The sequence below is a fragment of the Enterobacter cloacae complex sp. IR5459 genome (assembly GCF_049238005.1).
Classification (GTDB): Bacteria; Pseudomonadota; Gammaproteobacteria; order Enterobacterales; family Enterobacteriaceae; genus Enterobacter; species Enterobacter hormaechei_C.
Genome location: NZ_JBMKIG010000010.1, coordinates 1 through 56,077, shown reverse-complemented (window position 1 = coordinate 56,077; position 56,077 = coordinate 1). Strand labels below are relative to the sequence as shown.

Below are 56,077 nucleotides of genomic sequence, written 5' to 3'. Positions count from 1 at the left end.
GCAGGAATCGCTTTTTGGATGGGGAAAATGTTCTTAAAAGGTTAATCTCTGGTGAATTTATCCAGAAGAATGTGAATGTAATCGCATACATGTAAGAAAATTACGTAAGGGTTACACTGGGAAAACGATTCAGGTCTCTTGGGTCAGCTATTTTCAGAGTTTGAGGTGGGGGCCAGAGTTTTGCTTTGATGAGACAATAGATTTTTCATGAACAAGGGATGAGAAATGGAAAACCGTGAGACGTTATCCGCTTTAACGCGCGTAGCCGTCGTGCTGGCGGGGGCTCTACAGGGCGTAATTTGCTATGTAATTACGTGGTATATCGAGTACGCAAAATTGCCATCGGATACGCTGTGGCTGATGTGTGTAGTACCTGCCACCGTGGTAATGACAACCACGTTGTCTCTTGCCATGACGTCATCCAGAAAGCCATTTTTGTGGCTGTCACTCGGGATGATCGGCGCGGCAGTCGCGGGTATGGGCGGCTGGCTTAAGTGGAGCGTTGCAGGACTCGAAAGCTGGAATCTCAGAGATGAGATGCTCGTTTTCGGCTTTCATCTGCTGCTGATGACGCTGTTCGTGTTGCCATGGCTTCAGCGGCGTCTGGATCCCGTCCCGACTACCTCGTTCTACAGCGACTTTTATCAACGAAACTGGCATAACGCGCTGACACTGCTCATTATTTTTGTTTCGAATGGTCTCTTCTGGCTGGTGCTTTTCCTCTGGGCCGAGCTTTTCGAACTTATCGGCATCGGCTTTTTTGATCGTCTTTTCTTTCATTCTGACGGGTTTATTTCAGTGGCGATTGGCGTGGTTTCAGCCAGTGCGGCCGTGCTCACGCGTATGCAGGTAAGGTTAATCCATGCCTTGCAAAATCTGCTGACCCTCATCGCCACCGGTCTGCTTCCCCTGATGGCGGCGCTGGCGCTGCTCTTTATTGGCGCGTTGCCTTTTGTCGGCTTTGAATCCATTTCAGCCAGAATATCCGCCGCGGGCTTGCTGACCACCTTAGCGCTGCTGCTGTTATTCCTGGTGACGATAGTGTGGCATCCACAGCGTCAAACACTGCCTTACTATGCCCCGCTGCGAGGGATGATTCGCCTCGCTGTGGCTATCGTACCCGCGTATCCGGTTCTGGCGGGGTGGGCGCTGTGGCTACGCATTTCGCAATACGGCTGGTCACCCGAGCGTCTGTACGGGGTATTGATAACCATCGTGGCGCTGGTCTGGGCGATCGGTTTTTGCGCCAGCGCTCTGATTCAGCGCCGTGAACCGCAGAAGATCCATGCGTACGTCATCCCGGCGACCGGGCTGCTTTCCCTCATTTTCCTGGCGTTGGTCCATACCCCCGTGCTGGATCCGTGGCGAATAAGTGTTGCAAGCCATATGGCCCGCTATCAGGACGGCAGAATAACTGCGGATCAAGTCAGCCTGTATATGCTCAGTAACGCTGGACGAAAGGGGCGGGAGGCGATGCTCACGCTGCAAAACGATCCGCAGTTTATCTCTAACCCAAAACGCCAGCGTGAAATAAATGGTCTTCTCTCCAGGAATGCTGGCGGAGCAGGTAAGATGACCGCCGCGATGCTGGAAAAACAGGTCCAGCTCGCACCGGGAATGGCTCATCCTGATAAGACATTGTGGCAAGCCATGCTCAGCAATCAGTATCGCTTCGAGAGCTGCGATAGCGCCCAGAGTAACTGTTTACTTATGCCGCTGGATCTTAACAGCGACGGCAAGCCGGAAGCCGTGCTATTTCAATTTACCGATCGCACGATCGTGGCTTACACACAAACTAACACGGGCTGGAGGATCGCCGGGGACGCGTGGAAAATGCCGGAGGCATTGACCAGAGGAGAACTTGACCGCGCATTAAGGCAGAGGAAAGTGAAATCTGTCGTGAAGCCCTGGGCGGATATTGAGATTTTTGGGGAGCGTGTCGATATGAGCTACGACAGTTACAATAATGCGCAGTGGCGTTAGTGCTTTTTCTTGCCGGGTGGCGCTACGCTTACCCGGCCTACAATTAGCAATCATATCAAAAAATTGCACAATTCATTGTAGGCCCGTGCGAGCATAGCGCCGCCGGGCATCAGGCTCAGAGCTTAGTGAACCTGCGGATCCGCCGGAGAGGCGTTATTGCGGATCTCCGCGATATCCATCGAATTAAACACGTAGTGCGTACCGCAGTAATCACAGTGCATATCGATTTCACCGTCTTCCGCCATGATGCTGTCGATCTCTTCATCCGGCAGCGTTTTCAGGGCGCCGGCACAACGCTCGCGGGAGCAGGTGCACTTAAATTCCACCGCCTGCGGATCGTAAACCGTCACTTCTTCTTCGTGGTACAGACGCCACAGCACGTCGGTCGCCGACAGGGTGAACAGCTCTTCCGCTTTGATGGTTTCCGTCAGCGTTGCCAGATGCTCGAAATCATTGGTCTGTGCATCCTGCGCAGGCAGAACCTGAAGCAGCATACCACCGGCAGCAGGCTGACCATCTACTTCACCGGTGCGGATGAACAGACGGGTTGGCAGCTGTTCGGAACGCATGAAGTAATCTTCCAGGCAGGCGGCAAGCGTGTCGCCTTCCAGACCGACAACGCCCTGATAGCGCTCACCCTCTTCAGGCGAAATCGTGATAACCAGGTAGCCATTTCCGACCAGCGTTTTCAGATCCGCATTTTCAGGGATATCGCCCTGAACGCGCGCCACGCCGCGCATTTGCTGCTGGTTATTACCGTTGATCACCGCCAGCGACATCGGGCCATCACCCTGCAACTGAACGGTAATATCGCCAGCGAACTTCAGCGTGGCGGTCAGCAGGCTGGTGGCAACCAGCAGTTCGCCCAACAGGGTTTTCACCGGCAGCGGGTAGTTGTGGTTTTCCAGAATCTGTTTCCAGGTTTCGGATACGGTGACCAGCTCGCCGCGCACGGCGAATTGTTCAAACAGATAGCGGTGTAATTGGTCGTGTTGGGCCATTTTCATCTCTCGTGCAGGTGAGGGTTACTCGCTCTCACCGTGTTTAAATTTCATCAGATCGCGGCGCTCTTTTTTATCCGGTCGCCGGTCCGGGTGAGGCATAGTTAGCGCGTTCATTTTGCGCGCCAGCGCGGTTTTCTCGCGCTTCTCTATGCTTTCGGCCGTCTCTTCATACAGCAAAACGGCTTCGGTTGCGGGCCGCCGTTGTTCGGTAATGGCTTTCACCACCACCGTTTTCTCATCGTTGCCCTGGCGAAGCGTTAACGTGGCATTCAGTTCAACCAGCTTGCTCGGTTTGCTGCGCTGACCGTTGTAATGCACCTTTCCGCCGTCAACCATTTCACGGGCAAGGGCGCGCGTTTTGTAAAAACGGGCGGCCCACAGCCATTTATCCAGTCTTACCCCATCAGAGGGTTTTTCTTTCATGGCGTCTCCTTCACGGTGAGTGAGGGGATCATCCGGCGATAGTCGTTCAGCCCCGGATGTCGCAGATAGCTTTTTTCAGCCAGGCCGGAATCCGGATTGGTCACGCCCAGACAATAGCGAATGCCAAAAGCGGCCGCAGAATCCAGAATCGGCTCGCTGTCGTCAATAAACAGCGTGCGTTCCGGCTGTAAACCGGTCTCTTCCACCACGGCATGCCACAACCGCTGATCCTCTTTCGGATAACCAAATGTGTGGGTGGAAAGCAATAAATCAAGGTGTGAAGCAAGACCGGTATGTTCCAGCTTCACGGCCAGGTTATGGGGATGCGCATTCGTCAGCAAAATGCGGCGCTTACCGCAGGCTTTCAGCGCATCCAGGAACGGGACCGTATCGTCGCGCAGTACGGCGCGTGCGCCCTGGGCGGTGGTCATGGCACAAATATCCAAACCGAGTCGCTCGCTCCAGTAGTCAAGACAGTACCAGTTTAGCGTATGCTGCACCGCGCTATATTGCGAACGAATGAATTCCTGCGCTTCTGCCGGGGAGATCCCCTGCTGTTCACCGTAAGTTTCCGGGACCAGCTTTTGCCAGAAATAGTTATCAAAGGCGAGATCAAGCAGCGTGCCGTCCATATCAAGCAGGACGGTATCGACCGCCTGCCAGTCGATATCAAGATGCATAAGGGGGAACTCCAGCCAGAAGAAACGTGCGCGACAGGGTAGCACAACTTGTCGCGCAGGGACGTTATCCGATCAGGCTCTCAGAAGAGGAGATCAGTTTCGGGTTAAGGCAATTTTCGTAGTAGGCCTGGATTTCTGCCAGCCGCGTGCGGGAACGCTGATAGCGGCGTACGGCCTGATAACCGTTCCAGACGATGCACGCCAGCATCGCAATCAGCAGCAGGGATGTCCCTATATAGCGCCACAGGCCAGCGCTATCCGGCATACGGTGCAGGCCAATATGACGCGTGCCGTTGGCGTCGGTAAAGAGGGTGGTGACGATCCCTTCCGCGCTGAATGGCGTCTGCATCAGCATCTGCGCCAGACGCTGGAATTCGCTCCACTGCTCCTGGGCAGGATAGTCATAGAGCGAAACCTGCGGATAAGGTTGATCCACCAGGTCGCTGCCTTCATCGCTGGCAATCACAAAACCGCCCGGCGCCGGGCTGTTAAGCGCCTGGGCGGCACGGGTGGTTTCACGCATCACGAAGGGGGCGGTAGAGGTCGCCACCAGATTATCCAGCGACTCGGCGCTGACCGGACGCAGAAGCACGTTCACACCGTCCAGGCGTCCCGCTTCGGCGCGTTTCACCAGCGCGTCCCAGTCTTTGCTGTTGCCGAGGTTGACGAGCGCGTTCTTCAGCCGGATACAGTCATCCTGGGCGGAACAGAGATCCTCTGTTTTCAGGACGATTTCGCCAAAGTCATCCAGCAGCACCATGCCCGACTTCTGAATAGCCGAACGCAGGGCAGGGCTGACGCGAGAATCATCATCCGGTTTTGGATGGAGCTGGCGATTAATCGTCTGGGTGAGCGCAGTGGCCTTATTGACCACATCCGATTCCGGCAGCGGCAGCGGAGAGGCGTCATTCCAGATGATCTGAGAGCAGTCGAACGGCGCGAACGGCGAGTTCTGGCGCGTGTTCCAGGCGCCCGGCGTGTGGATATTACACATCCCGGTGCCTTTGAGGCGCAACGTATCCCCCACGCGTACACCCGCTTCTTCGAGCTGCTGTACGCTGGTGGCTTCCACAGTTTGCGCCCCTTTGATCCACGACAGGGTAAATTTAATCGGCATATCCAGCGGCACGAAGAGCAGCAGCATGATGAAGATTAACGCGGCGCCACCGGCAATCACCGCGCTGCGGAGCCAGTGCTGAAGCGGGAAGTTTTTCACTTCGTCGTGCAGGGATAAGTAGCGCCCCTGGCGTACAACGTGGCGGTCGAGATAGATATCAATATCCGTTTTATGGCCAAGGTCCTGCGCAATCCACGGCTGCCAGTGGCGCGGGTAGATAAGATCGATGATCCCGAGCGAGATATTGTTGATATGTTCCTGATCGTTCTCACCGAACAGTCCCCAGCGTTTTGGGGTTCCGCGCAGGCAGTGAATTTCGCGTAATGACGTTTTTACCGGCGGAGCAAATATGCCCCACAGCCCGGCGGCCAGAAGCAGTACTGCGCCACCCGCGAGCCACGGAACAAACACGTCCGGCGTCAGCAGGCAGATGAAAAAGAGCAGGAACGAGGCGACAATCAACACCGCTTCGCGAATGCCATCCGGGCGGCTCAGGACGTACTCTTCATGCGTTTCCTGGCGGATGTTCAGCAGTTCAATCTGCTCAGTCTCTTCACCGCGAATAGAGGCCTGCGTTCCGCTTGCGCGTTCCAGCGCAAAGCGTGGCGCTTCCTGAACATATTCGCTCAGCGTATGACCATTGAGGGAGATAACCAGCGGCAGCGTATCGGTATGGATGAGCTCGACGCTGTTTTCGTCGTTGATATATTGCTCCCAGAAGGGAGGCAGGTGCACTTCAACAGAGTCGAGATAGTAACGCCACTTGTTGGGATCGTCGGTTGTAATGCCGTAGCGGGTAATGGAGCGCGTCACGCACAGAACGGTGTCGCTTTGGGCGTTAAGGTTGAGCGATACGGGGGCGGCGCTGGCGCCGGTAGGGCCAGGCGAAAGCCGGGATCGGTTCAGCGTGTCGAGATACTGCTCAACGGTGCTGCGTTCCTCTGGCGAAAGCTTGCGCGTGTTTGCCCCGGCGAACGCGTTCAAAAAGGGCAGCCGATAACGGCGATGTACGCGGCGCCTGAATACCCACACCGCAATCGACGCGCAGGCCAGCACAGCAGCGAGAAAAATCAAAATGGTGCTCATGCTTTCCCCATCTTACTTATCTTCTTACAGGTGTTGTCAGTCGCACCTTTTGTACAATGAATGAGATTCTGTGGTCGGCTATCGGCAAGTATGGAGTCTAACTTGAGCATGTTGACGCGCATCCCAGTGACCGGTAATGATAACAAAGCCTGTTCCGGCGCGATATCAGCAAATTCCTGGAAACATTTCAACCTCTTGACATTTGTTTTGAAATGAGAATTGCATTCAATTACGTTGCATAAATGTAAATAAAGAGCAATTGACATTGCCGAAACCGTGCGGCGTATCGCACAATAAAGCCAGTTCACCCAGCAAAGACCCGTCAAGATGACCAAACCCTTACAAAAACCCACCATTCTGAATGTTGAAACCGTCGCGAAATCGCGTCTGTTTAATGTCGAAAGCGTGGATCTGGAGTTCAGCAACGGTGTGCGTCGTGTTTATGAGCGTATGCGCCCCTCCTCGCGTGAAGCGGTGATGATTGTGCCCATCGTCGACGAGCACCTGATCCTCATTCGTGAATACGCCGTGGGCACAGAATCGTACGAGCTGGGCTTCTCCAAAGGACTGATCGATCCGGGCGAAACGGTGTTTGAAGCGGCAAACCGGGAGCTGAAAGAAGAGGTCGGTTTTGGCGCGAAAGAGCTGACGTTCCTGAAAAAATTGAGCATGGCGCCGTCCTATTTCTCCAGCAAAATGAACATCGTTGTCGCGGAAGATCTCTATCCTGAATCGCTGGAAGGAGACGAGCCGGAACCGCTACCGCAGGTTCGCTGGCCGCTGGCTCATCTGATGGATTTGCTGGAAGATCCTGACTTTAACGAGGCGCGCAACGTGAGCGCACTGTTCCTGGTGCGGGAGTGGCTGAAGGGGCAGGGGCGTTTATAGCGCCACCATTAAAAACGGCAACCGAAGGTTGCCGTTTTGCATTGATGTTGTAGGCCGGGTCAGGCGTAGTCGCCACCCGGCTTTTTAGTTGGCGTCAGAACAGTTCGTGCGTCTCGCCGTTATCAATGATCTCTGTACCCACCTCATGCACCGCCTGCGTGGTTGGCTGCGTACCCTCGATGAAATACTCGGCACGGCTGTTGCCGCCATTCGCAAGCTGTCCGGTGCTGCGGTCAATATTGATCGTGACAATGCCCGGCGGAGGCGTTAGCGGCTGCTCCGGCACGCCCTCGAGAGCGGCCTTCATGTAAGCATCCCACGCCGGTTGCGCACTCTTAGCCCCACCCTCATAACCGGAAATCTGATCTTTAATCGCGCCAGAAGCGGTTGTGCGCCCCAGAGTGCGGCGGTGATCGTCAAAACCAATCCAGACCGAGGTGACAACGCCCGGGCCATAACCTGAGAACCAGGCATCTTTTGAACTGTTGGTTGTCCCGGTTTTGCCGCCGATGTCGTGGCGCTGCAAATCGCGGCCCGCTCGCCAGCCGGTGCCTTGCCAGCCCGGTTCGCCAAAGATGTTGGTGTTCAGTGCGCTCTTAATCAGGAACGACAGCGGCGTGCTGATCACGTGCGGGGCGTACTCCTGCGCGCCACTCTGGGCGACCAGCGCCTGATTGGCCTGTTCCAGCTGAGGCTGCGGCACCGCCAGATTCTGACGTTCCTGAGAGATCGCCACATCTTCCATATCCTTGTTTTCCAGGACATTGGATTTTGGCGTGTCGCCGTAAATCACCGGAATATCGCATTCAGGGCAGGCAATTTTCGGTTTCGCTTCAAACAGTACGCCGCCCTGATCGTTCTCGATTTTGCTGATGAAATACGGATCGACCAGGAATCCCCCGTTCGCCATCACCGAGTAGCCACGAGCGACCTGGAGCGGCGTAAAGGACGCGGAGCCGAGCGCCAGAGATTCGGTATGAACAATGTTTTGCGCCGGGAAGCCGAAGCGTTGCAGATACTCTGCCGCATAATCAACGCCCATCGCACGCATCGCGCGAACCATGACCACGTTCTTCGACTGGCCAAGGCCCTGACGCAGACGGATAGGGCCAGCGTATTGCGCCGGAGAGTTCTTCGGCTGCCAGTCAGAGCCCGCACCGGCATCCCAGCGGGAAATTGGCACGTCGTTGAGAATGCTGGCGAGCGTCAGCCCCTTATCCATCGCCGCGGTATACAGGAACGGTTTGATGTTCGAACCAACCTGACGCAGTGCCTGGGTCGCGCGGTTAAATTTGCTCTGGTTGAAATCGAACCCGCCAACCAGCGCCATCACGGCACCGTTCTGCGGATTGATGGAGACCAGCGCAGAGTTGACGTCCGGCACCTGCGCCAGCCACCAGACATCACCGACCTGACGGACCCAGATTTGTTGTCCGGTTTGTACCACATCGGTCACTTTACGTGGCGTCGGGCCCTGAAGAGTGTCAGAGCGGTACGGACGCGCCCAGCGGATACCCTCCATGCGCAGCGAAACGGATGTACCATCGGCCATCATCGCCACCGCTTCCTGCGGATCGGCCTGGGTGACCACAGCCGGACGCAGCGGGCCATAGGTCGGCAGCGCTTTCAGGGAATCAGTAATTTTTTTGCTGTCCCATGCGCCTTCGCCCACTCTCCACAGCACGTTGGACGGGCCGCGATAGCCGTGACGCATATCGTAATCCATCACGTTATTACGCACCGCCTGCTGGGCAGCCTGCTGTACCTTGCGGGTCACGGTGGTATAGACGCGATAACCATCTTCATACGCTTTATCACCGTAGCGACTCACCATCTCCTGGCGAACCATTTCAGTGAGATACGGTGCAGAGAAGGCGATTTCCGGCGCATGGTAATTGGCGTCAATAACGTCGCTGCGCGCCTTATCGTACTCAGACTGACTGATGTAGCCTTCGCTCAACATACGCGACAGCACCACGTTACGGCGCGCGGTGGCGCGGTCCTGCGAGTAGAGCGGGTTAAACGTGGATGGCGCTTTTGGCAGGCCGGCAATGGTCGCCATTTCGCTCAGCGTGAGCTGATCGATCGGCTTACCAAAATAAACCTGAGCCGCAGCCCCTACGCCATAGGCGCGGTAGCCCAGATAGATCTTGTTGAGGTAAAGCTCAAGGATCTCGTCTTTGCTCAGCAGTTGCTCAATGCGGATCGCGAGGAACACCTCTTTGATCTTACGCATCAGCGTCTTTTCCGGGCTGAGGAAGAAGTTACGCGCCAGCTGCTGGGTAATGGTACTTGCCCCCTGAGAGGCATGACCGGAGAACAGCGCCACGCTTGCCGCACGGAAAATACCGACCGGATCGACACCGTGGTGCTCGTAAAAACGGCTGTCCTCGGTGGCGATAAAAGCTTTCACCATCACGGGTGGGATTTGATTTAAGGTCAAAGGGATACGACGTTTCTCGCCGTATTGCGCCATCAGTTCACCATCGGCGCTATAGACCTGCATAGGGATCTGAAGCCGCACATCACGAAGCGTGGCGACATCAGGGAGTTGCGGCTCGACATATTTGTACAAACCAATAATCGAGCCTGCTCCCAGCAGAATGCAACAGACTGCAAGGATCAATAAATACTTTACGAACTTCACCGGAGATTTCCCATTTGGTTTAGCCTGGGCAGTTTCTAAACAATCGCGCGGTAGTATAAAGGCAAGCCTGATTCATTGATATAGCCGTCACTCCGACGGGCGATAAGGAGATCGTGAAGCATGGCTTTTAAAACGTGGCAAACAGGTGTTCATATTCAACAGGATAAGGTGGTTGCGGTAGCGCTGACCAGAGAGCGGGCCGGATGGCGTTTACGGCGCTGGTGGGCGGTGCCGCTGTCGGACGGCGTTATCGGGGAAGGCAAAATACTTAAGCCAGAAGAGCTGGTTAACGCATTACGTGGCTGGCGGAAAACATTGCCGCACTCGCATCGGGTATTCCTCTCATTTCCGGCAACGCGCGTTCTGCAACGCGCGTTGCCCCGTCCATCCGTTACCTTGCGTGACAGCGAACAGCTCACCTGGGTAGGCGCCGCATTAGCGCGTGAGCTGGAGATGCCCGCCGATACGCTCTGCTTTGACTACGCGCAGGATACGTTCAGCAACACTTTTCAGGTTACCGCAGCGCAAAACAGAGAGGTCGATACCCTGTTGACGCTGGCGAACGCGCTGCGTTTGCGTCTGGCAGCAATCGCCCCGGATGCCGGCGCGCTGGCTAATCTTCTCTCTGCTGTTGCCCCCGCCCGGTGCGTCGCCTGGAGAGATCAACACCAGTGGCTATGGGCGATGCGTCACCAGTGGGGGCGGCGCTACACCACAGAAGCGGCGACGGTGAATGAACTGGCGGCGCTGCTTGCGCTTTCTTCTTCTGATATCGCCGTGTTTGATGCTGCCCGCGATCCCTGGGAAGCGGTGACGCTGTGCCAGCCGCCGCTGCCGGAATGCGGTGCTGATTACACCGTCGCCCTGGCGCTGGCCATGAGCGAGGCGCCGTAATGAGCATGCCCAATCTTTTACCCTGGCGTCGGCAGCAACGTAATCAGCGCCTGCGCTTCTGGGGGATGCTGTTTGCCGCCTCATTGCTGGTGATGCTGGCGGGTGGTATCAGCCTGCGGGCGACGCAGTCTCTCGCGTTACAGGCGTTGCAGAGCGAACTGGCGGGGACACGGGCGGTGCAGAAAGTATTGAGAGCCCGTCAGCCGCAGTCAGCGGGGCTGAAAACCCCTTCGCCGCCGTCTGATCCGGCCTGGCAACCCGCGCTGGAATCGCTTGCCAGCGCAATGCCCCGGCAGGCGTGGCTGACGGCGCTGCGTTATCAGCCACCCTCGCTGACCCTGACCGGCTATACCACTTCACTGCCAGCGCTCGCAGCCATGACCGATGCGCTGAAAAGGGTGACGGGATTTAACCCCGGACCGGCAGGCGAACTGCAACAGGATAGCCTGGGGCGATGGATGTTCTCTTTTAAACTGCATAGCCGGAGGTAGCCGGTGGGTATCTGGTATCAACGCTGGGCTGATGCACGTCCTTCCCGGCGCGTCCTTTGCTGGTTGATCGCGTCGGGGCTTGTTGCGTGGGCAATTTGGGAACTACTGCTCAGGCCCGCTGCTCTGCGTTACGCCGATGTTCAGGCGCAGGCCATCAGTGCGAAGCGAATCAACGCCTCGCTGTGGCCAGAGGCCGGACGGCAAGCAGTGTTTACGCAAGTGACGCCCTCGCGGCCCTTTTCTCCCCTGGCATTTCAGCGTGAGGACGCAAGGCTGGTGTACTGGAAGCCGCAGCAGAGTGGGGGAGAGCTGGCGCTGGATGCCTCATGGGGCGCGGTTCCGGCGCTCTTTTCCCGGCTGGCGCTTGAGAACGTGCGGGTGAGTGCGTTTTCCATCATCCCACAGGGCAAACAGTTACGCCTCAGCCTGCAACTGGAGATCGGTCATGCGCAGTAAAGCCCGTTTAGTCATCCTGCTTTCTCCGCTTTTCCTGACCGGGATGCGGGATCCCTTCTCTGTGCCGGAAGAGCGTTGCGCAGCCGGGCAGCTCAGCCAGTGGCGGTATCAGGGGATAGTCAGCGGCAGCAGGGATATCGGCCTTATGCAGGACGGGCAGAAACGCTGGCACCGGGTAAAAACGCAGATGCGGTTACCGACAGGCTGGCGGGTGAGCGCGATAGATAGACAACAACTGACCGTTGATGTCGGCGATATGTGCGAGCCGAAGCGATGGACATGGCAACGAGAAGGAACGAAAAAAAGTGAAGATAAGGATAGGGCTGTTACTGGCGGTACTCAGCCAGCCCCTGTGGGCCGCGACGCCAAAACCGGTCACCCTGCTGGTGGATGATGTCCCGGTGGTGCAAATATTACAGGCGCTGGTAGCGCAGGAGGATCGCAATCTGGTGGTGTCGCCGGATGTCAGCGGTTCGCTTTCGCTGAATTTAACGCGGGTGCCCTGGAGGCAGGCGCTTCAGACGGTAGTGAACAGCGCCGGGCTGGTATTGCGGGAAGAGGGCGGCATTTTTTATGTGCATACGGCGGCCTGGCAACGGGAGCAACAGACGCGTAAAGAGCAGGAGCGGGCCCAGCGTCTGCTCGACGCCCCGCTGCACTCTCACAGCATTCCGTTTGCTTATGCGGATGCGGGCGAATTGCAAAAAGCGGCGGAAAAGCTCTTAAGCCCGAAAGGCAGTCTCTCCGTCGACAAGCGCACCAACCGTTTCCTGGTCAGGGATAACCAGACGGTGGTGGATATGCTCCAGCGCTGGGCTGTGCAGATGGATCTGCCCGTCGAGCAGGTGGAACTGGCGGCGCAGATTGTGACCATCAGTGAAAAAAGCCTGCGTGAACTGGGGGTGAAATGGAACCTCGCTGACGCAACGGAGGCCAGTAAAGTGGGTCAGGTCACGACGCTGGGTGCGGACCTGTCGGTGGCCAGTGCGACCACCCACGCAGGGTTTAACATCGGGCGCATCAACGGCAGGATGCTGGATCTTGAGTTGTCGGCGCTTGAGCAAAAGCAGCAGGTGGATATCATCGCCAGCCCGCGGCTGCTGGCATCGCACATGCAGCCGGCCAGCATCAAGCAGGGCAGCGAAATTCCGTATCAGGTTTCCAGCGGCGAGAGCGGGGCGACATCCGTTGAATTTAAAGAAGCGGTATTAGGCATGGAGGTCACGCCGGTGGTTCTGCCGGGTGGTCGTGTGCGCCTGAAATTGCATATCAGTGAAAATATGCCCGGCCAGGTGCTGCAACAGGCAGACGGCGAAACGCTGGCGATCGATAAGCAGGAGATCGAAACGCAGGTTGAGGTAAAAAGTGGGGAAACGCTCGCGCTGGGCGGGATCTTTTCGCAAAAGAATAAAACCGGACGCGACAGCGTGCCCGTGCTGGGCAACATTCCGTGGCTGGGTCAGCTGTTCCGCCATGACGGAAAAGATAACGAACGGCGCGAGTTAGTGGTGTTTATCACGCCACGTCTGGTCAGTATTCAGTAATGGGTAACGATCCCCGCAATGATTTTGCATTCAGTTTGTTGCAGATGTTTGACGTGGGGCATGAATTAGCATACAAGGAGTACCGATTTGAGTTGGACTTACGTCTTATTTCCTTATGCGCCGGGAACGGTGATTTAATCAGTTGCCAAACAAGCCGGAGTATTGAGATAATTTTTCGTCTGACTCTCGCTCTATTGCAAATGAGGTTTCAGTTCATGTCCTGCTACGCCGGGTGTCTGCGCAGCGGGGATTACCATTAACGAATAGTCTTAGTAGTACCGAAAAAATGGCAGAGAAACGCAATATCTTTCTGGTTGGGCCTATGGGTGCCGGCAAAAGCACTATTGGGCGTCAGTTAGCTCAACAACTCAATATGGAATTTTACGATTCTGATCAAGAGATTGAGAAACGAACCGGAGCGGATGTGGGCTGGGTCTTCGACGTAGAAGGCGAAGAAGGTTTCCGTGACCGAGAAGAAAAAGTGATCAACGAACTCACGGAAAAACAGGGCATTGTGCTGGCAACTGGCGGCGGCTCTGTAAAATCTCGCGAAACCCGCAACCGTCTCTCCGCCCGTGGCGTAGTGGTCTATCTTGAGACGACCATCGAAAAACAGCTGGCACGCACGCAGCGTGATAAAAAGCGCCCGTTGTTGCAGGTTGAAACACCGCCACGTGAAGTTCTGGAAGCTTTGGCCGATGAACGCAATCCTCTGTACGAAGAGATTGCTGATGTGACCATTCGTACTGACGATCAAAGCGCTAAAGTGGTTGCAAACCAGATTATTCATATGCTGGAAAGCAACTGATTCTGGCTATATATACACTCGCCTGCGGGTAAAAGCATTTAAGGTGGATGTCGCGTCATGGAGAGGATTACAGTTACTCTCGGGGAACGTAGTTACCCTATCACCATCGCGGCTGGTTTGTTTAACGACCCAGCTTCCTTCTTACCACTGAAAGCGGGTGATCAGGCGATGCTGGTCACCAACGAGACGCTGGCTCCGCTTTATCTCGACCGTGTACGTCACCTGCTTGAGCAGGCGGGCGTGAAGGTCGACAGTGTGATTCTGCCCGATGGCGAGCAGTACAAAAGCCTGACGGTACTGGATACCGTCTTTACCGCACTTCTGCAAAAACCGCACGGTCGTGATACAACACTGCTTGCCCTGGGCGGCGGCGTTGTGGGCGATCTGACCGGTTTTGCAGCTGCCAGCTACCAGCGCGGCGTGCGCTTTATTCAAATTCCAACCACGTTGCTCTCACAGGTCGATTCTTCTGTGGGCGGTAAAACGGCGGTTAACCATCCGCTCGGCAAAAACATGATTGGCGCGTTCTACCAGCCTGCATCGGTGGTGGTGGATCTCGACTGTCTGAAAACCTTGCCAGCGCGCGAACTGGCGTCCGGCCTTGCAGAAGTGATCAAATACGGCATTATTCTTGACGGGGAGTTCTTCACCTGGCTGGAAGAGAATATGGATGCGCTGCTGCGCCTCGACGGGCAGGCAATGGCCTACTGTATTCGCCGTTGTTGTGAGCTGAAAGCAGAAGTCGTTGCCGCAGATGAGCGTGAAACCGGCTTACGTGCTTTACTGAATCTGGGGCATACGTTTGGTCATGCGATCGAAGCCGAAATGGGCTACGGTAACTGGCTTCACGGTGAAGCTGTCGCTGCCGGAATGGTTATGGCGGCGCGTGCCTCTGAACGTCTGGGGCAGTTCAGGCCGGAAGAGACAGCACGTATCATCGCGTTGCTTAAACGTGCTGGCTTGCCGGTAAGTGGTCCGCAGGAAATGTCTGCGCAGGCGTACCTTCCCCACATGATGCGCGATAAAAAAGTATTAGCAGGTGAGATGCGTCTGGTACTCCCGCTTGCAATAGGGAAAAGTGAAGTGCGCGGCGGAGTGCCGCACGAAGTCGTACTTGGCGCTATTGCTGATTGTCAGCAAGCGTAACAACTAGAAAGGTCAGACCGCTGTAACAGGTGGTCGTTTTAGCTTCAGGTTAATGCAGAGTCGTTGGCAGAAGCCTTTGAGTGGGGTGTTAAATGGATGAATTCAAACCAGAAGACGAGCTGAAACCCGATCCCGGCGATCGTCGTACTGGTCGTTCTCGTCAATCTTCAGAACGTGATAACGAGCCGCAGATCAACTTTGACGATGTCGATCTGGATGCAGACGATCGTCGCCCTTCGCGTAGCCGCAACGCGCGCAATGAGCGTGAAGACGAGGAGTTTGAATCCGAAGAAGAGTTAATGGATGAACAGCCTGTTGAACGTCGACCGCGCAAGCGTAAAAAAGCGGTAGCGGCAAAACCGGCCTCCCGTCAGTACATCCTGATGGGCCTTGGCGTTCTGGTGCTGGTATTGCTGATTGTCGGCATTGGTTCCGCGCTAAAAGCCCCTTCTACCCATTCTACCGAGCAGACCGCGTCTGCCGAGAAGAGCATCGACCTGTCTGGTAACGATGCGAGCAACCAGGCGAATGGCGCTCAGCCTGCGCCGGGCACCACTTCCGCAGAGCAGACCGCAGGCAACACCAGCGCCGGTCAGGATATCTCTCTGCCGCCTGTCTCTTCTACCCCGACTCAGGGCCAGGCGCCAGCTACGCCTGAAGGCCAGCAGCGTGTTGAGGTTCAGGGCGATCTGAACAACGCGCTGATGCAGCCGCAGAATCAGGAACAGGTTAACGCTGCCGTGGTGAACTCCACGCTGCCAACTGAACCAGCCACCGTTGCGCCAGTTCATGGCAGCAATGCCCAGCAGCAGACGGCGGCAACGGAAACCAAACCGCGCCAGACGCAGACTGCACCACGCCAGGAGCGTAAGCAGGCTGTGATTGAGCCGAAGCGTGAGACGAAACCACAGGCCGTGGCAAAAGCGCCAGAAACGAAAGCGCCAGCGCAGACAAAACCTGCGGTGAGCCAGCCGGTTAAAGCGCCAACGCCAGCAGCAACCGCTGCTCCGAAAGCGACGGCGACCACAGCGGCGCCTGCTGCAACAACACCTGCGGCTCCCGCAGCCAAAACGGGCGCTTCGCCAGGTAAAACGACGGGCAACGTGGGTTCTTTGCAGTCGGCCTCTTCCAGCAACTACACCCTTCAGCTGAGCAGTTCGTCTAACTATGACAACCTCAACGCCTGGGCGAAGAAATCGAATCTGAAAAACTACGTGGTTTATCAGACGACCCGTAACGGTCAACCGTGGTATGTGCTGGTGAGTGGTATTTATGCTTCCAAAGATGAAGCAAAACGTGCCGTTTCCACGCTGCCAGCCGACGTGCAGGCGAAAAACCCGTGGGCGAAGCCGATTCATCAGGTGCAGGCCGATCTGAAGTAATGTTTAAAGCGCAGGATGCTGTCGGAGCTTTCTCCACAGCCGGAGAAGGTGTAATCAGTTAGTCAGCATGAAAAAAAATCGCGCTTTTCTGAAATGGGCAGGGGGGAAATACCCCCTGCTCGACGATATTAAAAAGCACCTGCCGAAAGGCGAGTGTCTTATCGAGCCCTTCGTGGGTGCTGGATCGGTGTTCCTGAATACCGATTTTTCTCGTTATATCCTGGCGGATATCAACAGCGACCTTATTAGCCTCTATAACATCGTCAAACTGCGTACCGATGAGTATGTGGAAGAGGCACGGAAGCTGTTTACGCCAGAGAACAACAACCCGGACGTCTACTATCAGTTCCGCGCTGAGTTTAATCAAAGCCAGGATCCGTTCCGTCGCGCGCTGTTGTTTCTTTATCTCAACCGCCATGGCTACAACGGTCTGTGCCGGTATAATCTGCGTGGCGAGTTTAACGTGCCGTTTGGCCGCTATAAGCGTCCCTATTTCCCGCAGGACGAGCTGTATCACTTTGCTGAAAAAGCGCAGAATGCCGAGTTCTACTGTCTCTCATATGAAAAGTGCATGGAACTGGCGGGCGTAAACTCGGTGGTCTACTGCGACCCGCCTTACGCGCCGCTGTCTGCCACGGCAAATTTCACCGCCTACCACACCAATAGCTTCAGCCCGGCCGAGCAGGCTCGTCTGGCTGAGATGGCGGAAAAGCTGGTCAGCAAAAGAATTCCGGTGTTAATTTCGAATCACGACACGCCTGATACGCGCGAATGGTACAAAGCCGCGAAGCATTTTCAGGTAAAAGTGCGGCGTAGCATTAGCAGCAACGGCGGCACACGTAAAAAGGTGGACGAACTTCTGGCGCTTTATCGACCCTGAGCCTTTGCCCGCCGGTAAACACATTTCAAGGAGATGCGGATGAAACAGTTTTTGATTGCCCCCTCAATTCTGTCGGCCGATTTTGCCCGCCTGGGTGAAGACACTGCCAAAGCTCTCGCGGCTGGCGCGGATGTCGTCCATTTCGACGTTATGGATAACCACTACGTTCCCAACCTGACCATCGGTCCGATGGTGCTTAAAGCACTGCGTAACTACGGGATCACCGCGCCCATTGACGTGCATCTGATGGTGAAACCGGTTGACCGCATCGTACCCGATTTCGCCGCGGCGGGTGCCAGCATCATCACTTTCCACCCGGAAGCCTCCGAACACGTTGACCGCACGCTACAGCTGATCAAAGAGAACGGCTGTAAGGCGGGACTGGTCTTTAACCCGGCGACCCCGCTGAGCTATCTCGACTACGTGATGGACAAGCTGGACGTGATCCTGCTGATGTCCGTCAACCCTGGCTTTGGTGGTCAGTCATTTATCCCTCAGACCCTCGACAAACTGCGTGAAGTGCGCCGCCGTATCGATGAGTCTGGCTATGATATTCGTCTGGAAGTGGACGGCGGCGTGAAGGTCAATAACATCGGTGAGATTGCGGCGGCAGGGGCGGATATGTTCGTCGCAGGCTCCGCCATCTTCGATCAACCGGATTACAAAAAAGTCATTGATGAAATGCGCCGTGAACTGGCGAAGGTAAGTCATGGATAAATTGCAGGCTATTCGGGGTGTAGCATTTGACCTCGACGGCACGCTGGTCGACAGCGCGCCAGGATTAACCAGCGCCGTCGATCAGGCGCTGTATGCCCTTGAACTCCCCGTTGCAGGCGAAGAGCGCGTCGTGACGTGGATTGGTAACGGTGCAGACGTGCTGATGGAGCGCGCGCTGACCTGGGCTCGTCAGGAGCGTGCCTCTCAGCGTTCCGCGCAAGGTAAACCGAGTGTTGACCACGCGGATATTCCCCAGGATGAGCAGCAGCGTATTCTGCGCAAACTGTTCGACCGTTTCTACGAAGAGACCGTCGAAGAGGGCAGCTTCCTGTTCCCGGATGTCGCTGAAACGCTGAGCGCGCTACATGCTAAAGGCATCCCGCTGGGGCTGGTGACTAACAAGCCGACACCGTTCGTTGCGCCTCTGCTGGAAGCGCTGAATATCGCGAAATACTTCTCCGTAATTGTGGGCGGCGATGACGTACAGAATAAAAAGCCGCATCCGGAACCGCTATTGCTGGTGGCAGGAAAATTATCCTTAGCACCTGCGGAGCTGCTCTTTGTCGGGGATTCCCGCAATGATATTCTGGCTGCCAGAGCGGCAGGTTGCCCGTCGGTTGGGTTGACCTACGGCTACAACTACGGTGAAGCCATTACGCTGAGTGAGCCGGACGTTGTGTTCGACCACTTCAAAGATTTGTTGCCCGCACTCGGGCTCTCGCACAGTGAACATCAGGAATTGAATAATGACTAAGCCCATCGTTTTTAGTGGCGCACAGCCTTCAGGTGAACTGACCATTGGTAACTACATGGGTGCGTTACGTCAGTGGGTGAGCATGCAGGATGACTACCACTGCATTTACTGCATCGTGGATTTGCATGCTATCACCGCGCGTCAGGATCCCGAGAAGCTGCGCAAGGCGACGCTCGATACGCTGGCGCTGTACCTGGCGTGCGGTATCGATCCAGAGAAGAGCACCATTTTCGTTCAGTCTCACGTACCAGAGCACGCGCAGCTGGGCTGGGCGCTGAACTGCTACACCTATTTCGGCGAGCTGAGCCGCATGACCCAGTTCAAGGATAAGTCTGCGCGCTACTCTGAGAACATCAACGCCGGTCTGTTTGACTATCCGGTGCTGATGGCGGCCGACATTCTGCTGTACCAGACCAACCAGGTGCCGGTGGGTGAAGACCAGAAGCAGCACCTGGAGCTGAGCCGCGATATTGCCCAGCGCTTCAATGCGCTTTACGGCGACGTGTTCAAAGTGCCTGAGCCGTTTATTCCGAAATCCGGCGCGCGCGTGATGTCCCTGCTGGAGCCGACCAAAAAGATGTCCAAGTCTGACGATAACCGCAACAACGTTATCGGCCTGCTGGAAGATCCGAAATCGGTGGTGAAAAAGCTCAAGCGTGCGGTGACCGACTCCGATGAGCCGCCAGTGGTGCGCTACGACGTGCAGAACAAAGCGGGCGTATCCAACCTGCTGGACATTCTCTCCGGTGTGACCGGACAGAGCATCCCTGAGCTGGAAAAACACTTTGAAGGCAAGATGTACGGCCACCTGAAAGGCGAAGTGGCAGACGCCGTTTCCGGCATGCTGACCGAGTTGCAGGAGCGCTATCACCGTTACCGTAACGACGAAGCTTTCCTGCAAAAAGTGATGAAAGAGGGCGCAGAAAAAGCCAGCGCGCGCGCGTCGGAAACCCTGAAAGCGGTGTACGAGGCGATTGGGTTTGTGGCGAAACCTTAAGCCGCCACCCGACAAATACGGACTCAATAAAAAAACCGGGAAATTCCCGGTTTTTTTACGCCTGAAAAACGCTTACTGCTGTGCCGCCGGGCCGCAACCGCCAATGATCTTCGAAATGGAGATCGCCGGATGCAGCAGGTAATCATAGCTGCAATTATTTTTAGTATTTTGAACGTGACCGGTGCAGGCCGTCAGAGTTGATAACAGGCCGACCAGAACGGCAGCTTTAGCCAGTTTGAACATACGCATTCCTTGTCTAAAAATCTAAAATTGGATGTAACACGAGGGAATAAATGGAAAAGTTCCATTATGCGGGCGGTATGTTATCGATTGAGGTAAGAAGGGAGTAGTCCGCTTCAAGACTACTCCCGGGAGAGAGATTGTGCGTTAGTGGCTGGAGAACCAGTTCAGTTTTTCACGCAGTGCTACCACGCGGCCCACCACGATCAGCGCCGGGCTTTCAACCTGCTGCGCCAGCTCACCCAGCTGCGTCAGCACGCCATCGACCACGCGCTGCGTAATGGCGGTGCCGTTTTCCACCAGTGCGACCGGCATATCTGCTTCCATGCCGTGCTCCAGCAGTTTCGCCTGAATCGTGGCTGCCTGATTTAGCCCCATGTAGAAGACCAGCGTCTGCTTTTCAGCGGCCAGATTATGCCAGTCCAGCTCGCTGCCGGTTTTCAGGTGGCCCGTCACCAGGCGCACGCTCTGGGCATAGTCGCGATGGGTTAACGGAATGCCGGAATAGGCAGAACAGCCGGATGCCGCCGTAATACCCGGCACCACGGAGAATGGAATGCCCGCGTTGCAGAGAGTTTCCAGCTCCTCGCCGCCGCGACCAAAGATAAAGGGATCGCCCCCTTTCAGACGCACCACACGCTTACCTTTCTGCGCTTCCCGCAGCAGGATCTGGTTGATCTCCTCCTGCGGTACGCAGTGATAACCTGCCCGTTTGCCGACGAACACGCGGTCAGCATCGCGGCGTACCAGATTCATGATGTCATCAGAGACCAGACGGTCATACACCACGATGTCCGCCTGCTGGATCTGCTGGAGACCCTTCAGCGTCAGCAGGCCCGCATCGCCGGGACCTGCGCCCACCAGTACCACTTCACCGCGATGGTCCAGCGGCTCGCTCAGGAGCTGTTCGGTCGTCTCTTCAACGGCTTTGGTGTCCTGATTGGCAAGGGACTGCGCCAGCCTGTCGTTGACAAAGAACTTCTCCCAGAAGCGACGGCGTTCGCCCACGGTTGCGAAGGTATGCTTCACGCGGGAGCGCAGCTCTCCGGCGTATTGGGCAATCTGACCAAGATGCTGCGGCAGCACGGCTTCCAGTTTTTCCCGTAGCAGACGGGCAAGAACGGGCGAGCGCCCGCCGGACGACACCGCAATCATCAGCGGTGAACGGTCGATAATCGACGGCATGATAAAGCTCGCCTCTTTCGGCGCATCCACAACGTTACAGAAGATGCGGCGCGCTTCGCAGGCGTCGCTGACGCGCTGGTTAACGTCATCGTTATCCGTTGCGGCGATGGTCAGCCAGCAGGTATCCAGCAGGGATTCGTCAAATTCGCCCTGCACCTGGGTGAGCATCCCTTCCTGCGCCCAGACGTCAAACTGTGGGGCGAAAGTGAGGGCGTTGACGGTCAGCCGGGCGCCTGCCTCTAACAGCAGGCGTGCCTTGCGTTCAGCCACATCGCCGCCGCCCACGAGCAGGCAGTCGCGGTTGCGTAATTGACAAAAAATCGGCAGGTGATCCACGACGTTACCTCACAGCATTCATGGCGGGGGAAGAATTGACGTCAGGATAACAGCAGGAATCGTACAGAACATACGGTTTTTCCTGCCGTTACCCATAAGGGGTCATAAGCCTTTCCTATTGAAAAGGCGAGAGGTTACGCTTTCAGCTGCACCTCGCCGTCCTTCACGCGGACGTCGTAGTGTTTGACCGAGAAGCTTTCATCTTCCATGCAGAGTCCGTCGGTTAAGCGGAAGCGCTGCTTTTTCAGCGGGCTGGCAACCCACAGTTCGCCCTGGTGCTCCGCAATCAGACCGCGGGAGAGCACGCTGGCCTCGAAGAACGGGTCGATATTGCTGATGGCATAGACCTGTTCATCGTGGCGAGGGCGGAAAATCGCCACCTGCTCGTTGCCCAGCAGGGCACAGACGCCGGTTGCTGGCAGAATGTCGTTAATATTGCAGATGTTTACCCACTGGCTCATGCGTTTTCCTCCACCAGCATCACCGGAATACGTTCATACGGGGTCGCTGGACGATGCTGTTCACGCTCCGGCACCACCTGCACGTTCGGGTCGCGCTGGGTGCTGTTGATAAAGTGTTTGAAGCGCGTCTGCGCCGCTGGCGTGTTCACGGTTTCGGTCCACTCGCAGATCACCGCCTCGCGCAGGCGAGTCATCTCGGATTCCAGCTGTTCATTCAGGCCCAGCTTGTCGTCGATAATGACCGACTTCAGGTAGTCGATGCCGCCCTCGAGGTTATCAAGCCAGGAGGCGGTACGGGTCAGCTTATCGGCGGTACGGATGTAGAACATCATGAAGCGGTCGAGGTATTTGATCAGCGTATCGCGATCGAGATCGGCGGCCAGCAGATCCGCGTGGCGAGGTTTCATCCCGCCGTTGCCGCACACGTACAGGTTCCAGCCTTTCTCGGTGGCAATAATACCCACGTCTTTACCCTGCGCTTCCGCACATTCGCGGGTACAGCCGGAGACGCCGAACTTCATTTTGTGCGGGGTACGGATGCCTTTGTAGCGGTTTTCCAGCTCAACGCCGAATCCCACGCTGTCGCCGACGCCGTAGCGACACCAGGTGCTGCCCACGCAGGTTTTCGCCATGCGCAGCGCTTTGGCGTACGCGTGGCCGGTTTCGAAGCCCGCTTCAATCAGCTGACGCCAGATTTCCGGCAGGTCGTCCTTCTGCGCGCCGAACAGGCCGATACGCTGGGAACCGGTGATTTTGGTGTACAGGTTAAACTCACGGGCGATACGACCCACGGCGACCAGCCCTTCCGGGGTGATTTCCCCTCCGGCAGAACGCGGGATCACCGAGTAAGTCCCGTCTTTCTGAATATTGGCCAGGAAGTTATCGTTGGTGTCCTGAAGCGGAGTGTGTTCTGGTTTGAGCACATATTCGTTCCAGCAGGACGCCAGCAGCGAACCGACGGTAGGCTTACATATCTCACAGCCATAGCCTTGGCCGTGTTTCTCCAGCAGTTCGTCAAAGGACTTAATGCCCTCCACGCGGATCAGGTGGTACAGCTCCTGGCGAGAGTAAGCGAAGTGCTCGCACAGGTTGTTGTTCACTTCAATGCCCTGTTTTGCCAGCTCGGCGTTCAGCACCTGGGTGACCAGCGGGATACAGCCGCCGCAGCCGGTCCCGGCTTTGGTTTCCGCCTTCAGCGCCGCAACGGTGTGGCAGCCTTTGTTAATGGCGGAGATCAGCATGCCTTTGGTGACGTCGAAGCAGGAACAGATTTGCGCGCTGTCCGGCAGTTTATCCACGCCAATGGACGGCTTACCGCTGGAGGCGTGCGCCGGGAGGATCAGCGCGTCCGGGTTTTCCGGCAGCTCAATGGCGTTCAGCACCAGCTGGAGCAGGTTGCCGAAGTCGCTGGTGTCGCCCACCAGCACCGCCCCGAGCAGGGTTTTGTTGTCCTGGCTGACGATAAGACGTTTGTAGACTTCTTTGCTTTCGTCCAGATAAACATAGCTGCGGGAGTTCGGGGTGCGACCATGCGCATCGCCAATACCGCCCACGTCCACGCCCAGCAGCTTCAGCTTGGCGCTCATGTCTGCGCCGGTGAAGGCGTTTTCGCTGCCGAGGATATGGTCAACGGCGACCTGCGCCATTTTGTACCCAGGCGCGACCAGGCCGAATACGCGGTTGTTCCAGCTGGCGCATTCGCCGATGGCGTAAATATCCGGGTCGGAGGTCTGGCAGGTGTCGTTAATCATGATCCCACCGCGCTGCGCGACGGCCAGACCGCATTGCGTTGCCAGCTTGTCGCGCGGGCGGATACCGGTGGAGAAGACGATGAAGTCCACTTCCAGCTCGCTGCCGTCGGCAAAGCGCATGGTTTTGCGTGCTTCAGTCCCTTCCTGAACGATCTCTTTGGTGTTTTTGCTGGTGTGAACTTTCACGCCCATGCTTTCGATCTTACGGCGCAGCTGATCGCCACCCATGTGGTCGAGCTGTTCGGCCATCAGCATCGGGGCAAATTCGATAACGTGGGTTTCAACGCCGAGGTTTTTCAGCGCGCCTGCCGCTTCCAGACCCAGCAGACCACCGCCGACAACCGCGCCGCGTTTGCTTCGACGTGCGCAGGATTCGATGGCGTTGAGGTCTTCAATGGTACGGTAAACGAAACAATCCTGGGTTTCCGACCCTTTAATAGGCGGGATCCACGGATACGAGCCCGTCGCCATGATCAGCTTATCGTAAAAAACCGTACGTCCGGCGCTGGAGTGGATTACTTTCTCCTGACGGTTGATGGTGATAGCGCGTTCGCCCACCAGCACTTTTACGCCATGCTTCTCGTAGAACCCTTCACGCACCAGAGAGAGCTCTTCGGCGGTATGGTGAGAGAAGTAAGAAGACAAGTGCACACGGTCGTACGCCTTGCGGGGTTCTTCACAGAACACGGTAATATCGAACTGCTCAGCATCGGCTTTATCGAGAAGATCCTCAATAAAGCGGTGGCCGACCATGCCGTTACCGATGATAGCGAGTCTGACTTTGCTCATTTTTGCCTCGATTTCTTTTCTATTACTGCCTACCTTAACGATTCAGCAGGGGCACTTATTGATGCAAATCAAATACGCCTTCACCTACCCCTTAGGGGGTATATCTATGATTTGTCAGGATTTTTATAAGTGACGGATATTGTTTGATTTTTGTGCTTGTTCGTTTTTCGCACAAAATTAATGGGGTTTTTACCCATCGGCGGGCAGGGCGGGTGAGCACAGGGGAAACCCCTTTGCAGTACGCAAAGGGATTACGGCGATTAGTGGGTAGCTGTTGCCGGGTTGTGTTGACGGTGACGGGTCACAAAGCCCAGCACGAAGCACATGATAAACACCACGGCGTATAGACCGTTAGCGGTATGCAGCGCCGCCAGCGGGCCGCTGTGCGCAACAATCGGGCCCGTGACCACGAAGGTCAGCATGGTGCCGATGGTGCCGCAGGTCAGCACAAAGTTCACCAGCTTTGGCGAGGCCACTTTGGTCTGAAGAGAGCCAAGGGTGATGATCGAGGTATAAATCGCGCTGGAGAAGAAGCCCAGGGTCAGGATGAACCACGGCATATGCTCCGGGGAACCGTTGATGAACAGATACATCAGCACGGTCGCCAGACCCGCCAGAACGGTCAGGATCCGTTGCAGGTCGAAGAAGCGCAGGATAAAGCTAAATGCCCACATGCCGAACATGTAAGACATCCAGAAATCGCTCACCAGTTTACCCGCGTCGTTCAGGCTCATGCCCAGACCTTTAGCATACTCTGGAACCCAGGAGATAAAGCCCAGCTGGCCGAGGATGTAACACAGCGCGGCGATGGAGAGGAACAGTACGCCGATACCCCATTTTTCTTTCGCAACCGGCTCGGATGTAGTCTGCGCTTTTTTGCCCAGCACCGGGAACTCGCAGCCGAAGGTGAGAATAAAGATCGCGACATAGACCAGACCAATGCAGGCATATACCCAGTACCACTCAATGCTGCGCGCCAGAAGATACGCGGCGACCATCGGGAAAATCATCCCGGCCATGCTGAAGAAGGAGTCGGTGAACAGCAGACGCGCGCCGCGCTGGCGGCCTTCATACATGTGCGTAATCAGAAACGTACCGATCGACATGGTGATCCCGCTCACCAGGCCCAGTACGAACATGGCGGCAGAGAAGAGGGCGATGCTGTGGCTCAACATCAGGCCCGCCACGGCGGCAACCATCAGCACGAAGCCAAAACGCAGCTGCGTTTTCAGCGGTACGATTTCCATCAGCCAGGCATTAAGGAAAATAGAGATCAGGATCCCCGCGTTCAGGAAGGTGAAGGTGTTACTCATGCTGGAAACGGGCAGCTGGAAGTAGTCTGCGATATTTCCCATCACCATCCCGGTGACGATCACCAACGCGCCGGTCAGGGCGTAAGAGAAGAAGCTAATCCATGTGAGCTTGATGCGATTGCTGTTAGTCATGTCTGGCCTGTTAAAAGTAAAGAAAAACGCAATGACTGCGTTTGAGCGGGCAGATTTTAGTCGCGAAAGTGATCTAATTAAATCTTTTCAGAAAATTTTGAACACAATTGCAGGTTTTAACGTGATGCAGATCACATTACGTTGCGGGATGAACAATCGTTTGCGCGGTAATAATTGTTTCAATTTGGTAAAATTAGGTAAAAGACTGGTCTGGGTTCATACTGCTCTTTAGAATCAAGCCATTCGCTTTTTATACTGCGCTTTGTTAAGGAATTCTCATGCTCAAATCAACACTGGCGGCTGTTGCAGCTGTGTTTGCTCTTTCTGCCGTTTCCCCTGCTGCGCTGGCAGCCAAAGGAGACCCTCACGTCCTGCTGACTACCTCTGCGGGGAATATTGAGCTGGAGCTGGATAGCCAGAAAGCCCCTGTTTCGGTGAAAAACTTCCTCGACTACGTGAACAGTGGTTTTTATAACAACACCACGTTCCACCGCGTGATCCCGGGCTTTATGATTCAGGGTGGCGGTTTTAACGAGCAGATGCAGCAGAAACAGCCTAACCCGCCCATCAAAAATGAAGCTGACAACGGCCTGCTGAACAAGCGCGGCACCATCTCGATGGCGCGTACGGCGGACAAAGACAGCGCCACCAGCCAGTTCTTCCTCAACGTGGCTGATAACGCCTTCCTGGACCACGGTCAGCGCGACTTTGGCTACGCGGTGTTTGGCAAAGTGGTGAAAGGCATGGACGTGGCGGATAAGATCTCTCAGGTTCAGACTCACGATGTCGGTCCATACCAGAATGTGCCGACTAAGCCTGTCGTCATTCTCTCCGCGAAAGTGCTGCCGTAATCGTTCGTCCACACGGGCATATCCTGCCCGTGTCTTTCCGCCCTCCCTGCGAAAGCGCGTTTTGCTGCTTATACTTGTGGCAAACGGACTATTCAGGGAGGCGTAGTGAAAAAACTCACCGACAAGCAAAAATCCCGTCTCTGGGAGCAACAACGTAGTGTCAATTTTCAGGCCAGCTGCCTCCTTGAAAAAGGTAAGGGGCCCGCTGAACCCGATATCGAGACGCTGGAACTGGGGCCTTCCGCACCGGGTTTACCCCATCTGTGTCTTATTCACCGCCATTTATTCCGCAACGAAATGAAAGGCGCGGGCGAGCTGCGCACCGCCGATATTTCCAAGGGCGACATTCCTTTTTGCCATTTCGAGTACATCGAGAAAGTGGGTAATGAGCTGATGGCTTCGCTGGAAAGTGATAAATATCTGGTAGGCCTTCAGAAAGAAGAGTTTACAGACAGAATCAGTCATTACTACTGTGAAATCAACATGCTACATCCGTTTATGAGCGGTAATGGCGTGGCCCAGCGGATCTTCTTTGAACAACTGGCTATTCATGCGGGCTACGTGCTGAACTGGCAGGGGATCGACCCGGACGACTGGGCTGCCGCCAACCAGAGCGGGGCGATGGGGGATTTGACCGCCCTGAACGTCATCTTCGCCAAAGTTGTGAGCGAAGCGCGGGAATCTGCGTAAAATAGGGCGGCCATTTTTTCAGGAGCCGCCATGATTCTGCTGATTGATAACTATGATTCCTTTACCTGGAACCTCTACCAGTATTTTTGCGAGCTGGGGGCAGAGGTGGTTGTCCGCCGTAACGATGAGATCGCGCTGGATGACATTGACGCGCTGGCACCTCAGAAAATCGTGATTTCGCCCGGGCCGTGTACCCCGTCGGAGTCCGGCATCTCGCTGGCGGTAATCCAACACTATGCGGGCAAACTGCCGATTCTGGGCGTCTGCCTGGGTCACCAGGCCATTGCGCAGGTCTTTGGCGCCACCATTGTCCGTGCCGCGAAAGTCATGCATGGCAAAACCTCACCGATCACACACACCGGTACCGGCGCATTCCTGGGGCTAAACAATCCGTTAACCGTGACGCGCTACCATTCTCTGATTATTGATCCGCCGACCCTGCCGGCCTGCTTTGAGGTTACCGCCTGGAGCGAGACGCAGGAGATCATGGGCATTCGCCACCGCGAGTACGATCTGGAAGGTGTGCAGTTCCACCCGGAAAGCATTCTCAGCGAACAGGGGCACGCGCTGCTGGCCAATTTCCTTAATCGCTGAATATCGGTTGCCTTGCTGTGATTTTTTATGCATATTTTGTGATTATATTTTCACAATAACTGTGACATAAAAATGGATGGTCATGACATGGCAACTGAACAACCAGCAATTACCCGCGCGACATTCGATGAAGTGATCCTGCCGATTTATGCACCGGCTGAGTTTATCCCGGTGAAAGGGAGAGGCAGCCGCGTCTGGGATCAGCAGGGCAACGAGTATGTTGATTTCGCAGGCGGTATTGCGGTGACGGCACTGGGCCATTGCCATCCTGCGCTGGTGGACGCGCTGAAAACGCAGGGCGAAACGCTGTGGCACACCAGCAACGTGTTCACCAACGAACCGGCGCTGCGTCTGGGGCGTAAGATCATCGATGCCACCTTCTCCGAACGCGTGCTGTTTATGAACTCCGGCACCGAAGCCAACGAAACTGCCTTTAAGCTGGCGCGCTACTACGCAACCACGCGTCATAGTCCGTACAAAACCAAAATCATCGCCTTCCATAACGCCTTCCACGGTCGCTCGTTCTTTACCGTTTCCGTGGGCGGCCAGCCGAAGTATTCCGACGGCTTTGGTCCGAAACCTGCGGATATCATCCACGTGCCGTTTAACGATCTGCACGCCGTTAAAGCGGTGATGGACGATCACACCTGTGCCGTGGTGGTCGAGCCCATTCAGGGGGAAGGCGGCGTCACGGCGGCCACCCCGGAATTTCTGCAAGGGCTGCGCGAACTGTGTGACGAGCACCAGGCGCTGCTGGTGTTTGATGAAGTGCAGTGTGGGATGGGGCGTACCGGGGATCTGTTCGCTTATATGCACTACGGCGTAACGCCGGATATTCTGACCAGCGCGAAAGCGCTCGGCGGCGGTTTCCCGGTCAGTGCGGTACTCACTACCCAGGATATCGCTTCCGCATTTCATGTGGGCTCACACGGCTCCACCTACGGCGGTAATCCGCTGGCGTGTGCCGTGGCGGGTGCGGCGTTCGATATCATTAATACGCCGGACGTCCTGAATGGCGTGAATGCGAAACGCGATCTGTTTGTGAAACATCTTCAGCAGATTGACGAACAGTTTGATGTCTTCAGCGAAATCCGCGGAATGGGGCTGCTGATTGGCGCCGAGTTGAAGCCTCAGTATAAAGGCCGCGCGCGCGATTTCCTGCACGCCGCCGCGCACGAAGGCGTCATGGTGCTCAATGCCGGGCCGGACGTGATGCGCTTTGCGCCATCGCTTGTGGTGGAAGACAAAGACATCGAAGACGGATTAACCCGTTTTGCCGCGGCAGTCGCGAAGATCGTCAGCGGCTAATACGCGGTTCGTTTTAACCGGCGCGTTAACCAAATCCCGTGATGCGGGCGCTGACGCCATGCCACCGACGAAATGGTGTGCATGGTGTTCAGGTGGCCGAGAACGCGCTGTAAATGCTGCTCAAGGGTGCTCATCGGCCCGTGGGTCAGCGTCTCCGGCGCTTCCAGAATGTTCGAATCACCTGACTCGCCCGGTGCATCATACTCCAGGCGCTGCTGACAGCGCTGCAACGCAATTTCACACGACTGCAAATAGCGCTGCGCCAGATCCGGCGTCAGCATCGTGTGCTCCCGCGCCAGCGTCGTCATGGCATTGATATGCTCGACGATAAACTGGCTGTGCGTGACCCACAGCTTCATGTCAGCCAGATAGTGCGCGTTAAAGCCCGGCTCCTGCATGGCCTGGTTAAGGGAGTTGAACAGGGCGTTATGCGCCTGGTTGACCTTCATGCGCTCGTAGGCCAGCGGAGAGGGCTGTGGGTCATCGCTCAGGATCAGACGAATGGCCTGCTGGTCAGCTTCCAGCGCGTCGTGGGCGTTCTGCCTCAACAGCCCACTCTGCCACTGCGGCCACAGCCAGACCATGCCGCCAAAGGCGATCAGGCAGCCAATCAGCGTATCGACCAGACGGGCAATAATAAACTGTTCCCCGTTAAGCGTGAGCAGTTGAAGGGTATACACCGCCGTCACCGTAAAGCCCACCATCGCCCAGCCGTAGTTTTTGCGGATAATCAGATAGCTCACCAGCGTGATTGCCAGCATACCGGCCAGGGTATAGCCCTCCGGCACGTGGAAGTGCAGCGTCACGCCCGCGATAATCAGCCCCGCCATCGTGCCGCCCGCCCGATGCAGAATACGGACCCGCGTGGCGCCATAGCCGTTCTGGGTAACAAACAGTACGGTCATTAAGATCCAGTAGGGTTTCGGCAGGTGCAGGGCCATTCCCATCAGGCTGGCGATGCTCAGCATCACACTGATCCGTGCGGCATTGCGCAGGGCAGAAGATTTCAGTGAAAGATAGCTTTTGAGCGCGGGCAGCAGCGGCAGCCGTTTTTGCTTATCGGCCATCAGGTCGCGGGCATAAAGCGGGCGCTGGGTGCGTAACACCCGGGCGATGCGGCTGAAATGCCAGGCAGCAAATTGCCCGACCGGGTTATCCGCGTGCTGACGCGCAATCTTTTCCAGCGCGCCGAGCTGTTTGTCCATGTTAAAGCGCGTCGGGTAGCGGTGATAGAGGATATCGTCAGCCAGCACCCGCAGGCGGGCCGCGACGGTCTGCGCGTTCCAGCGGATCACCGCTTCTGCATGGCTGCGCTCCACCAGCTTTTGCACCTCTTCCGGATTATGAAGGCTGACGGAGATATGCTCCTGCAAATCCAGCCCGACCTGGAAGATTCGCAGCAGCCGCTTGTATTCATGATTTTTGTTGGCGGCAAGCATGTGCAACTGCTGATAGCACTGGCTGATCAGATCCACCACTTTTTGCTGGCGCGCCAGTAGCGGCGGCAGGGATTTTTCCGGGTCGGTATGTTGAGTGAGCAGGGTGTATTTTGCTTCGCAGTATTCAGCAAGCTGCACGTAGAGCAGGCTCAGGGATTCGCGCAGCGGCTGTTCCCGCCACAGCCAGAACCAGAACCAGTTAAACAGCCCGTACCACAGCGTGCCGAGGGCGTAGATCAGCAATGGCTCCCACACCGGCATATTACCTGCAAGGCTTAAGGTGAAGATGGCGGCAATCAGCGACGCGGGAAGCAGGCGGGCGTGCAGCGAGCTGATTTCGGCGGTGACGCCGAGCGTCATCGCCAGCACGGTCAGGATCAGCGGCAGAGGAATGTCGCGGGCCAGTAAGAGTTGTACGGCAAGGCTACAGCCGGCAAACAGGCAGCCGCCAATAATCAGACGTTTAAAAAAGCGTTTATGGGGCGTATCCAGACCGGCAATGTTGCAGCAGGCGGGCACGAGGGAAAACAGCAGGCCTTGCTGAAGATGTCCGAGGAGCAGGCCCACGGCCACGGGAAGACACAACACCAGCGTTTGTCGTAGTGCGTAGTTAACTTCCGGGTGATAGATCAGCCTGCGCCACATGAGGAGTAGAGACAAAAACGGCGTGCCACCTTGCGGCGGCACGCCGTTTGACCGGAATTAACGGGTCCCGTAAACCACGATGGTTTTACCGTGGGCGGAGATCAGGTTCTGATCTTCCAGCATCTTCAGGATACGGCCCACTGTTTCACGGGAGCAGCCGACGATCTGACCGATTTCCTGGCGGGTAATTTTAATTTGCATACCGTCAGGGTGGGTCATGGCGTCTGGCTGTTTCGCCAGGTTCAACAGAGTCTGCGCGATACGACCGGTTACGTCCAGGAAGGCGAGGTTACCTACCTTCTCAGAGGTCACTTGCAGACGGCGTGCCATCTGGGAAGAGAGACGCATCAGGATGTCAGGGTTGACCTGAATCAGCTGACGGAATTTCTTATAAGAAATTTCAGCCACTTCACATGCTGTTTTTGCACGAACCCAGGCGCTACGTTCCTGGCCTTCTTCAAACAGGCCCAGTTCACCGATAAAATCGCCCTGGTTCAGATAAGAAAGGATCATCTCTTTCCCTTCTTCATCTTTGATCAGCACGGCCACCGAGCCTTTAACGATGTAATACAACGTTTCCGCTTTTTCACCCTGGTGAATCAGCGTGCTCTTTGATGGGTACTTATGAATGTGGCAATGAGACAAGAACCATTCGAGAGTCGGGTCTGTTTGCGGTTTGCCAAGCACCATGCGCTGTTATCCTCTGTTATAAGCTGTCACCAGAGTCATAAGATGCATCCGGACTCTGGGGTTGCAATCGAATTCTTACCCATACCTGGGAAGTCGGCTGTCGTAACGTTTCGCAGCCAGTAAAGTTTGATGTCCTCTGCATACATGTGTAACGTCAATGTATTACTGTAGCATCCAGAGTGTTTTAGCATAGCTTTCGCCGCGTGTCTCCTGGTGTCTCGCTTCAGCATGACGCAGGTCGCCTTCCGTTGCGAGAAATGTAACGTACACGTAATCTGTCATAAAAAATGCAACGTTGGAGTGAGTGAATATGCAAGCGCGTGTGAAATGGGTTGAAGGGTTAACGTTCCTGGGCGAGTCTGCTTCCGGGCACCAGGTTTTGATGGATGGCAACTCCGGCGATAAAGCGCCAAGCCCGATGGAGATGGTGCTGATGGCGGCGGGCGGATGCAGCGCGATCGACGTGGTGTCGATCCTGCAAAAAGGCCGTCATGACGTGACCGATTGTGAAGTGAAGCTGACGTCAGAACGTCGCGAAGAGGCGCCACGCCTGTTCACGCATATTAATCTGCACTTTATCGTCACTGGCAAAGAACTGAAGGATGCGGCGGTCTCGCGTGCGGTTGACCTTTCTGCGGAGAAATACTGCTCTGTGGCGTTAATGCTGGAGAAAGCGGTAAAAATCACCCATACGTATGAAGTGATAGAGGCTTAATTATTGGGGCATCGTGCGTGTTGATGCCCTCACCCTAACCCTCTCCCACGGGGAGAGGGAACATGTTCACGCGATCTGCTTCCCTTCCATCAGCCGCTGCACCAGCGGTGTCATGATAAGTTCCATTGCCAGCCCCATTTTTCCCCCGGGCACCACTAACGTATTCATGTGCGAAATAAACGAACCTTGTAGCATCGCCAGCAGCCAGGGGTAATCAATGCCTTCCAGGTTGCGGAAGTGGATCACCACAAAGCTCTCGTCCAGGGAAGGGATGCTTTTTGCGGCGAACGGGTTGGAGGTGTCCACGGTGGGGACGCGCTGGAAGTTAATGTGGGTTCGGGAGAACTGCGGCGTCAGGAAGTTGATGTAATCTTCCATGGAGCGCACCACCGAATCCATGACCGCCTCTCGCGAATGGCCGCGCTCGCTCATGTCACGCGTCAGCTTCTGGATCCACTCAAGGTTAACAATCGGCACCACCCCCACCAGCAAATCCACGTGGCGCGCCACGTCGTGCTGAGGCGTCACCACGCCGCCGTGCAATCCTTCGTAAAACAGCACGTCAGTCGGTTCCGGCAGCGGCTGCCAGGGCGTGAACGTGCCGGGGACCTGGTTCCAGGGCACGGCTTCATCGTAGGTGTGGAGATACTTGCGGGACTGCCCGGTACCGCTTTGCCCGTATTCACGGAAGGTTTGCTCCAGCAGGCCGAAGTCATTGGCCTCCGGGCCGAAGTAGCTGATGTGTTTACCCAGATCGCGCGCCTTGCGGATGGCCATATCCATCTCCGGGCGCGTGTAGCGGTGAAAGCTGTCGCCTTCTACCTCGGCCGCCCGTAAGTTAAGCTGGGCGAAGATCTTGCGGAAGGCGAGGCTGGTGGTAGTGGTTCCCGCCCCACTCGAACCCGTAACGGCAATAACCGGATGTCTGGCAGACATAGCAACTCCCTGACTGGAAAAGTGTAAAGATCAGCCATGAAACGCGTTGCGGGGCATGATATTGACCGTCTCATGCAGTTCGGACCATACCAGCACCACGTCGCCGCTTTTAAGCTGGCGCTTAACATCGTTGACCTTTTGTTCAAGCGAACGTTCATGTTCACCATAATCGGTGCCTTCGCGCAAGACAAAGCTTTCAATCAGATTATCGAGCGTTTCGGGAGAGAGATCCTGCCAGGGAATAATCATTTTTTACCGTCCAGATAGGCCGTTAACCAGTCGGGTATACGCGTCTCAAGCCACATTTTTGGCCGACGCAGCGTGCCGCCGACAAAACCGACGTGTCCCCCGAATTGGGTGAGCTGATACTCCACGTTGGCCGGCAGATGATCGGGCGCCGGGATCGAGTGATGATCCATAAACGGATCATCTTTGGCGTGGATAATCAGCGTGGGTTTCGTGATTTGATTCAGTAAAGGCATGGCGCTGCACTGACGGTAATAGTCAATCGCATCGGCAAAACCGTGAATTTTCGAGGTGATCAAATCATCAAACTCGCGCAGGCGCTTCACGCGTTTGAGCTGTTGCAGCGTCACAGGCAGCGTATCCGGATAGGCCTTCAGCTTGCGCGCGGCGTTGGCTTTCAGCAGGTTGAGCAGGTAGCGCTGGTACACTCGCGAAAAGCCCTTTTCCATATGATAGCTGCACTGCTCCAGCATAAACGGCGCAGAGACAATCACCGCCGCATCCAGCGGTACGGCGTCGCTCTCCTTCGCCAGCAGACAGGCCAGCATATTGCCGCCCAGCGAATACCCCACCGCTGCCGTTGGCGCCTCGCCGAAATTGTCTCTTAGCCAGCGCAGGAACCAGGTGCCGTCCTCGGTTTCACCCGAGTGATAAATGCGTTTCTGACGATTAGGCTCGCCGCTGCATCCGCGAAAATGCATCACCACCCCAAGCCAGCCGCGGGCTTTCGCCGCCTCAATGAGTCCGTGTGCGTAAGGGCTGTGCAGGCTGCCTTCCAGACCGTGAAACACTACCAGACGGGGTTTATGTCTGGCCCGATCCGGATCTTCGCTCCAGGCGAGATCCAAAAAGTCGCCATCCGGCAAATCCAGGCGTTGCCAGTGCGGGGTGAACTGTACCTTGCGGCGGATCAGGCGCGGCAGCATGGTTTGCAGGTGAGGGTTAGCCACACCGCGCATGGGCACGAACTCTGCGCTCTCTTCGGCTGCAATGTCGAAGTCTGAGGGAATAATTTGGGTCATAAGGGCGATGCTGATTCTTGTCAGAAATTAACTATACCTTCCGAATTGTACCCCGTTTAGCCCGTTTTTCCGAAACATGAACTGATCCCGATCACAAATATTTACCTTGATTATTACTCTCAGGCTAATGATTTGCCTCTACGCTTAATTGATGCCTTTCTCACCAGAGCGCACACTTTACTCAACGTTAAGCAAATCAGAATGATGTGCTGAATCAGGAGGTTAATAATGTTATCTGGGCAAACACCCACCCGGCAATGGAACACCCGACGCAGTGAGAAAGCGCGTCGTCTGGCGTCCGTACCGGTGCAGGGCAAGGTACTGCCAACCGGCGATCTTGTCGCCATGCTGGAAAAACTGATCGCACCAGGCGACAAAGTCGTTCTGGAAGGCAACAACCAGAAGCAGGCGGATTTCCTTTCCCGTTCACTGGCGGAAGTGAACCCGCAAATCGTGCACGATCTGCATATGATCATGCCGAGCGTGGGCCGCAGCGAACATCTGGACATCTTTGAGAAAGGCATCGCCCGCAAGCTGGACTTCTCCTTCTCCGGTACGCAAAGCCTGCGCATTTCGCAGCTGCTGGAGGATGGTCAGCTCGAAATCGGGGCGATTCACACCTACATCGAACTCTACTCACGTTTATACGTCGACCTTTCGCCAAACGTGGCGCTGATTGCCGGTTTTAAAGCGGACCGCAAAGGCAACCTCTATACCGGGGCGAGTACCGAAGATACCCCGGCGCTGGTGGAAGCCGCCGCGTTCCACGACGGCATCGTCATCGCGCAGGTGAACGAGCTGGTGGATGACGAGTGCGACCTTCCGCGTGTGGATATTCCGGGCTCGTGGATTGATTTTGTGGTGGTTGCCGATAAGCCGTTCTTTATCGAACCGCTTTTCACCCGCGACCCACGCCTGATCAAACAGGAACACATCCTGATGGCGATGATGGCGATTAAAGGCATCTACGCCGAACACCAGGTGCAGTCCCTGAACCACGGGATTGGCTTTAACACCGCAGCGATCGAGCTGCTGCTGCCAACCTACGGCGAACAGCTCGGACTCAAAGGCAAAATCTGTAAACACTGGACTTTGAACCCGCATCCAACGCTGATCCCGGCCATCGAAAGCGGCTGGGTGGAGAGCGTCCACTGCTTCGGCGGCGAGCTTGGGATGGAAGAGTACATCCGCGCCCGTCCGGACGTGTTCTTTACCGGTGCTGACGGCTCCATGCGCTCTAACCGCGCCTTCTGTCAGCTGGCTGGTCAGTACGCGGTCGATATGTTTATCGGTTCCACGCTACAGGTTGATGGTTACGCTAACTCCTCAACCGTGACCCGCGGCCGTCTTTCCGGCTTCGGCGGCGCACCAAACATGGGCCACGATCCGCACGGTCGTCGCCACGCCACACCGGCCTGGCTGAACATGATCACCGAGCCTGACCCGATGCAGCGCGGTAAAAAGCTGGTTGTGCAGATGGTGGAAACCTTCCAGGCGGGCGTGAAGCCAACCTTCGTGGAAAAACTCGACGCTGTTGACGTCGCGAAAGCCTCCGGTATGCCGCTGGCGCCGGTCATGATTTATGGCGATGACGTCACCCACGTGCTGACGGAAGAGGGGATTGCTTACCTCTACCGGGCGAAAGATCTGGAAGAGCGTCGCGCCATGGTCGCCGCCGTGGCGGGTATCACCGATATCGGTCTGGGCGTTGACGCCAAACGCGTGGCGGAACTGCGCCAGAGCGGCAAGGTTGTGTATCCGGAAGATATGGGCATTCGTCGTACCGATGCCACTCGCTCTCTGCTGGCTGCGGGCAGCGTGGCTGACCTCGTTGAGTGGTCCGGTGGTCTGTATAACCCACCTGCGAAATTCCGGAGCTGGTAATGAAACTTCTGCCCCAGATCCAGGTTGAAGGCGGTGCCGAATGGCTGGCGCGAACCGCCACGCAGTGTCTGATTGACGAAGCACGTTTAAGCCCGAAGCCCGGTCTGGTGGACAGCCGGGGGAACGGCGCGCACCACGATTTATCGCTTGCGCTGATGGAGCGCTCCGCTCACAGCCTGACCCCCACGTTTCAGGCGCTGGCACAGCAGAGCTGGCAGCGTCCGGCGGATATTGCCCTCCGGCAAACCGTTGGCCGCCTGGGTCGCGAAGGTGAACGGCAGATGATGGCCGCTACCGACGGCGTGAACACGCACCGTGGCGCGATCTGGGCGCTGGGATTGCTGGTGAGCGCGGTGGCGATGCTGGGCGGCGATGCCCGTGCGCAAACCGTCGCGAACACCGCCGCTCAGCTGGCGAAGCTGCCGGATGACGTGGCGCCGAAAGTGTTCAGCAAGGGGTTACGCGTCACGCACCGCTACCGTGTACCGGGTGCGCGTGAAGAGGCTCAGCAGGCGTTTCCGCACATCATGCAGCGCGCGCTGCCGCAGCTTCGCCTCAGCCGTCTCAACGGCAGCAGCGAAACGCAGGCCAGACTCGACGCGCTGATGGCGATCATGACCTCGCTCACCGACACCTGCGTGCTGTCGCGCGCCGGCATGGAGGGGCTGGACGCCATGCAGAACGGCGCCCGTGCAGTGCTGAACGCCGGAGGATGCGCAACGCTCGCCGGGCAGCAGGCGCTGGCGCGGTTAGACCGTCAGATGCTGGCGCTTAACGCCTCGCCGGGCGGAGCCGCAGACCTGCTTGCCGCCACGCTGTTTCTTGACCGCGTCGAAACGCCCTATTCAAAGCATTAAGAGGATGTTATGGAAAAAATCACATTGACCGTGCCCGCCAGCCGCGAAGTAAGCGGCAGGGCGCTGGCAGGGGTAGTCGGTTCCGGGGATATGGAGGTGCTTTTCACCGCCGAACCGGGCCAGACCTTAACCATTGATATCACCACCTCCGTCGACAACAGCCGCGGGCGCTGGGAGGCGTTGTTCAACCGCCTGCAAACCGTCAGCAGCCTGCCCGCAGGTAAGCTGACCATCCACGACTTCGGCGCGACGCCGGGCGTGGCACGCATTCGTATCGAACAGGTCTTTGAAGGGGTGAATCATGCGTGATGACAGCAGCTTTATCGAACTAAAAGCGCGCCAGCGTGCACAGGCGCTGCTCGACGACGGCAGCTACCGCGAACTGCTGGATCCGTTCGAAGGCATTATTTCTCCATGGCTTGGGCCACAGGGGATTGTTCCTCAGGCTGATGACGGCATGGTGGTCGCGAAAGGGACCATCAACGGCCAGCCTGCGGTGGTGGTGGCGATTGAAGGCACCTTCCAGGGCGGCAGCATGGGCGAAGTGTCCGGCGCCAAAATGGCGGCGGCGCTGGAGCTGGCGGCGGAAGATAACCGCAACGGCATTCCGACTCAGGCGGTACTGTGCCTCGAAACCGGTGGCGTGCGTTTGCAGGAAGCCAACCTCGGCCTGGCGGCGATTGCCGATATCCACGCCGCGATCGTTGACCTGCGTCGCTATACCCCGGTCGTCGGGATTGTCGCCGGGACCGTAGGCTGCTTCGGCGGGATGTCTATCGCCGCGGCGCTGTGCAGCTATCTGATTGTGACCCGCGAAGCGCGTCTTGGCCTCAACGGCCCGCAGGTTATTGAGCAGGAAGCGGGCATTGAAGAGTACGACTCCCGCGACCGTCCGTTTATCTGGAGCATGACCGGCGGCGAAGTGCGCTATGAAAGCGGGCTGGTGGACGCGCTCGTCGGCGACGGCGTGAACGCGGTGAAAGCCGCGATGAACGAGGCCATCGCCAAAGGCGTACCGGCGAAACATCGCACCGATAACTACGACGATTATCTGAACCGTCTGACGAATTTCGACACCCGCAAACAGGCCGATGCCGAACAGATTAAAGCGCTTTTTGCCCGGGAGGTGAAATGATGACTAACTCAATTAGCCGTGGCGAACTCTGGCTGGAAACTCTGGCCCCGAACGCGAAACGTCTGGAGGGGTTATGCCCGTCCGTGCAGGCCGCAGACGGCGAGCTGAACGGTGAAACGGTGCGTTTTGTCGCCGTGGTGCCGGACGCCAACAACCACTTCCCGCGCGCGGCGCAGGGTGAAGTCGGCCTGCTGGAAGGCTGGACGCTGGCAAAAGTGGTCAGCGAAACCGTTGCCGCTGATGCAGATAAAGCCGTGAAGCGCCCGATTGTGGCGGTGATCGATGTCCCAAGCCAGGCCTATGGCCGTCGCGAAGAGGCGTTTGGCATCCACCAGGCGCTGGCCGGCGCCGCTGCCGCCTACGCTAATGCGCGGCTGGCAGGTCATCCGGTGATTGGTCTTATCGTCGGTAAGGCCATGTCCGGCGCGTTTCTGGCGCACGGCTACCAGGCTAACCGTCTGATTGCCTTCAACGATAAAGGCGTGCTGATCCACGCCATGGGCAAAGAGTCTGCGGCGCGCATTACGCTGCGTACCGTTGAGGCGCTGGAAAAACTGGCGGCAACCATCCCGCCAATGGCGTACGACATCAGCAACTACGCCACGCTGGGGCTGCTTTCCGACCTGCTGGATATCAGCAATCCGGATGCCCCTTCCGAAAGCGATCTGACGCGGGTGAAAACCACCCTGCAACAGGCCATCAGTGACGCTCGTCAGGACACCACGTTGAAAAACCGTCTGGGTGCTGACAACCGCCGCAGCTCAGCGCTCGTACGTGAACGTATGCGAGCCAGCTGGTAAGTAAAAAGAGACCTGCCAGATGCATCACCCCGTGGGCGCGCCCGTTGCGTCCACGCGGGAACCTGCATCCTGAAAATAATAAACATCGCGCCAGTGCTTAAACTTTTTTACTACAGGTGATTTATGACTTACGTAATTGTTCATGCTCTTGCACCGATTTTCGTCATCATGCTGCTGGGATTCTGGGCCGGTAAGGCAAAGATGGTCGATAACAAAAATGTTTCCCTGCTGAATATCTTCGTGATGGATTTTGCACTCCCGGCCGCGCTATTCAGCGCCACCGTGCAAACCCCGTGGACCGGCATCGTGGCGCAGTCGCCGCTGATCCTGGTGCTCACCCTGGCGATGTGGATCACCTATGCGGTCATCTACTTCCTCGCGACAAACGTATTTAAAAAATCCCCGCAAGATGCGGCCGTGCTGACGCTTACCGTCGCCTTGCCAAACTACGCGGCGCTTGGCCTGCCGATTCTGGGCAGCGTGCTGGGCGAAGGCTCTTCAACGTCGCTGTCCGTGGCGGTCTCCATCGCCTGTGGTTCAGTGCTGATGACCCCGTTCTGCCTGCTGATTCTGGAGCGTGAGAAAGCGCGCGCCGAAGGCAATAACTCCGGTTCAACGCTTTCCATGCTGCCGGTGCTGATGTGGCGCTCCATTAAAAAACCGATCGTGATGGGCCCGCTGTTGGGTGTGATCCTGTCCGCTATCGGCATCACAATGCCGGAGCTGGTGCTGGCGGCGATTAAACCGCTGGGACTGTCCGCGACCGCTGCGGCGCTGTTCCTGACCGGCGTGATCCTCTCCGCGCGTAAGCTTCAGATCAACACCATGGTGATCACTTCTACTATCGCCAAGCTGCTGATCCAGCCAGCGATTGCCTGGGGTATCGTTTTAATCTTCGGTCTGCACGGCTCCGTGGCTATCACCGCCATCCTGATGATTGCGCTGTCTGCGGGCTTCTTTGGCGTGGTGTTCGGTAACCGCTTTGGCGTGCAGTCGCCGGATGCTGAAGCCGTGCTGCTGTTGAGCTCCATACTGTGTATCCTGTCGCTGCCGCTGTTTATCTCGCTGACTTCAGGAATGTAATCATGACCACAACATTACGCCCACACGACCTCATCTGGCTTACCGCGCGCGACGCCCTGGAAGGGATTACTGAATCCTGGGTGGACGCGGCCTGGCATACCGGGCTACCGGTAGTGGTACGGCGTGATGTTGATAATGAAGGCCGTATTCCCGTTGGCGTGCGCGGATTGCGCCGCGACCAGCGGGCGGCCGGATGGGTGAAGCCTGAGAACGTGTTGCGCGTGGCGTCGCCCGAAGATTTGAGCGTTGCCGCCGACCTGCTGCGTTCGCCGTTTATCACCCAGCCGCCGGTTCAGGTGGCGCTTCAGCTTGCGCAGCAGTCATGGCCGTGGACGTGGGGGATAACCGGCAGTACGGGTTACGCGCTGGCGACCGGCATTCCGGTGATCCACGCCGACAGCGATCTCGATCTGCTGATCCGCGCCCCGTGTACCGTTTCCCCTGAGGCGTTTACTGACTGGCAGGCTCAGCTCAGTCGTGCGTTGTGCCGGGCGGATACACAGGTGGATACGCCCGAGGGCGGATTCGCGCTGGCGGAATGGTTACGCGACGGCAAAACGCTGTTAAAAACGCAATATGGGCCGCGCCTGGTGGCGGATCCATGGCACAGGGAGGAGTAATGAAAATACTGTTTACCTTTCCAGGGCAGGGCACACAGCATGAAGGTATGCTGCAAAACCTGCCGGGAACAGAGCTGGAGCAGGCCCGTGCTGTGCTGGGGGCGGAAGTCGATACCCTGGACAGCGCATCCTCGTTAACCCACACCCGCGCGGTTCAGCTTTCGCTGTTGATTGCAGGCGTGACCTGGGCGCGCGAGCTGGAACGTCGCGGCGTGTCGCCGGATATTGTCAGCGGTCTGTCCATTGGCGCTTATCCTGCGGCGGTTATCGCCGGTGTGCTGGACTTTACGGACGCGCTGAAGCTGGTGGCGCTGCGCGGCGATCTGATGGAGCAGGCGTATCCCCACGGCTACGGCCTGACGGCGATAATGGGGTTGACCCTGCCCCAGGTGGAAAACCTGATTCAGGGGACAGGAACCTATATCGCTAACCTGAACGCCGAAACGCAGATCGTGATTGCCGGAGCCGATGACGGCATGGCGCAGGTAGCCGAACGCGCGCTGGCGAAGGGCGCGAACAAGGCCAAACGGCTGGCGGTAAGCGTACCGTCGCACTGTGAACTGCTGGCGGAACCGGCGCAGAAGCTGGCCGCAGCGTTTGAATCAGTCACGCTTTCACGCCCCCGCTGCGCGTACCTGAGCGGCAGTACCGGGCGCGTGCTTTGGCAGCCAGAGAAAATTGCCGACGACCTGGCGATGAATATGGCGCGAACCGTGCGCTGGCAGGAGGCGGTGATTTCCGCTAACGAGCGCGAAGCACGTCTGGCGATTGAGATGCCGCCAGGGGGTATTCTGACCTGTCTGACGCGGCAGGCGGCGTGGGAAGGCGAATCCATTTCGCTGGAGCGCAGCGGAGTGGACGTGGCGGTGCATCTGGCGGGTCGGCTTCAGCGGTGACTTTTTGCCCGGTAAGCGTAGCGCCACCGGGCAATAACATCAGGCACTATCCTGCAAACTTCTGGCATACATCCGCCCTTCCGCGGCCAGCGCCCGCAGGCTCGGATCCTGCTCGCGGTTGCGGGCAAAGACGATCGCAATCAGCTGCTGCATCTGGTACGGCTGCGCCAGCTTCAGTAGCTGCACCGAATTTTCGTACACTTTCTTCATCCTGCCCGGCATCAGCGTAAACCCGACCCCCGCCTGCACCAGGCTCAGCATCGAGAAGATATCGTTCACGCGCGTCACAATCTCCGGCTCGAAACCGGCGATATGAAACGCTTCCTGAAACCCGGCGTAAGTGGCGAACCCTTCCGCGAGGGCGACAAACTTCTGATCTTTATAATCACGCAGATCGGCGGGGCCGCTGGTATTCAGCGTGGCAGAAGCCGGTGCGGCAAGGAAAATATCGTCATGGAACAGAGGAAGCACTTCGAGGCTGTTACGGTCGATATCGCTTTCGGAAATAGAGATTAAAATCGCATCCAGCGATCCCTCATCCAGCATATGGAGCAGGGTTTCGTTCGAGCCCATCGTCAGATCCATCTCCAGATCCGGACGGCGCAGCTTCATGCCCATTATCAGGCGCGGCACGGTTTCCAGCGTCAGCGAGTAGAGCGTGCCGACGCGCAACCGTCCCTGGCCGATACCGGCGATCTTGCGCGACTCTTCCAGCCCGCGCTCCATCACCTGCATCACCTCCTGACAATACTCCAGCAGCGTCCATGCGGAGGGGAGGGCAATCAGGTTACGCCCTTTGTGAGCAAAGAGCGGGCAGCGGACGTTCTCTTCGAGGGTATGCAGCGCGCGGTGCACGCTGACACCGCTCAGGCCGAGCGTTTCGGCGGTACGTGCGATATTGCCCTTCTCCATGAACGTCATGAAGATGCTGAGCTTACGGAATGTAATCTCGCTCGTGGTATCGAAGCTCATAACCCTCCCGGCGTGTTAGTCGGCTTGCAGCATCGCTTCCAGCTGTTCCTGCGCGTCCAGCCATGCCATTTCGCACTCTTCGAGGCTGGATTTGGTTTTCGCCTGAGTTTGCAGACAGTCCGTCAGCTCCGCTTTGCGGCTCTGATCGTACAGTTCGCTGTCGCCCAGCTTCTCTTCGACGGCAGCAAGCGTGGCGTTGAGCTTTTCCATCTCTTTTTCGAGGCGGGCAATCTCTTTACGCAGCGGTTGCGTCTGGGTGCGCAGCTCCGCTTCACGGCGCTTCTGGTCTTTACGCGCCTGGGCGCTGTTGGCGTTGTCTTTCGCTGACTCTTCCGGCTGGTTTTCCTGCTTCTGCACGTCCGTCAGCCACTGCTGGTAGTCTTCCAGGTCGCCGTCAAACGGTTCGACTTTGCCGCCGTGTACCAGATAGAGATCGTCGGTGGTGGAGCGGATCAGGTGGCGATCGTGCGACACGACAACCAGCGCCCCTTCGAACTCAATCAGCGCTTCGGTCAGCGCCTGACGCATGTCGAGATCGAGGTGGTTGGTTGGTTCATCAAGCAGCAGCAGGTTTGGACGCTGCCAGACGATCAGCGCCAGTACCAGACGCGCTTTTTCACCACCGGAGAAACGCGCTGTATTTTCAGTCACCTTATCGCCCTGGAAGCCAAAGCCGCCGAGGTAGTCGCGCAGCTTCTGCTCCATTTCCTGCGGCGCCAGGCGCGCCAGGTGCTGGATCGGCGATTCATCCGCGCGTAAAAATTCCAGCTGATGCTGGGCGAAGTAGCCAAGCTTAATGCCCTTCGCCAGGCCGATTTCGCCGCTGACCGGGTTAAGCTCGCCCGCCAGCAGCTTGATCAGCGTGGATTTACCGGCGCCGTTACGCCCCAGCAGGCCAATGCGTGAACCCGGCACCAGGTTAAGCTTAATAGAGTCGAGAATAATGCGATCGCCATAGCCTGCGCTCACTTTTTCCATTTTCAGCAGCGGATTCGGCAGGCTCTCCGGCTCGCGGAAACTGAAGTGGAACGGGTTATCCACGTGCGCGGGGGCGATCATCTCCATGCGTTCCAGCATCTTGATGCGGCTCTGCGCCTGCTTGGCTTTTGACGCCTTGGCCTTGAAACGATCCACAAAGCTTTGCAGGTGCGCTACGCGCTGCTGCTGGCTTTCATACATCGCCTGCTGCTGGGCAAGGCGCGTCGCGCGCTGGCGTTCGAAGGAGCTGTAGTTGCCGGTGTACTCGAACATGCTTTGCTGTTCGATATGAATGATTTTATCCACCACCGGATCGAGGAAGTCGCGGTCGTGGGAGATCAGAATCAGAGTGCCCTGATAGCTCTTGAGCCACTTCTCCAGCCAAATAACCGCATCGAGATCGAGGTGGTTGGTGGGTTCATCGAGCAGCAGGAGGTCGGAGCGGCAGATCAGCGCCTGCGCCAGGTTGAGGCGCATACGCCAGCCGCCGGAGAAATCGCTCACCGGGCGTTCAAGCTGTTCGTTGCTGAAACCCAGGCCGTGCAGCAGGCTGGAGGCGCGGGAGCGAATGGTCCAGGCATCGATGGCGTCCAGCTTGCCGTGGACGGTGGCGATGGCGTGGCCGTCGTTGCGTTCGTTGGCGGCGTTGAGTTCTGCTTCGAGCTTGCGGTATTCACGGTCGCCGTCGATAACATAGTCGAGCGCGGGTTCGCTCAGTGCGGGCGTCTCCTGGTTCACCCAGGCGAGCTGCCAGTTGCCCGGGAAGGTAAAGTTACCGCCATCCGCGCTTATCTCGTTTTTCAGCAGTGCCAGCAGGGTGGATTTACCGCAGCCGTTTTTGCCGACCAGCCCCACTTTCTGGCCCGGGTTGATGGTAGCAGTCGCGTTATCCAGCAGGACGCGCACGCCGCGACGAATTTGTAACGAGGAGAAAACAATCATAGAAGCGCCGTATGTTCCGACTATGTTAATTTGTCATTATGATAATGTAAGGTGTGGGCCATTTTCCCCACCGGGCCGCCATGGTAGCCCAAAACGACAACAATACACAAAAACAGAACCGGGAGGGGAATGATGTCTCAGACAGCGAAAGTGCTGCTGCTATATGCCCATCCGGAATCACAGGACTCGGTGGCGAACCGGGTGCTGCTTAAGCCGGCCACACAGCTAAGTAACGTAACGGTGCACGATCTCTACGCGCACTATCCCGATTTTTTTATCGATATTCCTTACGAGCAGGAACTGCTGCGTCAGCACGACGTGATTGTGTTCCAGCATCCGCTTTATACCTACAGCTGTCCGGCACTGCTGAAAGAGTGGCTGGACCGCGTGCTGAGCCGGGGCTTCTCCAGCGGGGTGGGGGGCAACCAGCTGGCGGGAAAGTACTGGCGGAGTGTCATTACCACCGGTGAGCCGGAAAGCGCTTACCGTCACGACGGGCTGAACCGTTACCCCATGAGCGACATTCTGCGGCCGTTTGAGCTGACGGCGGCGATGTGCCGTATGCACTGGATGAGCCCGATTATTATCTACTGGGCACGGCGGCAGGATCCGAAAGCGCTGGCGAGCCATGCCAGGGCCTATGGCGAATGGCTGGCGTCACCGATTCCGGCGGGAGGACGCTAATGGACGGTTCGAATTTACTCCTTGCCGGGGTGCTGTTTTTGTTCGCCGCCGTCGTCGCGGTCCCGCTTGCCGCGCGTCTCGGCATTGGCGCGGTGCTGGGTTATTTGCTGGCTGGGATAGCCATTGGCCCCTGGGGGCTTGGGTTTATCAGCGATGTGGATGAAATTCTCCACTTCTCTGAACTGGGCGTGGTCTTCCTGATGTTCATCATTGGCCTTGAGCTGAACCCCTCCAAGCTGTGGCAGCTGCGGCAATCTATTTTTGGCGTCGGGGCGGCGCAGGTGTTACTCAGCGCGGCCATTCTCGCGGGACTGCTGATGTTGACGCAGTTTTCCTGGCAGGCCGCGGTGATTGGCGGGATCGGTCTTGCGATGTCGTCGACGGCGATGGCGCTTCAGCTGATGCGCGACAAAGGGATGAACCGCAACGAGGCGGGGCAACTGGGCTTTTCGGTGCTGCTGTTCCAGGATTTAGCGGTGATCCCGGCGCTGGCGCTGGTGCCGCTGCTGGCGGGATCCGGAGACGATCATTTCGACTGGATGAAGATCTCCATGAAGGTGCTGGCCTTCGCGGGGATGCTGATCGGCGGACGGTTTTTACTGCGTCCGGTATTCCGGTTTATTGCAGCATCCGGCGTGCGCGAGGTATTCACCGCCGCAACGCTGCTGCTGGTGCTTGGCTCAGCGCTGTTTATGGATGCGCTGGGGCTGTCGATGGCGCTTGGGACGTTTATCGCCGGGGTGCTGCTTGCGGAAAGCGAGTACCGCCACGAGCTGGAGACCGCCATCGATCCGTTTAAGGGGCTGCTGCTAGGGCTGTTCTTTATCTCGGTGGGTATGGCGCTTAATCTTGGCGTGCTCTATACCCATCTGCTGTGGGTTATTGCGAGTGTCGCCGTGCTGGTGGCGGTCAAAACGCTGGTGCTGTATCTCCTCGCGAGGATTTACGGGCTGCGCAGCTCGGAAAGAATGCAGTTTTCCAGCGTGTTAAGCCAGGGGGGAGAATTTGCGTTTGTGCTGTTTTCCACGGCGTCGTCTCAGAAGCTGTTCAAAGATGACCAGATGGCGCTGCTGCTGGTGACGGTCACGCTGTCGATGATGACCACCCCGCTGCTGATGAAGCTGGTGGACAAACTGCTGTCGCGCCGCCTGAATCCCGCAGACGATGAAGACGAAGCGCCGTGGGTGGAAGATGATAAACCGCAGGTGATCGTTGTGGGCTTTGGTCGCTTCGGACAGGTGATTGGTCGCCTGTTGATGGCAAATAAAATGCGCATTACGGTGCTGGAGCGCGATATCAGCGCCGTCAACCTGATGCGCAAATATGGTTATAAGGTGTACTACGGCGATGCGACGCAGCTTGAGCTGTTGCGCTCGGCGGGCGCAGAGGCTGCGGAGTCCATCGTCATCACCTGCAACGATCCGGAAGACACGATGAAGCTGGTGGAGCTGTGCCAGCAGCATTTCCCGCATCTGCATATTCTGGCGCGTGCGCGTGGACGTGTGGAGGCTCACGAACTTTTGCAGGCGGGTGTGAAACACTTCTCCCGCGAAACCTTCTCCAGCGCGCTGGAGCTGGGACGCAAGGCGCTGGTTTCGCTGGGTATGCATCCTCATCAGGCGCAACGCGCCCAGATGCATTTCCGCAGGCTGGATATGCGAATGCTGCGTGAACTGATGCCCGTGCACAGCGACACGGCGCAGATCTCCCGCGTGCGGGAAGCGCGTCGCGAACTGGAGGAGATCTTCCAGCGTGAGATGCAACAGGAACGACGCCAGCTCGACGGCTGGGATGAATTTGAATAAAGGGTAACGAAAGATGGCTGTACGTAAACGCTTTATCGCGGGCGCAAAATGCCCATCCTGCCAGGCGCAAGATACGCTGGCCATGTGGCGTGAAAATAATATCGATATCGTTGAATGTGTTAAGTGCGGTCACCAGATGCGTGAGGCCGACAAAGAAGCCCGCGATCATGTTCGCAAAGAAGAGCAAGTGATCGGCATTTTTCATCCAGACTAGCGATATGCTCTGAGTTTTTTTAAGCTTAAGGGTACACGGGTGCAGATTTCCGCTACAATCTGCGCCAGCAATTTTCCCACGCTCAGGAGATATCATGAAAGTAGCAAAAGACCTGGTGGTCAGCCTGGCCTATCAGGTACGTACAGAAGACGGTGTGTTGGTTGATGAGTCTCCGGTGAGTGCGCCGCTGGACTACCTGCATGGTCACGGTTCCCTGATTTCCGGCCTGGAAACGGCGCTGGAAGGCCATGAAGTTGGCGACAAATTCGACGTTGCTGTAGGCGCGAACGACGCTTACGGTCAGTATGACGACAACCTGGTTCAGCGCGTTCCTAAAGACGTATTCATGGGCGTTGACGAGTTGCAGGTTGGCATGCGCTTCCTGGCGGAAACTGACCAGGGTCCGGTTCCGGTTGAAATCACTGAAGTTGAAGACGACCACGTTGTGGTTGACGGCAACCACATGCTGGCGGGTCAGAACCTGAAGTTCAACGTAGAAGTTGTTGCGATCCGTGAAGCGACTGAAGAAGAGCTGGCTCATGGCCACGTTCACGGTGCGCACGGTCACGACCATGACCACGATCACGGCCATGACGGCTGCTGCGGTGGTCACGGCCACGACCATGGTCATGACCACGGCCACGGTAAAGGTGGTTGCGGTAACGGCGGCTGCGGTTGCCACTGATTCCGTACTCCGGAAAATAAAAAAGCGGGATAATCCCGCTTTTTTTACGCCTCAATAATGAGGTGGTGGCGTCTCTTCTGACTGAGAGGCAATGTTTGACGGCTGCGTGGCCTTCAGCTTTTCCGTCAGCAGGCGCATGTGATCGCGCAGTTTTGCCATTTCAAGCTCATGGGCCGTCACGGTCTGGTTCAGTTCTTCGATGGTGATGTCCTGAAAAGCCAGGCGGCTTTCCAGCTCAGCCAGTCTCGCTTCGATCGTTGTATCCTTCATCATTCACCTCGTTTATCTGTCGTTCGCCATAATGGACCAGCGGCGGCGAAGTTTAGCTGACTTTTTCCTTAAGTACAGTATCCATCTCCCTGACAAGAAACTTATTTAAACAAAAATAGTCTGAAAAGAAGCGACATTCGGGGGAGTCTGTCTGTAGATTTCTTCCACAACGTTTTATAGTACGTCACTCATTTACGTTTAACACTGGGGTGAGAGACCTCAGGTCCTGGAGATATGGATGAAATCACTGTTTAAAGTTACGCTGCTGGCGACCACTATGGCTGTAGCGCTCAATGCGCCGCTGTCTTTCGCTGCTGATACTGCTGCGAAGCCTGCTGCGACTACAGACAGCAAAGCGGCATTCAAAAATGACGACCAGAAATCCGCCTACGCACTTGGCGCGTCTCTGGGTCGTTACATGGAAAACTCTCTGAAAGAACAAGAGAAACTGGGCATCAAACTGGACAAAAACCAGCTGATCGCAGGGGTCCAGGATGCGTTCGCAGACAAGAGCAAACTGTCTGACCAGGAAATCGAGCAGACTCTGCAAGCGTTTGAAGCGCGCGTGAAAGGCGCCGCTCAGACCAAGATGGAAGCAGATGCTAAAGATAACGAAGCGAAAGGCAAAGCCTACCGCGACAAGTTCGCTAAAGAGAAAGGCGTTAAAACGTCTTCTACTGGCCTGATCTATAAGGTTGAGAAAGAAGGTACTGGCGACGCGCCTAAAGACAGCGACACCGTTGTGGTGAACTACAAAGGTACGCTGATCGACGGTAAAGAGTTCGATAACTCTTATACCCGTGGTGAGCCTCTCTCCTTCCGTCTGGATGGTGTGATCCCGGGCTGGACCGAAGGCCTGAAGAACATCAAGAAAGGCGGTAAAATCAAGCTGGTCATCCCACCGGATCTGGCTTACGGCAAAACCGGCGTTCCGGGTATCCCGGCTAACTCCACGCTGGTATTTGATGTAGAACTGCTGGACATCAAACCGGCGCCGAAAGCGGATGCGAAAACAGACGCACCGGCTGACGACAAAGCCGCAGCAGCTAAGAAGTAATGCTGAAAAAAACCGCCGCCTTTACAGGCGGCGGTTTTTTTATTGTGGGGCAGATATAATTAACACTGGAAAGCGTTATACACGCTGTATTAATTTAGTTGTCCGTGTAGATAATGAGCCTGCCCTGAAAACCTAACGACAGGCTCCTGAAAAGGAGTGTTTTTTTCATGTCCAGGTCGCTTTTAACCAACGAAACCAGTGAACTTGATTTGCTGGATCAACGTCCATTTGACCAGACCGACTTCGATATTCTGAAATCCTACGAAGCGGTAGTGGACGGGTTAGCGATGCTCATTGGTTCCCACTGCGAAATCGTATTGCATTCCCTGCAAGATCTTAAGTGTTCCGCTATCCGCATTGCGAATGGTGAGCACACTGGCCGTAAAATTGGTTCGCCAATCACCGACCTTGCATTGCGTATGTTGCATGACATGACCGGCGCGGACAGCAGCGTCTCAAAATGCTATTTCACCCGCGCCAAAAGCGGCGTGCTGATGAAATCAGAAACGATCGCGATTCGAAACCGCGAACACCGGGTAATCGGTTTGCTGTGCATCAACATGAACCTTGATGTGCCATTCTCGCAAATCATGAGCACCTTCATCCCGCCAGAAACGCCGGACGTGGGCTCATCGGTGAACTTTGCTTCTTCGGTTGAGGATCTCGTGACCCAGACGCTGGAGTTCACCATTGAAGAGGTGAATGCCGATCGCAACGTATCCAATAACGCCAAGAATCGTCAGATCGTCCTGAACCTCTATGAGAAAGGGATTTTTGATATCAAAGATGCCATCAACCAGGTGGCCGATCGCCTGAATATCTCCAAACACACGGTTTACCTCTATATTCGCCAGTTCAAAAGCGGCGACTTTCTGGGACAAGACAAGTAATGCGTTTTGCGTTAATGGTGACGGGCCCGGCGTACGGTACCCAGCAGGCCAGCAGCGCGCTACAGTTTGCCCATGCGCTGCTTGATGCCGGTCATGAACTGGCAAGCGTCTTCTTCTATCGTGAAGGGGTCTATAACGCGAACCAGTTTACGTCCCCGGCGAGCGATGAGTTTGACCTTGTGCGCGCCTGGCAAAAATTAAACGAAACGCAGGGCGTTGACCTGCATATCTGCGTCGCGGCGGCACTGCGTCGCGGCGTGACGGATGCGACCGAAGCCGAACGCCTTGGTCTGGCGGGGGCTAACCTGCAACCGGGCTTTTCCCTCAGTGGTCTAGGTGCCCTGGCACAGGCGGCGTTGACCTGCGACAGAGTGGTGCAATTTTGATGAAGCGCGTAGCGTTTGTTTTTACTTCTGCGCCGCATGGCAGCGCTTCAGGCCGGGAAGGGCTGGATGCATTGCTCGCGACATCGGCATTAACCGAAGATATCGGCGTCTTCTTTTTAGGCGATGGCGTATTCCAGCTTCTTGCAGGCCAACAACCGCAGGCCATTCTTGCGCGCGACTACATTGCGACCTTTAAAGTTCTGCCGCTCTATGACATTGAAACCTTCTATGTGTGCGCCGACTCGCTGGCCGCGCGTGGGTTAAACGAGATAACACCGTTCGTGCTGGACGTGACGATCCTGACATCTGCTGCGCTGCGCGAACAACTCTCTCACTACGATACCGTTCTGACTTTCTGAGGCTGTCATGCTCCATACCCTGAGCCGTTCACCGTGGCAATGTGATATCGACACGTTACTGAGCATGCTGCGCGAAGGTGATGATCTGCTGCTGATTCAGGATGGCGTGCTCGCGGCGCTTGAAGGCAGCCGTTTTGTTGAAATCCTCGCGAATGCCCCCATTACAGTCTCTGCGCTGAAAGAGGATCTGGATGCGCGGGGTCTTTCTGGTCAAATTTCAGCCAAAATTGACGTGGTTGGCTATACTGATTTCGTCAATCTTACTGTGACGCACGCCAGTCAAATGAACTGGTGATTTGAGATCGCTGTATATTTCTTGACACCTTTTCGACGTAGCCCTAAAATTTCGCGTCCTCATATTGTATGAGGTCGTTTTATTACGTGTTTACGAAGCAAAAGCTAAAACCAGGAGCTATTTAATGGCAACAGTTAACCAGCTGGTACGCAAACCACGTGCACGCAAAGTTGCAAAAAGCAACGTGCCTGCGCTGGAAGCCTGCCCGCAGAAACGTGGCGTATGTACTCGTGTATATACCACCACTCCTAAAAAACCAAACTCCGCACTGCGTAAAGTATGCCGTGTGCGTTTGACTAACGGTTTCGAAGTGACTTCCTACATCGGTGGTGAAGGTCACAACCTTCAGGAGCACTCCGTGATCCTGATCCGTGGCGGTCGTGTTAAAGACCTTCCGGGTGTTCGTTACCACACCGTTCGTGGTGCGCTGGACTGCTCAGGTGTTAAAGACCGTAAGCAGGCTCGCTCCAAGTACGGCGTGAAGCGTCCTAAGGCTTAATGGTTCTCCGTTAAGTAAGGCCAAACTGATTTATCTTAATGTCAAACTAAACTCGTAGAGTTTTGGACAATCCTGAATTAACAACGGAGTAATCCCATGCCACGTCGTCGCGTCATTGGTCAGCGTAAAATTCTTCCAGATCCGAAATTCGGATCAGAACTGCTGGCAAAATTTGTAAATATCCTGATGGTAGATGGTAAAAAATCTACCGCAGAAGCAATCGTATACAGCGCGCTGGAGACCCTGGCTCAGCGTTCTGGTAAAAATGAACTGGAAGCCTTCGAAGTCGCTCTCGACAACGTGCGCCCGACTGTAGAAGTTAAGTCTCGCCGCGTTGGTGGTTCTACTTATCAGGTTCCAGTTGAAGTTCGTCCGGTTCGTCGTAATGCTCTGGCAATGCGTTGGATCGTTGAAGCTGCTCGTAAACGCGGTGATAAATCCATGGCTCTGCGTCTGGCGAACGAACTTTCTGATGCTGCGGAAAACAAAGGTACCGCAGTTAAGAAACGTGAAGACGTTCACCGTATGGCAGAAGCCAACAAGGCGTTCGCACACTACCGTTGGTAATCCCTTCGGAGTCGTAGTCACCAGGCGGGCGCTTCAGAGAAGCCGCCCGCTCTGGGTAACTTAACTGAACGCCTAAAGATATAAACGAGGAATCAAATGGCTCGTACAACACCCATCGCACGCTACCGTAACATCGGTATCAGTGCGCACATCGACGCCGGTAAAACCACTACTACCGAACGTATTCTGTTCTACACCGGTGTAAACCATAAAATCGGTGAAGTTCATGACGGCGCAGCCACCATGGACTGGATGGAACAGGAGCAGGAGCGTGGTATTACTATCACCTCCGCAGCGACTACTGCATTCTGGTCAGGTATGGCTAAGCAGTACGAACCGCATCGCGTAAACATCATCGACACCCCAGGGCACGTTGACTTCACCATCGAAGTAGAACGTTCCATGCGTGTTCTTGACGGCGCGGTAATGGTTTATTGCGCAGTTGGTGGTGTTCAGCCACAGTCTGAAACCGTATGGCGTCAGGCAAACAAATATAAAGTTCCACGCATCGCGTTCGTTAACAAAATGGACCGTATGGGTGCTAACTTCCTGAAAGTTGTTGGCCAGATCAAAACCCGTCTGGGCGCGAACCCTGTTCCGCTTCAGCTGGCAATTGGTGCTGAAGAAGGCTTCACCGGCGTTATCGACCTGGTGAAAATGAAAGCCATCAACTGGAACGAAGCAGATGCGGGCGTTACCTTCGAATACGAAGATATCCCGGCAGAGATGCAGGACCTGGCTGACGAATGGCACCAGAACCTGATCGAATCCGCAGCAGAAGCTTCTGAAGAGCTGATGGAAAAATACCTGGGTGGTGAAGAACTGTCTGAGCAAGAGATCAAATCTGCTCTGCGTCAGCGCGTTCTGAACAACGAAATCATCCTGGTAACCTGTGGTTCTGCGTTCAAGAACAAAGGTGTTCAGGCGATGCTGGATGCGGTAGTTGACTACCTGCCATCCCCGATTGACGTTCCTGCGATCAACGGCATCCTGGACGACGGTAAAGATACTCCGGCTGAGCGTCACGCAAGTGATGAAGAGCCATTCTCTGCACTGGCGTTCAAAATTGCTACCGACCCATTCGTGGGTAACCTGACCTTCTTCCGCGTTTACTCTGGTGTGGTTAACTCCGGTGACACCATCCTGAACTCCGTGAAAGCGGCGCGTGAACGTTTTGGCCGTATCGTACAGATGCACGCTAACAAACGTGAAGAGATCAAAGAAGTTCGTGCGGGCGACATCGCTGCTGCTATCGGTCTGAAAGACGTGACCACTGGTGACACTCTGTGTGACCCGGATCACCCGATCATTCTGGAGCGTATGGAATTCCCTGAGCCGGTAATCTCCATCGCAGTTGAACCAAAAACCAAAGCTGACCAGGAAAAAATGGGTCTGGCTCTGGGCCGTCTGGCGAAAGAAGACCCATCATTCCGTGTATGGACTGATGAAGAATCTAACCAGACCATCATCGCTGGTATGGGTGAACTGCACCTGGACATCATCGTTGACCGTATGAAGCGTGAATTCAACGTTGAAGCGAACGTGGGTAAACCTCAGGTTGCTTACCGCGAAGCGATTCGCGCGAAAGTTACCGACGTTGAAGGTAAACACGCTAAGCAGTCTGGTGGTCGCGGTCAGTACGGTCACGTTGTGATCGACATGTACCCACTGGAGCCGGGCTCTAACCCGAAAGGTTACGAGTTCATCAACGACATCAAAGGTGGTGTAATTCCTGGCGAATACATCCCTGCCGTTGATAAAGGCATCCAGGAGCAGCTGAAAGCTGGTCCTCTGGCTGGTTACCCGGTTGTAGACATGGGTGTTCGTCTGCACTTCGGTTCTTACCACGACGTTGACTCCTCTGAACTGGCGTTTAAACTGGCTGCGTCTATTGCCTTTAAAGAAGGCTTTAAGAAAGCAAAACCAGTTCTGCTTGAGCCGATCATGAAGGTTGAAGTAGAAACTCCTGAAGAGAACACCGGTGACGTTATCGGTGACTTGAGCCGTCGTCGCGGTATGCTGCGTGGTCAGGAATCCGAAGTAACTGGCGTTAAGATCCACGCTGAAGTTCCGCTGTCTGAAATGTTCGGATATGCAACTCAGCTGCGTTCTCTGACCAAAGGTCGTGCATCATACACTATGGAATTCCTGAAGTATGATGATGCGCCGAACAACGTTGCTCAGGCCGTTATCGAAGCCCGTGGTAAGTAATCCACAGGATTAAAACCTAAGTCCCGTGCTCTCTCCGAAGGGGAGAGCACTATAGTAAGGAATATAGCCGTGTCTAAAGAAAAATTTGAACGTACAAAACCGCACGTCAACGTTGGTACTATCGGCCACGTTGACCATGGTAAAACTACCCTGACTGCTGCAATCACTACCGTACTGGCTAAAACCTACGGCGGTGCTGCTCGTGCTTTCGATCAGATCGATAACGCACCAGAAGAAAAAGCTCGTGGTATCACCATCAACACCTCTCACGTTGAGTATGACACCCCGACTCGCCACTACGCACACGTAGACTGCCCAGGCCACGCCGACTATGTTAAAAACATGATCACCGGTGCTGCGCAGATGGACGGCGCGATCCTGGTTGTTGCTGCGACTGACGGCCCTATGCCTCAGACTCGTGAACACATCCTGCTGGGTCGTCAGGTAGGCGTTCCTTACATCATCGTGTTCCTGAACAAGTGCGACATGGTTGATGACGAAGAGCTGCTGGAACTGGTAGAGATGGAAGTTCGTGAACTGCTGTCTCAGTACGATTTCCCAGGCGACGACACTCCAATCGTTCGTGGTTCCGCGCTGAAAGCGCTGGAAGGCGAAGCAGAGTGGGAAGAGAAAATCATCGAACTGGCTGGCTACCTGGATTCTTACATCCCAGAACCAGAGCGTGCGATTGACAAGCCATTCCTGCTGCCAATCGAAGACGTATTCTCCATCTCCGGTCGTGGTACCG

General features: G+C 56.2%; 58 protein-coding genes. 40 read left to right on the top strand and 18 right to left on the bottom strand.

Going from position 1 to position 56,077, the window contains the following annotated elements:
• Window positions 1-225 precede the first annotated feature (225 nt).
• Complete coding sequence (locus tag ACOTX4_RS19320; protein WP_045330066.1) at window positions 226-1,983, top strand: DUF4153 domain-containing protein; 1,758 nt, start codon at window positions 226-228, stop codon at window positions 1,981-1,983.
• A 122-nt stretch (window positions 1,984-2,105) separates the two neighbouring features.
• On the opposite strand, the gene hslO is transcribed toward ACOTX4_RS19320, so the two are convergent.
• The 4 genes from hslO to ACOTX4_RS19300 all read right to left on the bottom strand — a co-directional run bounded on the left by hslO (window position 2,106) and on the right by ACOTX4_RS19300 (window position 6,293).
• On the bottom strand, window positions 2,106-2,990 hold the full coding sequence (gene hslO, locus ACOTX4_RS19315; protein WP_006812239.1) for an Hsp33 family molecular chaperone HslO: 885 nt from the start codon (window positions 2,988-2,990) through the stop codon (window positions 2,106-2,108).
• 18 nt (window positions 2,991-3,008) lie between these two features.
• Window positions 3,009-3,410 (bottom strand): ribosome-associated heat shock protein Hsp15, encoded by a 402-nt coding sequence (gene hslR / locus ACOTX4_RS19310; RefSeq protein WP_003861618.1) that lies wholly within the window; start codon window positions 3,408-3,410, stop codon window positions 3,009-3,011.
• Window positions 3,407-4,090 carry a GMP/IMP nucleotidase gene (gene yrfG, locus ACOTX4_RS19305; RefSeq protein WP_006812237.1) on the bottom strand — a complete coding sequence of 228 codons (684 nt, stop codon included), beginning with the start codon at window positions 4,088-4,090 and terminating at the stop codon, window positions 3,407-3,409. Before yrfG ends, hslR begins: the two co-directional genes overlap by 4 nt.
• Window positions 4,091-4,154: 64 nt before the next feature.
• Window positions 4,155-6,293, bottom strand: a complete 2,139-nt coding sequence (locus ACOTX4_RS19300) for an intracellular growth attenuator family protein (RefSeq protein WP_045330068.1) — start codon at window positions 6,291-6,293, stop codon at window positions 4,155-4,157.
• Window positions 6,294-6,620: 327 nt separating this feature from the next.
• Here ACOTX4_RS19300 and nudE point away from each other — a divergent pair, with 327 nt between their 5' ends.
• Window positions 6,621-7,181 carry an ADP compounds hydrolase NudE gene (nudE, locus tag ACOTX4_RS19295; protein ID WP_003861622.1) on the top strand — a complete coding sequence of 187 codons (561 nt, stop codon included), beginning with the start codon at window positions 6,621-6,623 and terminating at the stop codon, window positions 7,179-7,181.
• A gap of 94 nt (window positions 7,182-7,275) precedes the next feature.
• On the opposite strand, the gene mrcA is transcribed toward nudE, so the two are convergent.
• Window positions 7,276-9,828 carry a peptidoglycan glycosyltransferase/peptidoglycan DD-transpeptidase MrcA gene (gene mrcA, locus ACOTX4_RS19290; RefSeq protein ID WP_045330072.1) on the bottom strand — a complete coding sequence of 851 codons (2,553 nt, stop codon included), beginning with the start codon at window positions 9,826-9,828 and terminating at the stop codon, window positions 7,276-7,278.
• Window positions 9,829-9,948: 120 nt separating this feature from the next.
• On the opposite strand from mrcA, the gene pilM reads away from it, so the two are divergent.
• The 12 genes from pilM to trpS all read left to right on the top strand — a co-directional run bounded on the left by pilM (window position 9,949) and on the right by trpS (window position 19,897).
• Window positions 9,949-10,722, top strand: coding sequence for a pilus assembly protein PilM (gene pilM, locus ACOTX4_RS19285; RefSeq protein ID WP_023314952.1), 774 nt, complete (start codon window positions 9,949-9,951; stop codon window positions 10,720-10,722).
• Complete coding sequence (locus tag ACOTX4_RS19280; protein WP_045330075.1) at window positions 10,722-11,213, top strand: PilN domain-containing protein; 492 nt, start codon at window positions 10,722-10,724, stop codon at window positions 11,211-11,213. The genes pilM and ACOTX4_RS19280 overlap by 1 nt, the downstream gene beginning before the upstream one ends.
• Before the next feature lie 276 nt (window positions 11,214-11,489).
• Complete coding sequence (locus ACOTX4_RS19275; protein WP_022651950.1) at window positions 11,490-11,669, top strand: hypothetical protein; 180 nt, start codon at window positions 11,490-11,492, stop codon at window positions 11,667-11,669.
• Window positions 11,659-12,063 carry a HofP DNA utilization family protein gene (locus tag ACOTX4_RS19270; protein WP_003861627.1) on the top strand — a complete coding sequence of 135 codons (405 nt, stop codon included), beginning with the start codon at window positions 11,659-11,661 and terminating at the stop codon, window positions 12,061-12,063. Before ACOTX4_RS19275 ends, ACOTX4_RS19270 begins: the two co-directional genes overlap by 11 nt.
• Window positions 11,975-13,213, top strand: a complete 1,239-nt coding sequence (gene hofQ, locus ACOTX4_RS19265; RefSeq protein ID WP_003861628.1) for a DNA uptake porin HofQ — start codon at window positions 11,975-11,977, stop codon at window positions 13,211-13,213. The genes ACOTX4_RS19270 and hofQ overlap by 89 nt, the downstream gene beginning before the upstream one ends.
• Window positions 13,214-13,499: 286 nt before the next feature.
• Window positions 13,500-14,021 carry a shikimate kinase AroK gene (aroK, locus tag ACOTX4_RS19260; RefSeq protein WP_003861630.1) on the top strand — a complete coding sequence of 174 codons (522 nt, stop codon included), beginning with the start codon at window positions 13,500-13,502 and terminating at the stop codon, window positions 14,019-14,021.
• A 57-nt stretch (window positions 14,022-14,078) separates the two neighbouring features.
• Entirely contained in the window at window positions 14,079-15,167 is a 1,089-nt protein-coding gene (gene aroB / locus ACOTX4_RS19255; protein WP_003861631.1) for a 3-dehydroquinate synthase, read from the top strand.
• 92 nt (window positions 15,168-15,259) lie between these two features.
• Entirely contained in the window at window positions 15,260-16,549 is a 1,290-nt protein-coding gene (damX, locus tag ACOTX4_RS19250) for a cell division protein DamX (RefSeq protein ID WP_421635413.1), read from the top strand.
• A 67-nt stretch (window positions 16,550-16,616) separates the two neighbouring features.
• Window positions 16,617-17,429 carry an adenine-specific DNA-methyltransferase gene (gene dam, locus ACOTX4_RS19245; RefSeq protein WP_023323825.1) on the top strand — a complete coding sequence of 271 codons (813 nt, stop codon included), beginning with the start codon at window positions 16,617-16,619 and terminating at the stop codon, window positions 17,427-17,429.
• Window positions 17,430-17,468: 39 nt separating this feature from the next.
• On the top strand, window positions 17,469-18,146 hold the full coding sequence (rpe, locus tag ACOTX4_RS19240; RefSeq protein WP_003861634.1) for a ribulose-phosphate 3-epimerase: 678 nt from the start codon (window positions 17,469-17,471) through the stop codon (window positions 18,144-18,146).
• Window positions 18,139-18,900: a phosphoglycolate phosphatase gene (gene gph, locus ACOTX4_RS19235; protein ID WP_045330082.1), complete on the top strand. Its 762-nt coding sequence runs from the start codon at window positions 18,139-18,141 to the stop codon at window positions 18,898-18,900. Before rpe ends, gph begins: the two co-directional genes overlap by 8 nt.
• Window positions 18,893-19,897, top strand: a complete 1,005-nt coding sequence (gene trpS, locus ACOTX4_RS19230) for a tryptophan--tRNA ligase (protein WP_023298773.1) — start codon at window positions 18,893-18,895, stop codon at window positions 19,895-19,897. The genes gph and trpS overlap by 8 nt, the downstream gene beginning before the upstream one ends.
• A 72-nt stretch (window positions 19,898-19,969) precedes the next feature.
• Here the strand turns inward: trpS and ACOTX4_RS19225 are convergent, their stop codons facing one another.
• The 5 genes from ACOTX4_RS19225 to tsgA all read right to left on the bottom strand — a co-directional run bounded on the left by ACOTX4_RS19225 (window position 19,970) and on the right by tsgA (window position 26,104).
• The gene (locus tag ACOTX4_RS19225) at window positions 19,970-20,140 is read right to left on the bottom strand and encodes a YhfL family protein (RefSeq protein ID WP_008503029.1); all 171 of its coding nucleotides are present in this window, start codon (window positions 20,138-20,140) and stop codon (window positions 19,970-19,972) included.
• Window positions 20,141-20,284: 144 nt separating this feature from the next.
• Window positions 20,285-21,658 (bottom strand): siroheme synthase CysG, encoded by a 1,374-nt coding sequence (cysG, locus tag ACOTX4_RS19220; RefSeq protein ID WP_045330086.1) that lies wholly within the window; start codon window positions 21,656-21,658, stop codon window positions 20,285-20,287.
• A 134-nt stretch (window positions 21,659-21,792) separates the two neighbouring features.
• On the bottom strand, window positions 21,793-22,119 hold the full coding sequence (gene nirD, locus ACOTX4_RS19215) for a nitrite reductase small subunit NirD (protein ID WP_015571429.1): 327 nt from the start codon (window positions 22,117-22,119) through the stop codon (window positions 21,793-21,795).
• Window positions 22,116-24,659 carry a nitrite reductase large subunit NirB gene (gene nirB, locus ACOTX4_RS19210; protein WP_023323822.1) on the bottom strand — a complete coding sequence of 848 codons (2,544 nt, stop codon included), beginning with the start codon at window positions 24,657-24,659 and terminating at the stop codon, window positions 22,116-22,118. The genes nirD and nirB overlap by 4 nt, the downstream gene beginning before the upstream one ends.
• A gap of 260 nt (window positions 24,660-24,919) precedes the next feature.
• Complete coding sequence (gene tsgA / locus ACOTX4_RS19205) at window positions 24,920-26,104, bottom strand: MFS transporter TsgA (protein WP_003861648.1); 1,185 nt, start codon at window positions 26,102-26,104, stop codon at window positions 24,920-24,922.
• A gap of 278 nt (window positions 26,105-26,382) precedes the next feature.
• Between tsgA and ppiA the strand changes: the two genes are divergently transcribed.
• The 4 genes from ppiA to argD all read left to right on the top strand — a co-directional run bounded on the left by ppiA (window position 26,383) and on the right by argD (window position 29,547).
• Window positions 26,383-26,955, top strand: a complete 573-nt coding sequence (gene ppiA / locus ACOTX4_RS19200; RefSeq protein WP_003861649.1) for a peptidylprolyl isomerase A — start codon at window positions 26,383-26,385, stop codon at window positions 26,953-26,955.
• 105 nt (window positions 26,956-27,060) lie between these two features.
• Window positions 27,061-27,645: a putative adenosine monophosphate-protein transferase Fic gene (locus tag ACOTX4_RS19195; RefSeq protein WP_003861652.1), complete on the top strand. Its 585-nt coding sequence runs from the start codon at window positions 27,061-27,063 to the stop codon at window positions 27,643-27,645.
• A 30-nt stretch (window positions 27,646-27,675) separates the two neighbouring features.
• Window positions 27,676-28,239 carry an aminodeoxychorismate synthase component 2 gene (pabA, locus tag ACOTX4_RS19190; protein WP_003861654.1) on the top strand — a complete coding sequence of 188 codons (564 nt, stop codon included), beginning with the start codon at window positions 27,676-27,678 and terminating at the stop codon, window positions 28,237-28,239.
• 87 nt (window positions 28,240-28,326) lie between these two features.
• Window positions 28,327-29,547, top strand: coding sequence for a bifunctional acetylornithine/succinyldiaminopimelate transaminase (argD, locus tag ACOTX4_RS19185; RefSeq protein ID WP_173828827.1), 1,221 nt, complete (start codon window positions 28,327-28,329; stop codon window positions 29,545-29,547).
• Here the strand turns inward: argD and ACOTX4_RS19180 are convergent.
• Together ACOTX4_RS19180 and crp are read right to left on the bottom strand one after the other, a co-directional pair.
• A complete protein-coding gene (locus ACOTX4_RS19180; protein ID WP_003861657.1) occupies window positions 29,544-31,631 on the bottom strand; it encodes a YccS/YhfK family putative transporter in 2,088 nt (695 codons plus the stop codon). The genes argD and ACOTX4_RS19180 overlap by 4 nt on opposite strands.
• Before the next feature lie 57 nt (window positions 31,632-31,688).
• Window positions 31,689-32,321, bottom strand: coding sequence for a cAMP-activated global transcriptional regulator CRP (gene crp, locus ACOTX4_RS19175; protein ID WP_000242758.1), 633 nt, complete (start codon window positions 32,319-32,321; stop codon window positions 31,689-31,691).
• Window positions 32,322-32,631: 310 nt separating this feature from the next.
• Here crp and ACOTX4_RS19170 point away from each other — a divergent pair, with 310 nt between their 5' ends.
• Window positions 32,632-33,036: an OsmC family protein gene (locus ACOTX4_RS19170; RefSeq protein ID WP_003861661.1), complete on the top strand. Its 405-nt coding sequence runs from the start codon at window positions 32,632-32,634 to the stop codon at window positions 33,034-33,036.
• Window positions 33,037-33,102: 66 nt separating this feature from the next.
• On the opposite strand, the gene ACOTX4_RS19165 is transcribed toward ACOTX4_RS19170, so the two are convergent.
• The 3 genes from ACOTX4_RS19165 to ACOTX4_RS19155 are packed head-to-tail and all read right to left on the bottom strand — an operon-like array spanning window position 33,103 to window position 35,240.
• Window positions 33,103-33,972 (bottom strand): phosphoribulokinase, encoded by an 870-nt coding sequence (locus ACOTX4_RS19165; protein ID WP_003861663.1) that lies wholly within the window; start codon window positions 33,970-33,972, stop codon window positions 33,103-33,105.
• Window positions 33,973-34,002: 30 nt separating this feature from the next.
• Window positions 34,003-34,221 (bottom strand): YheU family protein, encoded by a 219-nt coding sequence (locus ACOTX4_RS19160; protein ID WP_003861664.1) that lies wholly within the window; start codon window positions 34,219-34,221, stop codon window positions 34,003-34,005.
• Window positions 34,218-35,240: a hydrolase gene (locus tag ACOTX4_RS19155; protein WP_045330091.1), complete on the bottom strand. Its 1,023-nt coding sequence runs from the start codon at window positions 35,238-35,240 to the stop codon at window positions 34,218-34,220. Before ACOTX4_RS19155 ends, ACOTX4_RS19160 begins: the two co-directional genes overlap by 4 nt.
• 228 nt (window positions 35,241-35,468) lie before the next feature.
• Between ACOTX4_RS19155 and mdcA the strand changes: the two genes are divergently transcribed.
• The 8 genes from mdcA (at window position 35,469) to mdcH (ending at window position 42,515) form a co-directional block, all read left to right on the top strand.
• Window positions 35,469-37,124, top strand: a complete 1,656-nt coding sequence (gene mdcA, locus ACOTX4_RS19150; RefSeq protein ID WP_003861669.1) for a malonate decarboxylase subunit alpha — start codon at window positions 35,469-35,471, stop codon at window positions 37,122-37,124.
• Window positions 37,124-37,981 carry a triphosphoribosyl-dephospho-CoA synthase gene (locus ACOTX4_RS19145; RefSeq protein ID WP_045330100.1) on the top strand — a complete coding sequence of 286 codons (858 nt, stop codon included), beginning with the start codon at window positions 37,124-37,126 and terminating at the stop codon, window positions 37,979-37,981. The genes mdcA and ACOTX4_RS19145 overlap by 1 nt, the downstream gene beginning before the upstream one ends.
• Before the next feature lie 9 nt (window positions 37,982-37,990).
• Window positions 37,991-38,290 (top strand): malonate decarboxylase acyl carrier protein, encoded by a 300-nt coding sequence (gene mdcC / locus ACOTX4_RS19140; RefSeq protein WP_000411786.1) that lies wholly within the window; start codon window positions 37,991-37,993, stop codon window positions 38,288-38,290.
• Entirely contained in the window at window positions 38,283-39,116 is an 834-nt protein-coding gene (locus ACOTX4_RS19135; protein WP_003861672.1) for a biotin-independent malonate decarboxylase subunit beta, read from the top strand. Before mdcC ends, ACOTX4_RS19135 begins: the two co-directional genes overlap by 8 nt.
• The gene (mdcE, locus tag ACOTX4_RS19130) at window positions 39,116-39,916 is read left to right on the top strand and encodes a biotin-independent malonate decarboxylase subunit gamma (protein ID WP_003861675.1); all 801 of its coding nucleotides are present in this window, start codon (window positions 39,116-39,118) and stop codon (window positions 39,914-39,916) included. The genes ACOTX4_RS19135 and mdcE overlap by 1 nt, the downstream gene beginning before the upstream one ends.
• Window positions 39,917-40,039: 123 nt before the next feature.
• On the top strand, window positions 40,040-40,999 hold the full coding sequence (locus tag ACOTX4_RS19125; protein WP_023314938.1) for an AEC family transporter: 960 nt from the start codon (window positions 40,040-40,042) through the stop codon (window positions 40,997-40,999).
• A 2-nt stretch (window positions 41,000-41,001) separates the two neighbouring features.
• On the top strand, window positions 41,002-41,619 hold the full coding sequence (locus tag ACOTX4_RS19120; RefSeq protein ID WP_045330103.1) for a malonate decarboxylase holo-ACP synthase: 618 nt from the start codon (window positions 41,002-41,004) through the stop codon (window positions 41,617-41,619).
• A complete protein-coding gene (gene mdcH, locus ACOTX4_RS19115; RefSeq protein ID WP_045330106.1) occupies window positions 41,619-42,515 on the top strand; it encodes a malonate decarboxylase subunit epsilon in 897 nt (298 codons plus the stop codon). Before ACOTX4_RS19120 ends, mdcH begins: the two co-directional genes overlap by 1 nt.
• A gap of 39 nt (window positions 42,516-42,554) precedes the next feature.
• Here the strand turns inward: mdcH and ACOTX4_RS19110 are convergent, their stop codons facing one another.
• Both ACOTX4_RS19110 and ACOTX4_RS19105 read right to left on the bottom strand, forming a co-directional pair.
• The gene (locus tag ACOTX4_RS19110; protein ID WP_023323815.1) at window positions 42,555-43,487 is read right to left on the bottom strand and encodes a LysR substrate-binding domain-containing protein; all 933 of its coding nucleotides are present in this window, start codon (window positions 43,485-43,487) and stop codon (window positions 42,555-42,557) included.
• Between the two features lie 15 nt (window positions 43,488-43,502).
• On the bottom strand, window positions 43,503-45,407 hold the full coding sequence (locus ACOTX4_RS19105; protein WP_003861684.1) for an ABC transporter ATP-binding protein: 1,905 nt from the start codon (window positions 45,405-45,407) through the stop codon (window positions 43,503-43,505).
• 129 nt (window positions 45,408-45,536) lie between these two features.
• Between ACOTX4_RS19105 and kefG the strand changes: the two genes are divergently transcribed.
• The 4 genes from kefG (at window position 45,537) to slyD (ending at window position 48,795) form a co-directional block, all read left to right on the top strand.
• Window positions 45,537-46,091 (top strand): glutathione-regulated potassium-efflux system ancillary protein KefG, encoded by a 555-nt coding sequence (gene kefG / locus ACOTX4_RS19100; protein ID WP_059288194.1) that lies wholly within the window; start codon window positions 45,537-45,539, stop codon window positions 46,089-46,091.
• Window positions 46,091-47,896, top strand: coding sequence for a glutathione-regulated potassium-efflux system protein KefB (gene kefB / locus ACOTX4_RS19095; RefSeq protein ID WP_003861688.1), 1,806 nt, complete (start codon window positions 46,091-46,093; stop codon window positions 47,894-47,896). Before kefG ends, kefB begins: the two co-directional genes overlap by 1 nt.
• A 13-nt stretch (window positions 47,897-47,909) precedes the next feature.
• The gene (locus ACOTX4_RS19090) at window positions 47,910-48,110 is read left to right on the top strand and encodes a YheV family putative zinc ribbon protein (RefSeq protein ID WP_003861689.1); all 201 of its coding nucleotides are present in this window, start codon (window positions 47,910-47,912) and stop codon (window positions 48,108-48,110) included.
• 94 nt (window positions 48,111-48,204) lie between these two features.
• A complete protein-coding gene (gene slyD, locus ACOTX4_RS19085; RefSeq protein WP_003861691.1) occupies window positions 48,205-48,795 on the top strand; it encodes a peptidylprolyl isomerase in 591 nt (196 codons plus the stop codon).
• A gap of 51 nt (window positions 48,796-48,846) precedes the next feature.
• On the opposite strand, the gene ACOTX4_RS19080 is transcribed toward slyD, so the two are convergent.
• Window positions 48,847-49,065: a protein SlyX gene (locus ACOTX4_RS19080; protein WP_003861693.1), complete on the bottom strand. Its 219-nt coding sequence runs from the start codon at window positions 49,063-49,065 to the stop codon at window positions 48,847-48,849.
• A gap of 238 nt (window positions 49,066-49,303) precedes the next feature.
• Here ACOTX4_RS19080 and fkpA point away from each other — a divergent pair, with 238 nt between their 5' ends.
• From fkpA to ACOTX4_RS19035, 9 genes are all read left to right on the top strand, one after another.
• Window positions 49,304-50,122, top strand: coding sequence for an FKBP-type peptidyl-prolyl cis-trans isomerase (fkpA, locus tag ACOTX4_RS19075; RefSeq protein WP_003861695.1), 819 nt, complete (start codon window positions 49,304-49,306; stop codon window positions 50,120-50,122).
• Between the two features lie 167 nt (window positions 50,123-50,289).
• On the top strand, window positions 50,290-51,012 hold the full coding sequence (locus ACOTX4_RS19070; protein WP_003861697.1) for a helix-turn-helix transcriptional regulator: 723 nt from the start codon (window positions 50,290-50,292) through the stop codon (window positions 51,010-51,012).
• Entirely contained in the window at window positions 51,012-51,398 is a 387-nt protein-coding gene (gene tusD, locus ACOTX4_RS19065; protein WP_003861699.1) for a sulfurtransferase complex subunit TusD, read from the top strand. The genes ACOTX4_RS19070 and tusD overlap by 1 nt, the downstream gene beginning before the upstream one ends.
• Window positions 51,398-51,757 carry a sulfurtransferase complex subunit TusC gene (tusC, locus tag ACOTX4_RS19060; protein ID WP_023323813.1) on the top strand — a complete coding sequence of 120 codons (360 nt, stop codon included), beginning with the start codon at window positions 51,398-51,400 and terminating at the stop codon, window positions 51,755-51,757. The genes tusD and tusC overlap by 1 nt, the downstream gene beginning before the upstream one ends.
• Window positions 51,758-51,764: 7 nt before the next feature.
• Entirely contained in the window at window positions 51,765-52,052 is a 288-nt protein-coding gene (gene tusB / locus ACOTX4_RS19055; RefSeq protein ID WP_015571409.1) for a sulfurtransferase complex subunit TusB, read from the top strand.
• A 124-nt stretch (window positions 52,053-52,176) separates the two neighbouring features.
• Window positions 52,177-52,551, top strand: a complete 375-nt coding sequence (rpsL, locus tag ACOTX4_RS19050) for a 30S ribosomal protein S12 (protein ID WP_000246815.1) — start codon at window positions 52,177-52,179, stop codon at window positions 52,549-52,551.
• A 96-nt stretch (window positions 52,552-52,647) separates the two neighbouring features.
• Window positions 52,648-53,118 carry a 30S ribosomal protein S7 gene (gene rpsG / locus ACOTX4_RS19045; protein ID WP_003861706.1) on the top strand — a complete coding sequence of 157 codons (471 nt, stop codon included), beginning with the start codon at window positions 52,648-52,650 and terminating at the stop codon, window positions 53,116-53,118.
• A gap of 96 nt (window positions 53,119-53,214) precedes the next feature.
• Window positions 53,215-55,329, top strand: coding sequence for an elongation factor G (gene fusA / locus ACOTX4_RS19040; RefSeq protein WP_022651946.1), 2,115 nt, complete (start codon window positions 53,215-53,217; stop codon window positions 55,327-55,329).
• Window positions 55,330-55,398: 69 nt separating this feature from the next.
• The coding region (locus ACOTX4_RS19035; protein WP_171963674.1) for a GTP-binding protein at window positions 55,399-56,077 on the top strand (679 nt) is incomplete at its 3' end.

Coding starts and splice junctions, on each gene's coding strand:
- ACOTX4_RS19320 (WP_045330066.1), top strand. CDS start 226: ATGGAAAACCGTGAGACGTTATCCGCTTTAACGCGCGTAGCCGTCGTG.
- hslO (WP_006812239.1), bottom strand. CDS start 2,990: ATGAAAATGGCCCAACACGACCAATTACACCGCTATCTGTTTGAACAA.
- hslR (WP_003861618.1), bottom strand. CDS start 3,410: ATGAAAGAAAAACCCTCTGATGGGGTAAGACTGGATAAATGGCTGTGG.
- yrfG (WP_006812237.1), bottom strand. CDS start 4,090: ATGCATCTTGATATCGACTGGCAGGCGGTCGATACCGTCCTGCTTGAT.
- ACOTX4_RS19300 (WP_045330068.1), bottom strand. CDS start 6,293: ATGAGCACCATTTTGATTTTTCTCGCTGCTGTGCTGGCCTGCGCGTCG.
- nudE (WP_003861622.1), top strand. CDS start 6,621: ATGACCAAACCCTTACAAAAACCCACCATTCTGAATGTTGAAACCGTC.
- pilM (WP_023314952.1), top strand. CDS start 9,949: ATGGCTTTTAAAACGTGGCAAACAGGTGTTCATATTCAACAGGATAAG.
- ACOTX4_RS19280 (WP_045330075.1), top strand. CDS start 10,722: ATGAGCATGCCCAATCTTTTACCCTGGCGTCGGCAGCAACGTAATCAG.
- ACOTX4_RS19270 (WP_003861627.1), top strand. CDS start 11,659: ATGCGCAGTAAAGCCCGTTTAGTCATCCTGCTTTCTCCGCTTTTCCTG.
- aroK (WP_003861630.1), top strand. CDS start 13,500: ATGGCAGAGAAACGCAATATCTTTCTGGTTGGGCCTATGGGTGCCGGC.
- aroB (WP_003861631.1), top strand. CDS start 14,079: ATGGAGAGGATTACAGTTACTCTCGGGGAACGTAGTTACCCTATCACC.
- damX (WP_421635413.1), top strand. CDS start 15,260: ATGGATGAATTCAAACCAGAAGACGAGCTGAAACCCGATCCCGGCGAT.
- dam (WP_023323825.1), top strand. CDS start 16,617: ATGAAAAAAAATCGCGCTTTTCTGAAATGGGCAGGGGGGAAATACCCC.
- rpe (WP_003861634.1), top strand. CDS start 17,469: ATGAAACAGTTTTTGATTGCCCCCTCAATTCTGTCGGCCGATTTTGCC.
- gph (WP_045330082.1), top strand. CDS start 18,139: ATGGATAAATTGCAGGCTATTCGGGGTGTAGCATTTGACCTCGACGGC.
- trpS (WP_023298773.1), top strand. CDS start 18,893: ATGACTAAGCCCATCGTTTTTAGTGGCGCACAGCCTTCAGGTGAACTG.
- ACOTX4_RS19225 (WP_008503029.1), bottom strand. CDS start 20,140: ATGTTCAAACTGGCTAAAGCTGCCGTTCTGGTCGGCCTGTTATCAACT.
- nirD (WP_015571429.1), bottom strand. CDS start 22,119: ATGAGCCAGTGGGTAAACATCTGCAATATTAACGACATTCTGCCAGCA.
- nirB (WP_023323822.1), bottom strand. CDS start 24,659: ATGAGCAAAGTCAGACTCGCTATCATCGGTAACGGCATGGTCGGCCAC.
- tsgA (WP_003861648.1), bottom strand. CDS start 26,104: ATGACTAACAGCAATCGCATCAAGCTCACATGGATTAGCTTCTTCTCT.
- ppiA (WP_003861649.1), top strand. CDS start 26,383: ATGCTCAAATCAACACTGGCGGCTGTTGCAGCTGTGTTTGCTCTTTCT.
- pabA (WP_003861654.1), top strand. CDS start 27,676: ATGATTCTGCTGATTGATAACTATGATTCCTTTACCTGGAACCTCTAC.
- argD (WP_173828827.1), top strand. CDS start 28,327: ATGGCAACTGAACAACCAGCAATTACCCGCGCGACATTCGATGAAGTG.
- ACOTX4_RS19180 (WP_003861657.1), bottom strand. CDS start 31,631: ATGTGGCGCAGGCTGATCTATCACCCGGAAGTTAACTACGCACTACGA.
- crp (WP_000242758.1), bottom strand. CDS start 32,321: ATGGTGCTTGGCAAACCGCAAACAGACCCGACTCTCGAATGGTTCTTG.
- ACOTX4_RS19170 (WP_003861661.1), top strand. CDS start 32,632: ATGCAAGCGCGTGTGAAATGGGTTGAAGGGTTAACGTTCCTGGGCGAG.
- ACOTX4_RS19165 (WP_003861663.1), bottom strand. CDS start 33,972: ATGTCTGCCAGACATCCGGTTATTGCCGTTACGGGTTCGAGTGGGGCG.
- ACOTX4_RS19160 (WP_003861664.1), bottom strand. CDS start 34,221: ATGATTATTCCCTGGCAGGATCTCTCTCCCGAAACGCTCGATAATCTG.
- ACOTX4_RS19155 (WP_045330091.1), bottom strand. CDS start 35,240: ATGACCCAAATTATTCCCTCAGACTTCGACATTGCAGCCGAAGAGAGC.
- mdcA (WP_003861669.1), top strand. CDS start 35,469: ATGTTATCTGGGCAAACACCCACCCGGCAATGGAACACCCGACGCAGT.
- ACOTX4_RS19145 (WP_045330100.1), top strand. CDS start 37,124: ATGAAACTTCTGCCCCAGATCCAGGTTGAAGGCGGTGCCGAATGGCTG.
- mdcC (WP_000411786.1), top strand. CDS start 37,991: ATGGAAAAAATCACATTGACCGTGCCCGCCAGCCGCGAAGTAAGCGGC.
- ACOTX4_RS19135 (WP_003861672.1), top strand. CDS start 38,283: ATGCGTGATGACAGCAGCTTTATCGAACTAAAAGCGCGCCAGCGTGCA.
- mdcE (WP_003861675.1), top strand. CDS start 39,116: ATGACTAACTCAATTAGCCGTGGCGAACTCTGGCTGGAAACTCTGGCC.
- ACOTX4_RS19125 (WP_023314938.1), top strand. CDS start 40,040: ATGACTTACGTAATTGTTCATGCTCTTGCACCGATTTTCGTCATCATG.
- ACOTX4_RS19120 (WP_045330103.1), top strand. CDS start 41,002: ATGACCACAACATTACGCCCACACGACCTCATCTGGCTTACCGCGCGC.
- mdcH (WP_045330106.1), top strand. CDS start 41,619: ATGAAAATACTGTTTACCTTTCCAGGGCAGGGCACACAGCATGAAGGT.
- ACOTX4_RS19110 (WP_023323815.1), bottom strand. CDS start 43,487: ATGAGCTTCGATACCACGAGCGAGATTACATTCCGTAAGCTCAGCATC.
- ACOTX4_RS19105 (WP_003861684.1), bottom strand. CDS start 45,407: ATGATTGTTTTCTCCTCGTTACAAATTCGTCGCGGCGTGCGCGTCCTG.
- kefG (WP_059288194.1), top strand. CDS start 45,537: ATGATGTCTCAGACAGCGAAAGTGCTGCTGCTATATGCCCATCCGGAA.
- kefB (WP_003861688.1), top strand. CDS start 46,091: ATGGACGGTTCGAATTTACTCCTTGCCGGGGTGCTGTTTTTGTTCGCC.
- ACOTX4_RS19090 (WP_003861689.1), top strand. CDS start 47,910: ATGGCTGTACGTAAACGCTTTATCGCGGGCGCAAAATGCCCATCCTGC.
- slyD (WP_003861691.1), top strand. CDS start 48,205: ATGAAAGTAGCAAAAGACCTGGTGGTCAGCCTGGCCTATCAGGTACGT.
- ACOTX4_RS19080 (WP_003861693.1), bottom strand. CDS start 49,065: ATGAAGGATACAACGATCGAAGCGAGACTGGCTGAGCTGGAAAGCCGC.
- fkpA (WP_003861695.1), top strand. CDS start 49,304: ATGAAATCACTGTTTAAAGTTACGCTGCTGGCGACCACTATGGCTGTA.
- ACOTX4_RS19070 (WP_003861697.1), top strand. CDS start 50,290: ATGTCCAGGTCGCTTTTAACCAACGAAACCAGTGAACTTGATTTGCTG.
- tusD (WP_003861699.1), top strand. CDS start 51,012: ATGCGTTTTGCGTTAATGGTGACGGGCCCGGCGTACGGTACCCAGCAG.
- tusC (WP_023323813.1), top strand. CDS start 51,398: ATGAAGCGCGTAGCGTTTGTTTTTACTTCTGCGCCGCATGGCAGCGCT.
- tusB (WP_015571409.1), top strand. CDS start 51,765: ATGCTCCATACCCTGAGCCGTTCACCGTGGCAATGTGATATCGACACG.
- rpsL (WP_000246815.1), top strand. CDS start 52,177: ATGGCAACAGTTAACCAGCTGGTACGCAAACCACGTGCACGCAAAGTT.
- rpsG (WP_003861706.1), top strand. CDS start 52,648: ATGCCACGTCGTCGCGTCATTGGTCAGCGTAAAATTCTTCCAGATCCG.
- fusA (WP_022651946.1), top strand. CDS start 53,215: ATGGCTCGTACAACACCCATCGCACGCTACCGTAACATCGGTATCAGT.